This is a genomic window from Daejeonella rubra (genome assembly GCF_900103545.1).
GTDB classification, from domain to species: Bacteria; Bacteroidota; Bacteroidia; order Sphingobacteriales; family Sphingobacteriaceae; genus Daejeonella; species Daejeonella rubra.
On the sequence record NZ_FNHH01000030.1, the window covers coordinates 1 to 50041 of the forward strand.

50 protein-coding genes are annotated in these 50041 nt (G+C 41.1%); 7 read left to right on the forward strand and 43 right to left on the reverse strand.

Going from position 1 to position 50041, the window contains the following annotated elements; all coding sequences use genetic code 11:
- Positions 1–464: 464 nt before the first annotated feature.
- The 4 genes from can to BLR27_RS15705 all read right to left on the reverse strand — a co-directional run bounded on the left by can (position 465) and on the right by BLR27_RS15705 (position 4686).
- Positions 465–1136, reverse strand: coding sequence for a carbonate dehydratase (gene can / locus BLR27_RS15690; protein ID WP_090706538.1), 672 nt, complete (start codon positions 1134–1136; stop codon positions 465–467).
- 41 nt (positions 1137–1177) lie between these two features.
- On the reverse strand, positions 1178–2785 hold the full coding sequence (locus tag BLR27_RS15695; protein WP_090706466.1) for a SulP family inorganic anion transporter: 1608 nt from the start codon (positions 2783–2785) through the stop codon (positions 1178–1180).
- A gap of 239 nt (positions 2786–3024) precedes the next feature.
- Entirely contained in the window at positions 3025–3360 is a 336-nt protein-coding gene (locus BLR27_RS15700; RefSeq protein ID WP_090706468.1) for a hypothetical protein, read from the reverse strand.
- Between the two features lie 132 nt (positions 3361–3492).
- The gene (locus BLR27_RS15705) at positions 3493–4686 is read right to left on the reverse strand and encodes a porin (RefSeq protein WP_245704537.1); all 1194 of its coding nucleotides are present in this window, start codon (positions 4684–4686) and stop codon (positions 3493–3495) included.
- A gap of 199 nt (positions 4687–4885) precedes the next feature.
- Between BLR27_RS15705 and BLR27_RS15710 the strand changes: the two genes are divergently transcribed.
- The 6 genes from BLR27_RS15710 (at position 4886) to BLR27_RS15735 (ending at position 13185) form a co-directional block, all read left to right on the forward strand.
- Positions 4886–6427, forward strand: a complete 1542-nt coding sequence (locus tag BLR27_RS15710) for an acyl-CoA carboxylase subunit beta (protein ID WP_090706470.1) — start codon at positions 4886–4888, stop codon at positions 6425–6427.
- Between the two features lie 11 nt (positions 6428–6438).
- Positions 6439–6855 carry a GNAT family N-acetyltransferase gene (locus BLR27_RS15715; protein ID WP_090706471.1) on the forward strand — a complete coding sequence of 139 codons (417 nt, stop codon included), beginning with the start codon at positions 6439–6441 and terminating at the stop codon, positions 6853–6855.
- Positions 6856–6859: 4 nt separating this feature from the next.
- Complete coding sequence (locus BLR27_RS15720) at positions 6860–7966, forward strand: M42 family metallopeptidase (protein WP_090706473.1); 1107 nt, start codon at positions 6860–6862, stop codon at positions 7964–7966.
- 173 nt (positions 7967–8139) lie between these two features.
- A complete protein-coding gene (locus tag BLR27_RS15725) occupies positions 8140–10572 on the forward strand; it encodes a S9 family peptidase (RefSeq protein WP_245704538.1) in 2433 nt (810 codons plus the stop codon).
- A 94-nt stretch (positions 10573–10666) separates the two neighbouring features.
- On the forward strand, positions 10667–12199 hold the full coding sequence (locus tag BLR27_RS15730; RefSeq protein ID WP_221406361.1) for a helicase HerA-like domain-containing protein: 1533 nt from the start codon (positions 10667–10669) through the stop codon (positions 12197–12199).
- Between the two features lie 71 nt (positions 12200–12270).
- Positions 12271–13185 carry a nucleotidyltransferase family protein gene (locus BLR27_RS15735; RefSeq protein ID WP_090706476.1) on the forward strand — a complete coding sequence of 305 codons (915 nt, stop codon included), beginning with the start codon at positions 12271–12273 and terminating at the stop codon, positions 13183–13185.
- Between the two features lie 117 nt (positions 13186–13302).
- On the opposite strand, the gene BLR27_RS15740 is transcribed toward BLR27_RS15735, so the two are convergent.
- From BLR27_RS15740 to rplC, 31 genes are all read right to left on the reverse strand, one after another.
- Positions 13303–14382: a hypothetical protein gene (locus tag BLR27_RS15740; protein ID WP_143007765.1), complete on the reverse strand. Its 1080-nt coding sequence runs from the start codon at positions 14380–14382 to the stop codon at positions 13303–13305.
- Between the two features lie 101 nt (positions 14383–14483).
- Complete coding sequence (dnaK, locus tag BLR27_RS15745) at positions 14484–16394, reverse strand: molecular chaperone DnaK (RefSeq protein WP_090706479.1); 1911 nt, start codon at positions 16392–16394, stop codon at positions 14484–14486.
- 401 nt (positions 16395–16795) lie between these two features.
- Complete coding sequence (gene rplQ, locus BLR27_RS15750; RefSeq protein WP_090706481.1) at positions 16796–17413, reverse strand: 50S ribosomal protein L17; 618 nt, start codon at positions 17411–17413, stop codon at positions 16796–16798.
- A 71-nt stretch (positions 17414–17484) separates the two neighbouring features.
- A complete protein-coding gene (locus tag BLR27_RS15755; protein ID WP_090706483.1) occupies positions 17485–18477 on the reverse strand; it encodes a DNA-directed RNA polymerase subunit alpha in 993 nt (330 codons plus the stop codon).
- A gap of 160 nt (positions 18478–18637) precedes the next feature.
- Positions 18638–19246, reverse strand: a complete 609-nt coding sequence (rpsD, locus tag BLR27_RS15760) for a 30S ribosomal protein S4 (protein ID WP_090706484.1) — start codon at positions 19244–19246, stop codon at positions 18638–18640.
- Between the two features lie 78 nt (positions 19247–19324).
- Positions 19325–19714: a 30S ribosomal protein S11 gene (gene rpsK / locus BLR27_RS15765; RefSeq protein WP_090706486.1), complete on the reverse strand. Its 390-nt coding sequence runs from the start codon at positions 19712–19714 to the stop codon at positions 19325–19327.
- A 183-nt stretch (positions 19715–19897) separates the two neighbouring features.
- The gene (rpsM, locus tag BLR27_RS15770; protein ID WP_090706488.1) at positions 19898–20275 is read right to left on the reverse strand and encodes a 30S ribosomal protein S13; all 378 of its coding nucleotides are present in this window, start codon (positions 20273–20275) and stop codon (positions 19898–19900) included.
- A gap of 97 nt (positions 20276–20372) precedes the next feature.
- The gene (rpmJ, locus tag BLR27_RS15775) at positions 20373–20489 is read right to left on the reverse strand and encodes a 50S ribosomal protein L36 (protein ID WP_079702220.1); all 117 of its coding nucleotides are present in this window, start codon (positions 20487–20489) and stop codon (positions 20373–20375) included.
- A 7-nt stretch (positions 20490–20496) separates the two neighbouring features.
- Positions 20497–20715 carry a translation initiation factor IF-1 gene (gene infA, locus BLR27_RS15780; protein ID WP_026897900.1) on the reverse strand — a complete coding sequence of 73 codons (219 nt, stop codon included), beginning with the start codon at positions 20713–20715 and terminating at the stop codon, positions 20497–20499.
- 144 nt (positions 20716–20859) lie between these two features.
- Positions 20860–21645: a type I methionyl aminopeptidase gene (gene map / locus BLR27_RS15785; protein WP_090706489.1), complete on the reverse strand. Its 786-nt coding sequence runs from the start codon at positions 21643–21645 to the stop codon at positions 20860–20862.
- A gap of 5 nt (positions 21646–21650) precedes the next feature.
- Positions 21651–22979 carry a preprotein translocase subunit SecY gene (gene secY, locus BLR27_RS15790; protein WP_090706491.1) on the reverse strand — a complete coding sequence of 443 codons (1329 nt, stop codon included), beginning with the start codon at positions 22977–22979 and terminating at the stop codon, positions 21651–21653.
- A gap of 6 nt (positions 22980–22985) precedes the next feature.
- A complete protein-coding gene (gene rplO, locus BLR27_RS15795) occupies positions 22986–23432 on the reverse strand; it encodes a 50S ribosomal protein L15 (RefSeq protein WP_090706493.1) in 447 nt (148 codons plus the stop codon).
- A 2-nt stretch (positions 23433–23434) separates the two neighbouring features.
- The gene (gene rpmD / locus BLR27_RS15800) at positions 23435–23614 is read right to left on the reverse strand and encodes a 50S ribosomal protein L30 (protein WP_090706495.1); all 180 of its coding nucleotides are present in this window, start codon (positions 23612–23614) and stop codon (positions 23435–23437) included.
- A gap of 5 nt (positions 23615–23619) precedes the next feature.
- Positions 23620–24138, reverse strand: a complete 519-nt coding sequence (gene rpsE, locus BLR27_RS15805) for a 30S ribosomal protein S5 (RefSeq protein WP_090706497.1) — start codon at positions 24136–24138, stop codon at positions 23620–23622.
- A gap of 60 nt (positions 24139–24198) precedes the next feature.
- Entirely contained in the window at positions 24199–24552 is a 354-nt protein-coding gene (gene rplR, locus BLR27_RS15810) for a 50S ribosomal protein L18 (protein ID WP_090706499.1), read from the reverse strand.
- A gap of 5 nt (positions 24553–24557) precedes the next feature.
- Positions 24558–25115: a 50S ribosomal protein L6 gene (gene rplF, locus BLR27_RS15815; protein WP_090706501.1), complete on the reverse strand. Its 558-nt coding sequence runs from the start codon at positions 25113–25115 to the stop codon at positions 24558–24560.
- A 17-nt stretch (positions 25116–25132) separates the two neighbouring features.
- Positions 25133–25531, reverse strand: a complete 399-nt coding sequence (gene rpsH, locus BLR27_RS15820; RefSeq protein WP_090706502.1) for a 30S ribosomal protein S8 — start codon at positions 25529–25531, stop codon at positions 25133–25135.
- Positions 25532–25693: 162 nt separating this feature from the next.
- The gene (gene rpsN, locus BLR27_RS15825; protein ID WP_090706504.1) at positions 25694–25963 is read right to left on the reverse strand and encodes a 30S ribosomal protein S14; all 270 of its coding nucleotides are present in this window, start codon (positions 25961–25963) and stop codon (positions 25694–25696) included.
- On the reverse strand, positions 25963–26529 hold the full coding sequence (rplE, locus tag BLR27_RS15830; RefSeq protein ID WP_090706506.1) for a 50S ribosomal protein L5: 567 nt from the start codon (positions 26527–26529) through the stop codon (positions 25963–25965). Before rplE ends, rpsN begins: the two co-directional genes overlap by 1 nt.
- Positions 26529–26870, reverse strand: coding sequence for a 50S ribosomal protein L24 (gene rplX / locus BLR27_RS15835; RefSeq protein ID WP_090706507.1), 342 nt, complete (start codon positions 26868–26870; stop codon positions 26529–26531). The genes rplE and rplX overlap by 1 nt, the downstream gene beginning before the upstream one ends.
- A gap of 1 nt (position 26871) precedes the next feature.
- Positions 26872–27240, reverse strand: a complete 369-nt coding sequence (gene rplN / locus BLR27_RS15840) for a 50S ribosomal protein L14 (protein ID WP_090706509.1) — start codon at positions 27238–27240, stop codon at positions 26872–26874.
- 1 nt (position 27241) lies between these two features.
- Positions 27242–27496 carry a 30S ribosomal protein S17 gene (rpsQ, locus tag BLR27_RS15845; protein ID WP_090706510.1) on the reverse strand — a complete coding sequence of 85 codons (255 nt, stop codon included), beginning with the start codon at positions 27494–27496 and terminating at the stop codon, positions 27242–27244.
- A 13-nt stretch (positions 27497–27509) separates the two neighbouring features.
- Positions 27510–27737, reverse strand: a complete 228-nt coding sequence (gene rpmC, locus BLR27_RS15850; RefSeq protein ID WP_090706512.1) for a 50S ribosomal protein L29 — start codon at positions 27735–27737, stop codon at positions 27510–27512.
- Positions 27738–27890: 153 nt separating this feature from the next.
- Positions 27891–28313, reverse strand: a complete 423-nt coding sequence (rplP, locus tag BLR27_RS15855; protein ID WP_079702234.1) for a 50S ribosomal protein L16 — start codon at positions 28311–28313, stop codon at positions 27891–27893.
- 120 nt (positions 28314–28433) lie between these two features.
- Positions 28434–29339, reverse strand: a complete 906-nt coding sequence (gene rpsC / locus BLR27_RS15860; RefSeq protein WP_090706513.1) for a 30S ribosomal protein S3 — start codon at positions 29337–29339, stop codon at positions 28434–28436.
- A 6-nt stretch (positions 29340–29345) separates the two neighbouring features.
- Positions 29346–29708, reverse strand: coding sequence for a 50S ribosomal protein L22 (gene rplV / locus BLR27_RS15865; protein ID WP_090706515.1), 363 nt, complete (start codon positions 29706–29708; stop codon positions 29346–29348).
- 3 nt (positions 29709–29711) lie between these two features.
- Complete coding sequence (gene rpsS, locus BLR27_RS15870; protein ID WP_090706517.1) at positions 29712–29978, reverse strand: 30S ribosomal protein S19; 267 nt, start codon at positions 29976–29978, stop codon at positions 29712–29714.
- On the reverse strand, positions 29978–30802 hold the full coding sequence (gene rplB, locus BLR27_RS15875) for a 50S ribosomal protein L2 (RefSeq protein ID WP_090706518.1): 825 nt from the start codon (positions 30800–30802) through the stop codon (positions 29978–29980). Before rplB ends, rpsS begins: the two co-directional genes overlap by 1 nt.
- Positions 30803–30809: 7 nt before the next feature.
- The gene (gene rplW / locus BLR27_RS15880) at positions 30810–31100 is read right to left on the reverse strand and encodes a 50S ribosomal protein L23 (protein ID WP_090706520.1); all 291 of its coding nucleotides are present in this window, start codon (positions 31098–31100) and stop codon (positions 30810–30812) included.
- Between the two features lies 1 nt (position 31101).
- A complete protein-coding gene (gene rplD, locus BLR27_RS15885; protein ID WP_090706522.1) occupies positions 31102–31731 on the reverse strand; it encodes a 50S ribosomal protein L4 in 630 nt (209 codons plus the stop codon).
- 4 nt (positions 31732–31735) lie between these two features.
- Positions 31736–32353, reverse strand: a complete 618-nt coding sequence (rplC, locus tag BLR27_RS15890; protein WP_090706523.1) for a 50S ribosomal protein L3 — start codon at positions 32351–32353, stop codon at positions 31736–31738.
- A gap of 300 nt (positions 32354–32653) precedes the next feature.
- On the opposite strand from rplC, the gene BLR27_RS15895 reads away from it, so the two are divergent.
- Entirely contained in the window at positions 32654–33268 is a 615-nt protein-coding gene (locus tag BLR27_RS15895) for a hypothetical protein (RefSeq protein ID WP_176767724.1), read from the forward strand.
- A 6-nt stretch (positions 33269–33274) separates the two neighbouring features.
- Here BLR27_RS15895 and BLR27_RS15900 read toward each other — a convergent pair whose 3' ends face one another.
- The 8 genes from BLR27_RS15900 to BLR27_RS15935 all read right to left on the reverse strand — a co-directional run.
- Positions 33275–35959 carry a beta strand repeat-containing protein gene (locus BLR27_RS15900; RefSeq protein ID WP_090706526.1) on the reverse strand — a complete coding sequence of 895 codons (2685 nt, stop codon included), beginning with the start codon at positions 35957–35959 and terminating at the stop codon, positions 33275–33277.
- 136 nt (positions 35960–36095) lie between these two features.
- Positions 36096–37025: a PorP/SprF family type IX secretion system membrane protein gene (locus tag BLR27_RS15905; protein ID WP_090706528.1), complete on the reverse strand. Its 930-nt coding sequence runs from the start codon at positions 37023–37025 to the stop codon at positions 36096–36098.
- Positions 37026–37028: 3 nt separating this feature from the next.
- Positions 37029–38360: a T9SS type B sorting domain-containing protein gene (locus BLR27_RS15910; RefSeq protein WP_090706530.1), complete on the reverse strand. Its 1332-nt coding sequence runs from the start codon at positions 38358–38360 to the stop codon at positions 37029–37031.
- 788 nt (positions 38361–39148) lie between these two features.
- Entirely contained in the window at positions 39149–39859 is a 711-nt protein-coding gene (locus BLR27_RS15915) for an FKBP-type peptidyl-prolyl cis-trans isomerase (RefSeq protein ID WP_090706531.1), read from the reverse strand.
- Between the two features lie 32 nt (positions 39860–39891).
- Entirely contained in the window at positions 39892–41502 is a 1611-nt protein-coding gene (locus BLR27_RS15920) for a beta strand repeat-containing protein (protein ID WP_143007766.1), read from the reverse strand.
- 326 nt (positions 41503–41828) lie between these two features.
- Entirely contained in the window at positions 41829–44936 is a 3108-nt protein-coding gene (locus BLR27_RS15925; protein ID WP_143007767.1) for a beta strand repeat-containing protein, read from the reverse strand.
- Positions 44937–45239: 303 nt separating this feature from the next.
- Positions 45240–47075 carry a beta strand repeat-containing protein gene (locus BLR27_RS15930; protein ID WP_143007768.1) on the reverse strand — a complete coding sequence of 612 codons (1836 nt, stop codon included), beginning with the start codon at positions 47073–47075 and terminating at the stop codon, positions 45240–45242.
- 5 nt (positions 47076–47080) lie between these two features.
- A partial coding sequence (locus BLR27_RS15935) for a tail fiber domain-containing protein (protein ID WP_143007769.1) occupies positions 47081–50041 on the reverse strand: 2961 nt, incomplete at its 5' end.

Here is a 50041-nt window from a genome sequence, read left to right on the forward strand (position 1 = left end):
GTAAAGTCGCTTCCGGAAAAAATAAAATGCTAATCTTAAATGCTATCAGAAACAAGTTAGTTCATAGGATATTTGCTGTTGTAAGAAATGGGGCTCCTTATCAACAAAATTATAAAAACCACTTGTTTATGTCATAGAAATCACCGCACCACAAGCCGATGTACATAAAAAAGATTGAAATCAATCTAATACGAATGTCATGCCGAAACTTGCCCTTCAGCAGGCGAGGAAAATCGTTAAACTAAATACAAATCACATAGGTATAAAGACTGATCGGTGAAAACACCAACCAGAGGGTAATACAAATCACATCGGCATAAAGAATGGTCAGTGAGACCACAGACCAGAGGGAATAAAAAAAGTTAAGTCCTCCTTGCTTGAATCATCCTGATCCTGAATCAAGTTCAGGATGACTCAGGTTCAGGATGACTTAGGAAAACTTAAATTTGATAATAGTTCAATAATTATCTCACTCTGGATTCATCCAGTTTAAATATTTCACCGAGGTTTTCACTCGATTTTGCAGTAACCTGCAGATCTTTCACAAGCCCTGAATTCAAATCGATCACCCAGCCGTGGATCTCAAGGTCTTCTCTTTCACGCCATGCATTCTGCACGATGGTAGTTTTACATAAATTATAAACCTGTTCGATCACATTTAACTCAACAAGGCGGTTAACTTTTAGCTTTTCATCCGTGATTCTATCAAGTTCATTGCTATGCAAGCGATAAACATCCTTAATATGGCGAAGCCAGTTATCTATTAATCCGAATTGCTGGTTACTCAGAGCAGCAGCTATACCACCACAACCATAATGTCCGGATACGATAACATGCTTAACTTTTAACACATTCACTGCATAATCCAGAACACTCAGCATATTCATATCCGAGTGAACACAAACGTTAGCAATATTACGGTGTACAAAAACCTGTCCGGGCCTGGTATTAGTTACTTCATTCGCCGGAACCCGGCTATCTGAACAACCTATCCAAAGCACATCAGGCTCCTGTCCGGCAGCCAGTTTACTGAAATATTCAGGATCCTTTTCAGTTTCATTCTTCACCCAATCACGATTACCCTGAAGTAATTCTTCATAACCACGTTTTTGTTTTTCGCTTCTCTCAGTTGACATTTCAGCTGCTTTTTCTTTATTATTCTTTCTAAAAAACATAGTTAATTATTTTTTGCCGGTTTATAAATTAATTCTTTTAATCTGGGTACTTCATAATTATCGCGGATATTAACAATCTCGACAATTGTTCCTTTGGTATAGGCATTATGCTTGAAATTATGGATGATCTCCAGAACATCCTTGTCAATGAACATAGAGTCGGTACCATCAATGATCACATCAGATTCCTTAGGTAAATTTGTTAGCGTATACTGTATTGCCGCTTTATTTAGAAATGAAACTTCCTGAGCAAGTTTGATTCGTATAACCTTTTTGCCACCATTTTGTTCAAACTTATAGAAATACGGGTTGCGTAAATTGGTACGTAAAATATAAAACACACCGATAAGCATCCCTATAGCCACACCTTTAAGCAGATCGGTAAGAACGATAGCAATTACAGTAACAACAAATGGAATGAACTGATCTTTACCATTTTTCCACATCTTCTTAAACAGGGCTATTTTGGCAAGTTTATAACCTGTAATTAATAGGATTGCAGCTAAACAAGCTAAAGGTATCTTGTTTAATAACATAGGAATAAATAACAAGGATAGAAGCAACCAGAAACCATGATAGATTGCACTCATTTTAGTCCGCCCACCAGAATTCACATTCACCGATGACCTTACAATTACAGATGTCATTGGCAGGCCTCCCAGCATTCCACTGGTCATATTTCCAATACCCTGAGCCACAAGTTCCCTGTTTGTTGGTGAAACACGTTTTACCGGGTCAATCTTGTCGACAGCTTCAATACTCAGCAAAGTTTCAATACTTGCTACAATAGCAATAGTAAATGCAACCGTCCAAACATTCTGATTACTTATTTGTGAGAAGTCAGGGAATGAAAATAGTCCGGTAAATTCACTAAAGGTGTTAACTACGGGTATGGTCACTAATTGCTCCGGACTTAAAGCCAGTCCGGTATTCTGAAATAAAATGGTCAGGATTATTCCTGCTGCAACAACCAGCACGGGTGCCGGAATTGCGCTCATCTTTTTTATTCTTGGCCAGAATATCATGATCAGTAATGATAGAGAACTGATGATCAATGCTCCGTAACTGATCATATTCGAAGCGGCAACGATTGCAGAAAAGGTATTTTCATGATCAGCCTGAAAAAAGCTTTGATCTCCTTCAAAATCCGAATCAAATCCAACTGCATGAGGTAACTGCTTTAATATCAATATTATACCAATTGCGGCAAGCATCCCTTCAATTACTGAGGAAGGAAAATAATTGGCAATAATTCCAGCTTTTAATATTCCAAAAACGATCTGAAGGATACCTGCAAGAACTACTGCAAGCAAAAATGTTTCGTATGACCCAAGTGAAGCGATCGCCCCAAAAACAATAACCGTTAAACCAGCTGCCGGTCCGCTCACACTTAATTGTGAACCACTGATAGCAGAAACAACAATTCCACCGATTATTCCAGTTAAAACACCTGCAAAAAGTGGCGCACCTGAAGCAAGAGCAATACCCAGACATAAAGGTAATGCAACGAGAAATACGACGATACTGGCAGGAAGATCTTTTTTTAAATTGGCACTTGAAAAGTATTTACCAATATCAAAAATGGCATTTTTACCTTTATCATTATTCATAATGTAAGATTAATAAATGTGTATAAATACTCTAAATAGACCGAATAGACCGATAATTAAGTATTATGAAATGTTAAATTTTAAACCTCCCTAAAGCAAAATTTTAGTCTATTTAGCTTTTTTCAATACCAGTATTTCAACCAGATCAAACAGAAAATAAATAATGAGTTAATGATCAGATAAATGATCAGACTCAAATTTCAATTATTAGAAGGAAGAAGAGGAGTAATTTCGAACGCCTAGCAGTTCGGGGGTGGAGTTGGGATTGTAGGATAGAATGCTTCGATATGATAATCCTGCATTGCAATATATTCTTTATTAGCTATAAGTTTATGTGGCTGCTCGAAGTTAAATTTATACAAGCCACTTAGCCACTCACCCTTATTCAGAGAGTCCTTTGCCTGATCAGCACCTTTAGATGAATGTGTTTCGATCTCCAATTGCATGATCACCGCATTCACGATCTTACTGTCAAGATGGTCGGCAAGCAAAGGTGCAATGGAAATAACCATCTTGATAAAGAAGATGAATAAAAATACAATACTGAATATTAGCCTGGCTAATTCTTTTTTCATCTGTATGGTTATATCAATTAAGCTATTAGTTAAAAGAAAGGCGAAGTTATGAAATAATGTGCTTCACAGGTCAATGATTTAGAAAACCAACAAAAGAATTACAATGATTTAACATTGCCCGGAATTGAACTTTTAAATTCCAAGCTCAAATTGTGTCAATACACCCCAGCGGTTTCCTGAATGAGAAAATGCATAATTACCATCAACAGCCATATAATTGAGATTTAACTGCATTTTTACTCTGTGTTTATTAAAATATTTTGTTGTACCCATCTCCAGAATATTTTTCCGGGATTCATTTGCCAGGATCTTAACTGATGGAGTTAAACGGGAATAACGAAAAGCAAGTTCAAGATTTTTTGGGAATATATACGAAAACTGATGATTGATTCCATCGCCTGTAAAGGCATACCTTAAACTACCTGATAAATTATAAGTTAATGGATCATCCACATGCCTTTTAATGTATTCAACAGAATAAGCCCAGCCTCTGTATTTTCCAATTGCATCGATCATCCAGGTTGCCATATCAACAGGTCTGTAAAGCTCTTTCCCTAGTTGCCCTCCTGTTCTGTTGGTTTTTTTGTTCATGCTGTATCCTGCAGCAATAGAAATTTTCGGTTTAGGCTCGCGCTCAAGATCACCTTCTGAATAATCACCCCCCCCCGTAAACTCACCCAATGGCAATAATTCAACCCTGCCAGTATATGCCAGCCCATCATCTGTTGAGTTAACACTTCTACCTTCTCCTGTAGTGATTGCTCCCTTCAAGTGATAATCCATTTCTCCGATCTTATTATGATAATAGGCCTTGAGACCGAAATCACGATCGATTGTCATTGCTCCATTTACTATGGAACGATCAGCAAACTGCAGTTGACCTGATGAGTTTACACGCTGCCTGTTGCCCGGCAGTTTATTTTGCCCGAATCCAACATAGAATTTAGGAGTAAAATGATAAAATATGATCGCATCGCGTACAATGTTTGCAATACCTGTATTATCTACATCCTGATCACCCCGGGTAAAAGCCAGCTGAATGCTGTATGTTAACTTAGGGTTCATGATAAATCCGTCGACACGCATTCTTAATCTGCGGACACGGGCATCATATTCATTAAAACTGAGATCAGTGCCGGAAATGGTATTTGCCCCCAGTCTGTTTTGCATTCTAAACCGAAAATTTATATAGAATGAGGTATCCGGTGACATAAATTGCACCCCTTTGAAGTCAGCGATCATTGCCTTCTCATCCCTTTCTCCTTGTCCGAAAACACTCAGAGAAAAAAGCGAAAACCCTATAAAGAAAATTATCCTGGAACTCATTTAATTTTTTTCAGCCAAATTTAGCATTATTAAAACAATTTGTAATTGCCCATTGATGAATTGTAAAGCAATTGAACACTGTATCCTAAATATTCAATCACATGAATGTAAACAAAGGAAAACAGCTGTTTTGTACGATTCCTTTATTCAATTTTTAGTAATTTCACCCCTAATGACCAATTAAATAAACCTGCATATTTTGAACGATAAAATAGAAATTTTAAGAAAGAAGCAAGAAGAAGCCCTTTTGGGCGGAGGTAAGGCCAGAATTGAAAGCCAGCATAAAAAGGGCAAGCTTACTGCCAGGGAGCGATTGCATTTTTTATTGGATGAAGGTTCGTTTGAAGAGATCGGCATGCTGGTTATGCACCGTTCTACTGACTTCGGTATGGAAAAGGAACGTTATCCCGGAGATGGAGTAGTAACCGGATATGGTACGATCAATGGCCGGCTTGTTTATGTCTTCTCACAGGATTTTTCGGTTTTCGGAGGTTCTCTTTCTGAAACTCATGCTGAAAAGATCTGCAAGATCATGGATCTGGCTATGAAAAACGGTGCTCCGGTTATCGGATTAAATGATTCCGGAGGAGCCCGAATTCAGGAAGGTGTGGTTTCTCTGGGAGGTTATGCCGACATCTTTTATAAAAACACCATGGCTTCGGGAGTAGTTCCACAACTGTCGGCAATCATGGGTCCCTGTGCGGGCGGTGCAGTTTATTCGCCGGCCATAACAGACTTTGTTCTCATGGTAGAAAATACTTCCTACATGTTTGTTACCGGACCCAATGTGGTTAAAACAGTCACCCATGAAATTGTGAGCTCTGAAGATCTGGGGGGAGCATCGGCACATTCTACTAAATCAGGTGTCACACATTTTGCCTGCAGCAATGAGCTTGATGCGATCAATCATATTAAAAAACTTTTGGGATACATGCCGCAGAACTGTGAGGAAAACACTCCGGCCTATGCATATGAGCCCGGTGATGAGCTGAGACTTAAACTGAATGACATCATTCCTGAAAATAATTCCCAGCCTTATGATATCCGTGAAGTAATCACGGAGCTGGCCGATGAAGCCTCTTTCCTTGAAGTCCATAAAGATTTTGCTGAAAATATCGTCGTTGGCTTTGCCCGACTGGCGGGAAGAAGTATTGGTATTGTGGCAAATCAGCCTGCATTTTTAGCAGGTGTACTGGATATCAATTCGTCTGTAAAAGGTGCACGGTTTGTACGCTTTTGCGACAGCTTTAATATACCCTTGCTGGTTCTGGAAGATGTTCCCGGCTTCCTGCCCGGTACAGATCAGGAATGGAATGCTATCATTACCAATGGCGCTAAACTATTATATGCATTCTGTGAGGCTACGGTCCCAAGGATCACCGTGATCACCAGAAAGGCCTATGGAGGCGCTTATGATGTGATGAATTCAAAGCATATCGGTGCTGATATGAATTATGCATGGCCAAGTGCAGAGATCGCAGTAATGGGTGCAAAAGGAGCTGCTGAGATCATTTTCAAGAAGGAGATAGCTGCGGCCGATGATCCGAATGCGAGCTGGATCGAGAAGGAAAAGGAATATTCAGATATTTTCGCAAACCCTTACCGTGCAGCAGAAAGGGGATTCATTGACGAAGTGATCGAACCCTCCGAAACAAGAAAAAAACTTATTAAAGCATTCAAAATGCTTGAAAACAAGGTGGTTAACAACCCGAGGAAGAAGCATGGGAATATTCCATTGTAGATAAATTTCATATGGCGCATATTGAGCAAATATCCCATGAATTAACCTGGCGTATCCGCAGAGATGTTTTGTATCCGGGACAGCCTTTAGACAAAATCAGGCTGGCTAATGATGAAAATGGAATGCATCTGGGACTATTTGATCAAAACAAACTGATCAGTGTACTTTCATTTTTTAAAAATGAAAATTCCATACAATTCAGAAAGTTCGCGACTCTGGAACCTTATCAGCGACAAGGTTATGGTACTGAATTATTAAATTATTTACTGAAAATATCAGTAGCTGAGAATTATGAACGTGTTTGGTGCAATGCCCGCAAAAATGCTTCAGGATTTTATAGTAAATTTGGATTTACAGAAACAGAGCATTCCTTCCAAAAGGATGGACATGATTTCGTGATCATGGAGAAAATATTAAAAACTATATAAGAAAATGGCAAAAAATAAAGAGCATAAACATATCCCTGTGGTTACTAAAAAATCACTGGCATTTTTTGAAAAATACATCAATAATCCATCTCCAACAGGATTTGAATGGGAAGGACAACGACTATGGCTGGACTATATCAAACCTTATATTGATGAGCATATGGTTGATAATTATGGTACCGCAGTTGCGGTAATCAATCCGAAAGCTAAGTTCAAGGTAGTGATCGAAGCGCATGCTGATGAGATCTCCTGGTTCGTGAATTATATCACAAAAGATGGATTGATCTATGTCATCAGAAATGGCGGCTCCGACCATCAGATAGCACCTTCAAAACGGGTGAATATCCATACCGACAAAGGAATTGTTAAGGCAGTATTCGGCTGGCCTGCAATTCATACACGCAGTGGCGAGAAAGAAGAAGCACCGACTTTAAAGAACATATTTCTTGATTGCGGTTGTACCAGCAGCGAAGAAGTTGAAAAACTTGGTATCCATGTAGGTTGTGTTATTACTTATGAGGATGAATTTATGGTCTTAAATGATCGCTATTATGTTGGTCGCGCTCTTGATAACCGTGCAGGTGGATTTATGATCGCTGAAGTTGCCCGTTTATTGTCAGAGAATAAGAAAACATTACCATTCGGTTTATATATTGTAAACTCTGTACAGGAAGAGATCGGCCTTCGTGGTGCCGAAATGATCGCTCATAGGATAAAACCAAATATTGCGATCGTTACCGATGTTACCCATGATACCCAGACACCTATGATCAGCAAGATCACACAGGGCGACCTTGCATGCGGAAAGGGCCCGGTTGTTTCCTATGCACCTGCCGTACAAACCAATCTGAATAAATTACTGATCAAGGCTGCTGAAGCTAATAATATCCCGTTTCAGCGTCAGGCATCTTCCAGATCAACAGGAACAGATACGGATGCTTTTGCATATTCAAATGACGGAGTAGTTTCTGCACTGATATCCCTGCCATTACGATATATGCATACCACAGTTGAAATGATCCATAAAGAAGACGTTGACAACGTGATCCGGCTTATTTACGAATCTCTGCTTAGCATTAAAGTTGATCAGGATTTCAGATCAGTAAAATAGGTTTGAACTGTATTAATAGGTTGTAATATTAAAGCTGAGGGTAAAGCGCATAGGGTATAATTTTATTGATCAGTTTTGGGTAATGGATCATCATTTCGTATTCAATTCTTCAATAAAAAAAACACTACGCCCTTTATTCTCAGCTCCCAGGCCAATAAATTCTAAAAAACTGAATGATTAAACGCTCCATTTTATTCCTGATAGCAGGTTTTTACTGTACAACAGGTCTCTTAGCTCAGGAAAACACAGCTTATCAAAAGCCACCGCAATCGATGATCAATCTGCTTGAAGCTCCTGTTAGTCCGGATATAAGGATCAGCTCTGACGGAGAATGGATGCTTTTACTCGAGATGTCAGGTCTTCCAACTATTAATGAATTATCCCAGCCTGAATTTCGTCTGGCCGGACTTCGAATTGATCCTTTAACCAATGGCCCGAGTCGTTCATCATTCTATACAGGAATAAAATTAAAATCGGTGAGTACAGGTGGAGAGTCTGTTTTCGCCGGACTACCCGCTGAACTTAAGCTTACCGACATAAGCTGGTCGCCAGATGAGAGCAAGATCGCATTTACAAATACGAGCCAAAACGGTATTGAACTATGGGTTGCCGATTTGAAATCGCTCGAAGCAAAACGCTTAGGGAAAGATCATATCAATAAAACTTATGGGAAAAGTTTTATATGGGCCCCAAACGGAAAGACAATTCTTGCTCAATTTGTTGACCTGAACAGGACCGCATTAACTGAACCGAAGCTGACACCTCCCGGACCGGTTATTCAGGAAAATACAGGAAAATCGACCCCTTCCCCTACCTATCAGGACTTATTGAAAAATCCTTATGATGAAATGGTATTCGATCATTTTTTAACATCACAGTTAAAGCTGGTCAATATTGAGGGCGAAAGCAGCAATTTCCTACAGCCGCAGATCATCCGTTCAATGGAATATTCTCCGGATGGAGAGTATATTCTGCTTGCCAATATAAATCACCCCTATTCCTATACGGTGCCGATCGGTTTATTTCCTTTCACAACTGCCGTTTATGATGAAAAAGGGAAGCTGGTGAAAAAGCTATTTGATGCACCACTGGCAGAAAATATTCCAGCAGGCTTTGATGGAGTTCCCAAAGGGCCAAGGGGATTTGGATGGCGTGCGGATAAAGGTGCGACTCTCTATTGGGTTGAGGCACTTGATAACGGTAACCCTGCACAGCAGGCAACAATACGCGATGTGGTTTATACTCTAGCCGCACCATTTAATCAGAATGCGCTTAAATTAGCCGACTGTTATTTCCGGTTTCATTCCATCGCATGGGGTGATGACAAACTGGCAATTATTACGGAGCGCTGGTGGAAAACCAGGGCAGAAAGACGCATTTTCATAAAGCCAGGCAACGAGAGCTTCAGAGTAAATCTTTTTGACCGTTATTACGAGGATGCTTACAGTGATCCGGGAGTGTTGGTAACCAGGAAAAATGAATATAACAGAGATGTATTGTTAACAGAATTCAATGCCATAAAACGACTTAGCGACCCTGATAATGTCAATATATTCAGTATAAGTGATGGTGCTTCACCGGAAGGTGATCGGCCACTTATTTTAAAGTTCAATATCAAAACTAAGATCAGGGATACCATTTTCCATTCAGCAGCACCCTATTTTGAGCGACCTATTTTCTTTAATAACGGTAAATTCATAATCAATAGCCGGGAGGCTACGGATACAGTAAAGAATTATTACAGGGTCAATCTGTCAGATTCTGTCTATGCACAGATCACAAATTTTTCGAATCCTTATCCCGAACTAAATGGCGTTCAGAAAAAGCAGCTTAGTTATACCCGTTTGGATGGCATCAAGCTGGGGGCAACACTTTACTTACCCGCTGATTTCAAAACCGGTGATGCTCCGCTCCCTGTATTGATGTGGGCATATCCGCGTGAATTTAAAACAACGGAAGCAGCCGGACAAGTTAAAGGATCTCCCTATACATTCAGTATTTTGAGCTCCGGATCGCCTGTTTACTGGGTTACCCGTGGATATGCCGTTCTCGACAACGCAGACATGCCTGTGGTTGGCGAAAGCAATAAGGATCCAAATGATACATTCATTGAACAGATCAGATATAACGCAGAGGCAGCCATTAACCATTTGGTGAAAATGGGAGTTGCCGACAGAAAACGTATTGCTATTGGAGGGCATTCGTATGGAGCATTTATGACCGCTAACCTTCTGGCACAAACTGATCTTTTCGCAGCTGGTATTGCACGAAGCGGAGCATATAACCGCAGCCTTACGCCATTTGGCTTTCAGGCTGAAGAACGAACCTTTTGGCAGGCCCCAGCGGTTTATAACAAAATGTCACCTTTCTCCTATGCCGATAAGATCAAAACTCCATTATTACTGATTCATGGGCTGGCCGATAATAATACCGGCACATTTCCCATGCAAAGTGAAAGGCTTTATACTGCCCTGAAGGGGCATGGAGCCATAACCAGACTGGTTTTACTTCCTTCTGAATCACATGCTTACAGAGCCAAAGAGTCCATTATGCATATGATGTGGGAAATGGATAACTGGCTAGAGAAATACGTAAAAAATAAATAAATTATTTTATGAAGATTTTTTTCATAAAAGGAATGAAAGTTGCGGTCAGTAAAATAATATTAATTACAGTTTCAAATATTGATTCTTAATGAGTATGGAGAGAAAGTCACATTTTACGGATAAGATAAAAGCCTCATATACAATACAGGGTGATAGCATTTATCTTGGCGCAGGTATTCTAGACGGGGAGATCATCGCCGATGCAGCAGTGAGCCTTCCTCTGAAGATGATGAACAGACATGGCCTGATAGCAGGAGCTACAGGAACCGGAAAGACCCGTACCCTTCAATTAATAGCCGAACAACTTTCAGATGCCGGTGTTCCTGTATTTATGCTGGATGTAAAGGGCGATCTTTCGGGATTAAACCATCCGGGCTCAAGCAATGCCAAAATTGAAGAAAGATCTCTGGCTCTAAATAAGGCCTATGAACCTACAGGTTTTCCTGTTGAACTATATTCTCTCTCCGGAAAGAAAGGAGCCCAAATGCGCGCAAGTGTACTTGAATTTGGCCCTGTATTGTTGTCAAAGATCCTCGGACTAAATGATACCCAATCCGGAGTGATGTCGGTCATTTTCAAATATGCTGATGACAGCAAACTATTACTGGTTGATCTGAACGACCTGAAAAAAGTAATTTCTTATCTTTCGAGTGGCCCCGGAGCTGCTGAAATAAAGGAAAGCTACGGCAGTATCTCGGCATCAACATCAGGAACGATACTCAGAAAAATAGTTACCCTCGAACAGCAGGGCCTCTCACAGATCTTTGGTGAGCGATCTTTTGATATACAGGATCTTTTCAGCCGGATCGACGGTAAGGGAGTGATCAGCCTTCTTAACATCTCGGATGTTCAGAATCAGCCGGTATTATTTTCAACCTTTCTGCTTAGCCTGCTTGCCGAGATCTTTTATACCATGCCGGAAGCGGGCGACACTGATAAACCCAAATTAGTTTTCTTTTTTGATGAGGCTCACTTACTATTCAAAGACTCGCCAAAGGCCTTCCTTGAACAAATTGAAACAATCATCAGACTAATACGTTCTAAAGGCGTTGGGGTTTTCTTCTGTACACAAACTCCAATGGACGTTCCTGAAAGTGTACTCGGTCAGCTCGGAAACAGAGTGCAGCATGCATTACGCGCCTTTACTCCAAACGATGTTGATGCGCTAAAGAAAACTGTAAATACCTATCCACGTTCCGAGTTTTATGAAATAGACCGTGTTCTGACCTCATTGGGTACAGGACAGGCACTAATAACAGTTCTCAATGAGAAAGGTATTCCTACAGAAGTTGCAGCGACTCATTTAAGTCCGCCACGATCTATCATGGGACCAATGTCTGAAGCGGACTGCGATACAGTGATGCAGACAAGTACACTTTACCAAAAATATCAGGAAATTGTAGATCCGGTTAGCGCACATGACATCCTGACCAAAAGGGTTAATGAAAAACTTGCGGAAGAAGAACAAACTACATCGGTAAGCAGTAAAAGGGAAGAAAAAAGCACTTTCGAACAGGTAATTAATGCACCCATTACCCGCCAAATTGGAACAGCCATAGTAAGAGGGCTATTCGGAATGCTGAGCGGTAAGAAACCCCGGTCTGGAGGAAGTACATTCCGGTTTTAATCACAGAGCAATTCTACTCAAGAATCTGACCTATAAACAGAAATAAATTATTAACTCAATTTAAGATAACCATGAAACCTACTTTAGTAATCCTCGCAGCAGGAATGGCAAGCCGATACGGCAGTATGAAACAAACAGATGGATTTGGACCAAACGGTGAAACAATAATTGAATATTCTATTTACGACGCGATAAAGGCCGGTTTCGGTAAAGTGATCTTTGTGATCAAAGAAGAGTTTGCTGAAAATTTCAAAGGTATTTTTGAGCCTAAGCTACAGGGAAAGATCGAAACTGACTATGTTTTCCAGACATTCGACCTTAAGCCTTTCAACATCGATATTGAGATCGAAAGAGCAAAGCCATGGGGAACAGCGCATGCAGTTCTAGCGGCCCGTGATGCCGTAAAGGAGCCTTTTTGTGTAATAAATGCAGATGATTTCTATGGCCGTGAGTCTTACCAAAAGATGGCCGATTTTCTGAATAATGAAGTGAATGACGAGGAATTTTCAATGATCGGATTTCAGATCGACAAAACACTTTCCGAGCATGGTTCTGTTTCAAGAGGAGTTTGTGAAGTAGATTCGGACGGCAACCTGACAGAGATTCATGAGCGTACCAAAGTTTATTTTAAAACTGATGATACCGGAAAGAACAATATTGTATTTGAAGAGAACGGTCGTGAGTTCCCTTTGAACTCTGATACACGCGTCTCCATGAATTTCTGGGGATTCACCACGAAGGTATTCGACCTAACGGCAAAATTGTTCAAAGAATTTGCTTTAGCCAATATTGAAAATCCAAAGGCCGAATTTTTCATCCCTCTGGTAGCTGAAAGTCTGATAAAGAATAAGCAGGCATCCTTCAAAGTTATCCCTACACAAAACCAGTGGTTTGGAGTTACTTATGTTGAGGATAAACCAATTGTACAGGAGAGTATCGACAAACTGGTTGCTTCCGGCGAATACCCGGCTAACCTTTGGGCCTAATTATTTAGAGTACACTGACTGAATTGTTCAATCCAGTCAGTGTACTTTTTGGATTACCATAGTAAAATAATCCTGAATTGCCTTCTGATCAAAATACTTCCCAAATAGCAGGCCCAATCAATTTAATATCGCTGAAAGCTCATTTTCTATTCGCCTGTTCCATTCCGCTTGTTTGAATTTATTCATTCCATGGCTTGTTTCATCATCATACCTGGTTTGCAGCTTATTCATTTCCCTGTAAAATTCAAGGTATTCAACATTGATTATACCCTCATAATTATCAGGATTCAACTTTTCTGACCTCAGCTTATCCTTAAACTTCTCGGCGATGATCTTTACCAGGTCAAAATGCTTCTGTTCATGATTCAGGCTATAGTCATTCTTTATTCCGGATGAGGCCCAGGACGCACTTTTTGGTACAAAAACTTTCATTGAAAGGTTCAGATCAATGATTCCGTCTTTAATTTCTCTCCGAAGATCATAACCCATATAAGTAGACACTGCTGCCATGAAGCGGCTGGATGAAGGAACTTTTTCGCGAAAATCGTTCCAGACCAATGGCCTGGATGATTGATAATAAACTGTATCCGGATGCTGAACCAGGTAGTCAGAAAATGAAATATTAACTCCTTTGGCAAGCTGTATATTTTTTGAAGACTCCTTATTTATCCAGGCATCAAAATGCTTCAAACTACTTGAAAGCATCTTACGCAATGAAGGTTCCAGAATACTCAGGTCATTAATTGACCGGGTATATTTAACAGAGGCGCTGTATTGTGTAAGTGAAACCTCGCCCCATTCCTTTTGAAGGTTAAACTGAAATTCAAGCACCATACTTCCACTTACCCGGTTCACCCCAGTTAGTGACTCTGTAATTTCACACTCTTTGATATGGATAACTATTGGTCTGGCTGAAGGATTCTTCACCACACCATTAAAAATGAAATTACGGATAGCCTCAAACCCTCCCCCTTGCAGATCTGTTTGATATATTGCAGGCTTTAATCCCGGTTTGGAAAGGTAAAGACTGGCAATGAGTGGTTGGCCAATACGATCATCCTTAACCTTGCTTATATAAAAATCAGGATTACTTAGAATTGTTTTCCCATGAATAAGCCTGATCGGATCCGGCAAAACAGCGGAAGGCAAAATGGCCAGTACCATCAGGGAAACTAAAAACAAAAGCCGCTTTTTCACCTTTTATGAACGATTCTGCATTGAAATTGTTGTATTGATCTTAAAAACAAAAAAAGGCTGCCTTGGATAAAGCAACCTTCTTTTGTATTGAGAATTAAGAATTACTTCTTATCGTCTTCTTTCACTTCTTCGAAGTCAACATCGGTAACATGATCTCCTGCTTCTTCAGCAGAAGCACTTGCTCCTTGTGATGCATCCTGTCCGGCATCCTGAGATGCTTTATACATATCTTCTGAAGCTACATTCCACGCTGCCTGAAGTTCAGCCTGAGCTGTATCAATTGTCGCGAAATCTTTTGCTGCATGAGCATCTTTAAGTTTCTTCAAACCTTCTTCAATAGGAGCTTTTTTATCATCAGCTAATTTATCTCCATATTCCTTCAATTGCTTTTCGGTAGAGAAGATCAGCGCATCGGCGGCATTCAGTTTTTCAACTTCTTCGCGTGCTATTTTATCAGATTCAGCGTTTGCTTCCGCTTCATCTTTCATTTTCTTGATCTCTTCATCAGTTAAACCTGAAGAAGCCTCAATACGAATCTTCTGCTCTTTATTCGTTGCTTTATCCTTTGCTGCTACGTGTAAGATACCGTTAGCATCAATATCAAAAGTTACTTCGATCTGCGGAATACCACGTGGTGAAGGTGGAATACCATCCAGGTGGAAACGACCAATTGTTCTGTTTTGGTTTGCCATCGGGCGTTCACCCTGCAAAATATGAATCTCTACAGATGGCTGATTATCAGATGCTGTTGAGAACACTTCCGACTTTTTAGAAGGAATAGTAGTATTTGCCTCGATCAGTTTGGTCATTACACCACCCATTGTTTCAATTCCTAATGAAAGCGGGGTAACGTCAAGTAATAATACATCTTTAACCTCTCCTGTTAATACACCACCCTGAATAGCTGCACCAATGGCAACCACTTCATCAGGATTCACACCTTTAGAAGGCTCTTTACCAAAGAATGCCTTAACAGCATCCTGTATAGCAGGAATACGTGTTGAACCACCTACAAGGATGATCTCATCGATATCAGAAGTACTTAAACCAGCGTTCTTTAATGCTTTCTTACAAGGCTCAATGGTTCTTTTGATCAAACTGTCTGCCAGCTGCTCAAATTTCGCACGGGTCAATGATTTAACAAGGTGCTTCGGCATTCCGTCGCCTGCTGAAATATATGGAAGGTTGATCTCGGTTTGTGCAGTACTTGACAATTCGATCTTAGCTTTTTCAGCAGCTTCTTTCAAACGTTGAAGAGCCATTGGATCTTTACGAAGATCGATACCCTCATCACTCTTAAACTCATCAGCCATCCAGTCAATGATCACTGCATCAAAGTCATCACCACCAAGATGAGTATCACCATCAGTAGATTTTACTTCAAATACACCATCACCTAACTCAAGAACAGAAACATCATGTGTACCACCACCACAGTCGAACACTACAATTTTCATATCCTTATGAGCCTTGTCTAATCCGTAAGCAAGTGCTGCAGCTGTAGGCTCATTAATGATACGTGAAACCTTCAAACCAGCAATTTCACCAGCCTCTTTCGTTGCCTGACGCTGTGCATCATTAAAGTAAGCAGGAACAGTAATAACTGCTTCTGTCACTTCATGGCCTAAGAAATCTTCGGCTGTTTTCTTCATTTTCTGCAAGATCATTGCAGAGATCTCCTGAGGAGTATATAAACGATCGTCTATCTTAACACGAGGAGTATTATTATCTCCTTTAACCACTGTGTATGGTACACGGGCCATTTCATTTGTAACCTCACCAAAGCTATTACCCATGAATCGCTTGATTGAAGAAATGGTTTTCGTCGGGTTTGTGATCGCCTGACGTTTCGCCGGATCTCCTACCTTACGTTCTCCATTGTCAACAAATGCAACAATTGAAGGGGTAGTACGTTTACCTTCACTGTTTGGGATAACTACAGGCTCATTACCCTCCATTACTGATACGCATGAATTTGTAGTTCCTAAGTCAATACCAATTATCTTTGCCATATTATAATCCTTCTTAAATTTATTTTAGTTTACCACTTTGTAATTAACAAGGCTTGTGCCAATTAAGATCTAACCATAAATGACAGTATTTTGCCATTGATTGGATAGAAATCAGACTTTTTTAAAATGACAGGTTGGCAGTAATGGAGTAGTGAGTACTGAGTAGTTAGTACTTAGTACTGAACATTATATACTGTAGTTAAGTATCATGATAAATAACTAAGGTATGATACCTGTATTTAGGAAGGATATTGAAAAATTAGAGTCCAGGATGGGGGTAATTTAAGTGGAAGCCGAAAATAATTAAAGCAGAGACTAATATTTAACAAAATTCAGAATAAAGGGCATAAACGCAAAAGACCTGCTCATTGAGCAGGTCTTTTGTATAAATTAAGAAGAAATTACTCTCCTTTTTTCTCTTCTGACTGAGTATCCTCAGCAGGAGTTTCCTCTGCCGAAGGAGCCTCAACCTGAGTTTCCTCAGTCGCAGGAACCTCTGCCTGAATTTCTTCAGTAGCAACAGCTTCAACAACTTCTTCTTTTTCAGCTTTAGGAGCAGCTTTTGCAGCTACTGCAGGAGCATCATCAGCTTTCTTAGCTTTTGAACCACGACGGCGAGTAGTTTTCTTTTCAGCAACTGCATCACCTGAAGTGTAGATTTCGTTGTAATCAACTAATTCGATTAGTGCCATAGATGCATTATCCCCTAAACGATTTCCCATTTTAAGAATACGGGTATAACCACCTGGACGATCAGCAACCTTAGCAGCGATATCGCGGAAAAGGATAGATACCACTTCCTTATTTTGTAAGTAACTGAATACTGTACGACGTGAGTGAGTAGTATCGTCTTTTGACCTTGTAATGATTGGTTCAACATATACACGTAAAGCTTTAGCTTTAGCAAGTGTAGTTGTAATGCGCTTGTGTAGGATAAGCGAAGAAGCCATATTGGCAAGCATCGCTCTGCGATGACTGTCTGTACGACTTAAATGGTTTACTTTTTTACCGTGTCTCATTGTTTGTTTGATTGTGCACGTGCATACCGTCGATCAACCTTTCGGGATCGGGAATTATGCATTTCGCTTATTTATTCTTCGTCTAATTTAAATTTCGAAAGATTCATACCGAAGGATAAACCTTTTGATTTTACCAAGTCCTGAATTTCAGTCAGTGACTTCTTACCAAAATTTCTGAATTTCAGCATGTCAGCAACGTCATAAGAAACAAGATCAGCAAGTGAACGGATGTCTGCCGCTTTTAAGCAATTCAGAGCACGAACAGAAAGATCAAGATCAACTAATTCCATTTTAAGGATCTTACGCATGTGCAAAATTTCCTCATCAACTTCTTTAGTTTCTTCTTTAGCCTGAGATTCAAGCATGATGTTCTCATCAGAGAATAACATGAAGTGGTGGATAAGAATCTTAGCAGCTTCTTTCAAAGCTTCTTCCGGATGAATTGATCCGTCAGTAGTAATATCCAAAACAAGTTTCTCGTAATCTGTCTTTTGCTCTACACGGAAGTTCTCAATAGAATATTTAACATTCTTGATTGGAGTATAGATGGAATCAATAGCGATAACACCAAGAGGTGCATCAGTATTTTTATTCTCTTCTGCAGCAACATAACCTCTTCCTTTGTTAACTGTCAATTCAATCTCCAGAGTAACTGAAGATTCCATGTTACAGATAACAAGGTCAGAATTAAGAACTTCAAAGTTATTTGAGAACTTAGTAATGTCACCTGCTTTAAGCTGATCCTGTCCATTAATAATTACAAATACTTTTTCGTTATCACCAGATTCACCAGTTTTCTTAAAACGAACCTGCTTTAAGTTAAGGATGATCTCAGTAACATCTTCTACAACACCTTTAATGGTTGAGAATTCATGAGAAACTCCTGAAAAACGAACTGAAGTTATTGCAAAACCTTCCAGGGAAGATAAAAGTATTCTGCGTAAAGCATTACCAATGGTAACACCAAAACCAGGCTCTAAAGGTCTGAATTCAAATGTTCCGTCGAAATCCGTAGATTTCTGCATGATAACTTTATCAGGTTTCTGAAATGCTAAAATTGCCATTTATCGAATTTGTTTATTGTTTATGGATATGAGATATGAGATATGAGATATGAGAAAACTCATGTCTCCCGACCCTATCTCTAACCTCTTCAGGTTAATTAGTTATGAAATTAGATATGAGATTTCTAAAAACGAAATCTCATATCTCAAATCTCATATCTTATTTAGAGTACAGCTCGACGATCAGGTTTTCCTTGATATTCTCAGGAATCTCATCACGACTTGGGAAGTTCAGGAATTTACCTGTTAAGGTATTTGCATCCCATTCTAACCAGCTGAATTTATTAATTGTTCTTGCAGCCACTGAGTGTGAAACAGCTTCAAGGCTTTTTGAACGTTCACGAACCGCGATAACATCACCGGAACGTAATGAATAAGAAGCAATATTTACGATCTCACCATTAACAGTAATGTGCTTATGGCCTACAAGCTGACGTGCAGCAGAGCGGGTTGGAGCAATTCCTAAACGGTAAACTGTATTATCTAAACGGGCTTCAAGGAATTTCAATAAGTTCTCTCCAGTGATACCTTCTTTAGCAGAAGCTTTGTGGAAAAGGTTCTCGAAATAGCGCTCTAAAACACCATAAGTATATTTAACCTTTTGTTTCTCCATTAACTGCACAGCAAATTCTGATTGCTTACCTCTTTTTCTGGAGGTACCGTGCATCCCTGGAGGATAGTTTTTTCTTTCTAATGCCTTATCAGGACCAAAAATTGGTTCTCTGAATCTACGGGCAATTTTGGACTTGGGTCCTGTGTATCTAGCCATTTTTTTGTGGTTTTTAAAGTATCATTCAGCCCGAGGCTGAAGAATCTTAGCTTTAAAAAAATTTATTAATTATGTGTGTTAAACTCTTCTTCTTTTCGGAGGACGGCAACCATTGTGTGGAAGCGGAGTGATATCCTGGATTGTAGTCACTTCAATACCTGAAGTTTGCAAAGTACGGATTGCTGACTCACGACCGGAACCCGGACCCTTAACATATACCTGAACCTTACGAAGACCAAGATCATGAGCTACTTTAGCACAATCACCGGCAGCCTGTCCGGCAGCATATGGAGTATTTTTCTTAGAACCTTTAAAACCCATCTTTCCGGCTGAAGACCATGAAATGGTCTGACCCTGAAGATTAGTTAAGGTAATAATGATGTTATTGAACGTAGCGTTTACGTGTGCTTCGCCAATAGGCTCTACAATTACAACACGCTTTTTGGTAACTTTTTTAGTTTTAGCCATTTTTAGAGATTTGAGATGTGAGACTTGTCCCGATTATTATCGGGATGACACTCCTATCTATTTCTTATTTTAATCACGAAGTATGACCCATCTGGGTCCGAAACTTCATATCCGCTTAATTTGTTAATTAATCGAGATCAGGATTCGAAATACTCTCATATCTCAAATCTTATATCTCATATCTTACTTAGTTGCTTTTTTCTTGTTTGCAACAGTTTTACGTTTTCCTTTACGGGTACGTGAGTTATTCTTGGTACGCTGACCACGAACAGGTAATCCCTTACGGTGACGTAATCCACGGTAACAACCGATGTCCATTAAACGTTTGATGTTTAATTGTACTTCGGAACGTAATGCACCCTCAACTTTGATCTCATCATTGATGAAACCACGTATTGCTGCTAACTGATCATCAGTCCAGTCCTGAACTTTAATGTTTACATCAATACCAGCATCATTCAGGATCCTTTGTGCGGTTGCCTTTCCGATACCGAAAATGTAAGTAAGTCCGATCTCTCCTCTTTTGTTTCTTGGTAAATCAATACCTGCTATCCTTGCCATATTTTATTAAAAGTTGTAGGTTATAAGTTGTAAGTTATAAGTTGATATTGTAGAAACGCTAACAACCAACAAAATAAACTAATAACTATATTCAATTTTATCCCTGACGTTGTTTATACTTTGGGTTCTTTTTGTTGATCACATAAAGTACTCCTTTACGACGGATCACCTTACAATCAGCACTACGTTTTTTGATGGATGCTCTTACTTTCATCTTTATCCTATTTATATCTGTATGTTATTCTGCCTTTACTCAAATCATAAGGCGACATCTCCAACTTCACTTTATCTCCCGGAAGAATCTTGATGTAGTGCATCCTCATCTTACCAGAAATGTGCGCAATGATCTCATGTCCGTTTTCCAACTCGACACGAAACATTGCATTAGACAATGCCTCTCTAATTATTCCGTCTTGTTCTATTGAAGCCTGTTTGGCCATATATTATTTTAATTTCTCCTGATCTAATACAAGCAAGGATTTTAAAAATTTGTAATTCTCTAAAAATAACAGCTTTACAAACAATATTTCAAACCGCAGGCCCATCGGAACAGGGATGCAAAATTAAATAAAAAATTTTAATATTTAATCTTTTTGTTTTAAAACTTCCTCAATGTATTCAAATGTCGAAAGTACATCTGCTTTACCCCTCTTAATAGCGACTGTATGTTCATAATGAGCTGATGCTTTCTTATCAACTGTACTTACTGTCCAGCCATCTTCCCAGAATTTAACACCAGCTTTACCGGCATTGATCATCGGTTCAATAGCGATAACCATTCCCTCTTCCAGTTTTATCCCGGAACCACGTTTTCCATAATTAGGAACCTCTGGTTTTTCGTGCAGCTTTACACCAACACCATGGCCAACCAGTTCTTTCACTACACCAAAACCATTTTTCTCAGCATGTTCCTGAACGGCATAACCCACATCACCTACTCTCATTCCCACAACAGCCTTTTCAATAGCAAGGTTCAAACACTCTTTGGTAACTTTCAGAAGTCTCATGGTCTCAGCATCCACATTCCCAATTGGGAAAGTATACGCTGAGTCTCCGAAAAACTCATTTAATATTACTCCGCAATCAACAGAAACAATGTCTCCGTCTTTGATAGTATATTCACTGGGAAATCCATGTACTACCTGATCATTTAATGAAATGCAAAGGGAATAAGGAAATCCGTTGTAATTTAAAAATGCAGGAACACCGCCATGATCACGGATAAACTCCTCTGCAATTTTATTAAGCTGAATAGTTTTTACACCTTCCCCGATATTCCTGGCTACTTCAGCCAGGCTTTTGGAAACAAGCAGAGAACTTTCTCTGATTTTCTCAATATCTTCAGAAGACTTGTAATAGATCTTAGACATGGATCTTAAATTACCGAACCACCTGCCGAAACAGGAGTACGACCTTTTATCCTGCCAGTTTTCATTAATCCATCATAATGACGCATCAATAAATGACTTTCAACCTGCTGTAACGTATCCAAAACAACACCTACAAGAATTAACAGGGATGTACCGCCATAGAAATTAGCGAACTGACTGTTAACACCAAGAATAATTGCTATGGATGGCATTATCGCAATAATGGCCAAAAATACAGAACCTGGCAAAGTGATCTTAGAAATAACTGCATCAATATAATCACCTGTTGATTTACCTGGCTTTACACCAGGAACAAATCCACCGTTCTTCTTCATATCATCAGACATCTGAACCGGGTTAACGGTGATGGCTGTATAGAAGAATGTGAAGGCAATGATCATAAATGCAAAAGTCAGGTTATACGTTAACGATGTATAGTCACTGAATGCTGCAAGGAATGAAGACTGAGCTGATGGAAAGAATGAACCGATGGTTGTAGGGATGAACATGATCGCCTGAGCGAAAATGATCGGCATAACACCGGCAGCATTCACCTTTAAAGGAATGTACTGACGTACACCACCATATTGCTTTGCTCCAACGATCTTTTTAGCATACTGTACAGGTATTTTCCGAACACCCTGAACGATCAGAATAGTAAACATAACTACCAGGAACAGAGCCGCGATCTCTACGATGAAAGATATCAATCCTCCCTGAGCTCCCATACGGGAATTGAATTCAGAAAGAATACCGAAAGGCAATTGTGCGATGATACCCACCATGATGATCATTGAGATACCGTTTCCGATACCTTTATCAGTGATCTTCTCTCCTAACCACATCACAAACATGGTTCCTGCTGTTAAAATAAACATAGAAGATATGGTGAACATAGGCTCTGAAAACAAACGGGCATCAGGGCTGATCTGTGAACGAACATATCCAATTGCCTGTAAAGCAGTGATAATGATGGTCAGATAACGTGTAAACTGATTGATCTTTTTACGTCCGCTCTCACCTTCCTTTTGAAGCTTCTGGAAGTATGGAACAGCAATACCAAGTAACTGCACAACAATTGATGCAGAGATATAAGGCATAACACCCAATGCGAAAATAGATGCACGGGAGAAAGATCCACCGGCAAACATATTCAGCAATCCGAGTAATCCTTCTTTTGCCTGGGCATCATCAAGTGATGCAGAGTCAACACCAGGAAGTACGATAAATGAACCTATTCTATAAATTAAAAGACATAAGAGCGTGAATAAAATCCTCGCTCTTAAGTCTTCAATTTTCCAGATATTGGATAGCGTTGTAAAAAGCTTCTTCATGTATAATTATAATTTAACTATTGCACCACCAACAGCTTCGATAGCTTTTTGGGCTGTTGCTGAGAATGCATGGGCTTTAACATCCAGTTTGGACTTAACTTCACCTCTACCTAAAATTTTGACAAGGTCATTCTTTGAAGCTAAACCATGCTCTCTGAATGTATCAAAATCGATAGCAGTTAAATTATACTTTTCAGCAAGAGCTTGCAATGCATCCAGATTAACACCTACATATTCTGTACGGTTGATCGGGTTGAAACCCACTTTAGGTAAACGGCGTTGTAATGGCATCTGACCACCTTCAAAACCGACCTTGCTCTTGTATCCTGAACGTGATCCGGCACCTTTATGACCACGGGTGGAAGTTCCACCGCGACCAGACCCGGTTCCACGACCGATACGTTTTCTATTTTTTGTTGAACCTTCTGCAGGCTGTAAGTTACTTAAGTTCATGATCAGATACTTTCTACTGCTACTAAATGATTAACTTTTCTCACCATTCCGATAATTGCCGGATTAGCTTCAACCTCTACAGAATGGTTCATTTTTCTTAAACCTAATGCCTGCATAGTTCTTTTCTGACGCTCGCTTCTATCGATAACGCTTTTAATCTGGGTTATTTTAATTTTAGCCATGATGATTATCCGTTAAATACTTTATTTAAATTCACACCACGCTGCTGAGCTACAGTATAAGCATCACGTAATTGTGAAAGTGCTAATACAGTTGCTTTTACCACGTTATGCGGGTTTGATGAACCTTTTGACTTTGCAAGTACGTTATGTACTCCGGCACTTTCAAGTACCGCACGCATCGCACCACCTGCAATAACACCGGTACCCGGTGCAGCTGGCTTAATGAATACGAAGCCTCCTGAATATTTACCGATCTGCTCATGAGGAACAGTACCGTTAATTACAGGAACTTTTACCAGGTTCTTCTTTGCATCATCGATTCCTTTAGCAATTGCTTCTGTAACCTCTTTTGCTTTACCAAGACCGAACCCTACGATTCCGTTTTCATCTCCTACCACTACGATAGCAGAAAAACTGAAGGTACGTCCACCTTTGGTAACTTTAGCAACACGCTGGATGCTAACTAAGCGATCCTTTAATTCAATCTCGCTTGATTTTACTCTTTTTATATTGATAGTTGACATTCTCTTTATTTTATGATAACACCGATATTATTGAAATATGATCGCTGTAACCGGTGCTAATTAAAATACTAAACCAGCTTCACGTGCACCTTCAGCCAGTGATTTCACACGACCATGGTACAGGTAGCCATTTCTGTCAAAAACAACCTGGCTCACACCAGCTGCTAATGCTTTCTCTGCTACTGATTTACCAACTGCTTTTGATTGATCAGATTTGTTTCCGTTTGCAACAAAATCTTTAGATAAAGACGATGCTGAAACAATGGTAATTCCGCTATTATCATCGATAATCTGAGCATAGATCCCTTTGTTGCTTCTGTACACTGACAAACGCGGGCGCTCTGCAGAACCTGTTAATCTCTTTCTGATTCCTCTTTTGATTCGCTCTCTGCGAGATAATTTAATTCCTGCCATGATGATTATTTTTTAGCGGCTGATTTACCAGCTTTTCTTCTTAACACTTCACCTACAAACTTGATACCTTTACCTTTGTAAGGCTCAGGAGCACGTAGTGAACGAATTTTCGCTGCTACTTGTCCTAACAATTGCTTGTCGATACTCTCTAATATAATTACCGGGTTCTTACCCTTTTCTGATGTAGTTGTTACATTGATCTCTTTTGGTAATTCAAACACGAAATGGTGAGAGAATCCTAAAACCAGATCCAGTGTATTACCTACATTGGTAGCACGGTAACCAACACCTACAAGCTCCTGCTGAGATTTGTATCCTTCAGTAACACCAATAACCATGTTATTGATCAATGAACGATATAAACCGTGAAGTGCTTTATGACGTTTCTGCTCAGAAGGACGCTCAACAGTAAGTATACCGTCTTCCTGGCTTATTTTAATATCTGTATCTACATCCTGAGTTAATTCACCTTTTGGTCCTTTAACTGTTACAAGGTTCGCATCAGAAATTGATATCGTAACACCTGCTGGAATATTAATCGGGGCTTTTCCTATTCTTGACATCTTCTCTTATCCTCCTATTAATAAACGTAACATAAAACCTCACCGCCAATATTCAAATTCTTAGCTTCTTTATCGGTCATAATACCTTTAGAAGTAGAAAGAATAGCGATACCTAAACCGTTCAATACACGTGGCATGTTATCAACGCCAGCATATCTTCTTAAACCAGGAGTACTCACACGTGAAATATTGCGAATAGCCGGGATTTTAGTTATTGGATTGTACTTCAAAGCGATCTTGATCGTTCCCTGAGTATTGGTATCCTCAAACTTGTAATTAGTGATGTAACCTTTGTCAAAAAGAACTTTAGTCATTTCTTTTTTAAGGTTCGATGCAGGAATCTCTACAACGCGGTGGTTAGCCTTAATGGCATTCCTTACTCTCGTAAGATAATCTGCTATTGGATCTGTATTCATTATTTATTTGTTGTGATAGTGGTTTCCTTTCCAACCTATTCGGAACGACCTGCCATCGGTTAATTCTTATTTTGAGATAAAAGCTTAAAGTAAAAAGCCTAAAGCAAAAGTACTAGAAAATATCTTATACTTTCGGCTTTCAGCTTTACGCTTTCAGCTTTCTTACCAGGATGCCTTACGTACTCCCGGGATCTTACCTGCCAAAGCCATTTCACGGAATGTTACCCTTGAAATACCAAACTGACGCATATAACCACGTGGACGACCAGTTAATTTACAACGATTGTGTAAACGTACCGGTGAAGAGTTTTTAGGTAATTTATCAAGACCTTCAAAATCTCCCGCAGCTTTAAGCGCTGCTCTTTTATCTGCGAACTTGGCAACTAATCTGGCACGTTTTACTTCACGTGCTTTTACACCTTCTTTAGCCATTATTGTTGAATTGTAGTTTGATTTTTAAATGGTAAACCGAATTGCTTAAGTAATTCTAAAGCTTCAACATCTGTTTTAGCAGTAGTTACGAAAGTGATATCCATACCCATGATCTTATTGATCTGATCAATGTTGATCTCAGGGAAGATGATCTGCTCTGTTACACCTAATGTATAGTTTCCGCGTCCGTCAAATCCTTTATCGTTAATTCCTTTGAAATCACGAATACGTGGTAAAGCTACAGCGATCAAACGATCAAGGAACTCATACATAGTATTGTCGCGTAAAGTAACACGAACACCGATCGGCATTCCTTTACGTAACTTAAAGTTAGAAATATCTTTCTTAGATTTTGCAGGAATCGCTTTCTGACCAGTAATAGTGGTCATTTCGTTTATTGCATTATCAATTAACTTTTTATCGGTTGCAGCTGCACCAACACCCTGGTTGATAGCAATTTTCTGCAAGCGAGGAACCTGCATTACGCTTTTGTATTGGAATTTATCCTTTAAAGCTGTAACGATTTCCTCGTTATATTTTGATTTTAATCTTGGTACGTAAGCCATTACTTAATTTCCTCCCCAGATTTTTTAGAGATGCGAATTGATTTGCCATCAGCATTTTTCTGTTTACCTATACGAGTTGGTTTACCAGTTTTGGTATCAACAAGCATGATATTTGAAATATGAAGACTAGCCTCTTTCTTAATGATACCTCCATTTGGAGTGGCAGCATTTGGTTTTGTATGTTTAGATACCATGTTGGCACCTTCAACTATAATTCTGCTAGTAGCTAGCTGAACTTCTAATACCTTACCTTGTTTTCCTTTAGAATCACCTGCAGTAACTTGTACCAGGTCTCCTTTACGGATCTTCAACTTAGGTTGTGATTTTATTTTCTTTTCCATTTTACAAAACCTCCGGTGCTAATGATACAATCTTCATGAATTGTTTTTCACGTAGCTCTCTAGCTACAGGGCCGAATATACGTGTTCCACGCGGCTCGTCCTGAGCGTTCAGCAATACAGCTGCATTATCGTCAAAGCGGATATATGATCCGTCTTTTCTTCTGATCTCTTTCTTTGTTCTCACAACAACTGCCTTAGAGACAGATCCTTTTTTGATGTTCCCTGATGGAATAGCGCTCTTTACAGTGACAACTACTTTGTCACCTATGGATGCATAACGCTTTCCGGTACCACCTAAAACGCGGATCACTAAAACTTGTTTAGCTCCACTGTTGTCAGCAACATTCAGTCTTGATTCCTGTTGTACCATGTTACTTAGCTCTTTCTAAAATTTCCACTAATCTCCAGTTCTTGGTCTTACTCAGCGGACGAGTTTCCATGATTAACACTGTATCACCGATACCGCAAGTGTTAGTCTCGTCATGAGCCATAAATTTGGTAGTTTTCTTTACGAACTTACCATAGATCGGGTGCTTCACTTTACGCTCAACAGAAACAACAATAGATTTCTCCATTTTGTTACTTACTACCAACCCGGTTCTTGTTTTTCTTAATTGTCTTTCCATTTTGGACTTTTATTTATTCAGAAGCGGACTCTGTCGCAGCAGATGCTTTTGCTTCCGCCTTGCGCTTAGTCAATTCTGTGTTTAAACGTGCTACATCTTTTCTAACTTTTGTGATCCTTGTAGGATTCTCAATAGCAGAAACGGTATGAGCAAATTTCATTTTTGTGAGATTGGCTTTCTCTTCATTAATTCGGGCTATAACTTCTTCAGTTGTTAGCTCATGTATTTCTGAATTCTTCATTTTTTCTTTAGTTGTAAGTTATAAGTTGTAAGTTATAAGTCGCAAATCGTAGACTTTTAACTGTTTCACTTAAAACTCTTTGTATCTAAGTTTAGTTAACTATTAGGCGATGGGTCAAAAACTTATAACCTATTACTTATAACTTATAACTCTTTATGCTTCTACAAAATCTCTTCTGATCACAAATTTTGTTTGAACCGGTAATTTCTGAGCAGCTAAACGCATGGCTTCTTTTGCAACTTCCAAAGGTACACCTTCAGCTTCAAAGATCATTCTACCAGGTCTTACAACTGCTACCCAATACTCAGGAGCACCTTTACCTTTACCCATACGTACTTCAGCAGGCTTTTTCGTAACTGGCTTGTCCGGGAATATACGGATCCAAACCTGACCTTCCCTTTTCATGAAACGGGTAACGGCGATACGGGCAGCTTCTATCTGACGACTGGTGATCCAGGCCGGCTCTAATGATTTGATTCCGAAAGAACCGAAGGCTAATTCTGCACCGCGACCGGCCAGACCTTTCATTTTGCCCTTCTGCATCTTTCTGAACTTCGTTCTCTTTGGCTGTAACATGTTCTTATTTTATTATATCGTTGTTAGTTGGTTAGTTGTTAGTTGTTAGTTTTCGGTTAGTTGTTAAGATAGTCTTGAATTACTAACTACTAAATACTAAAACTAATTACTTACTCTTAATTATTTTTTACCTCTGAAACCACCACCGGCACTACCGCCACGGTTCTGACCACCTGGTCCGCCACCGCGATTCTGGCCACCTGCACCTGGTCCGCCGCCGCGATTTTGACCTCCACCACGGTTATCACCGCCGCGTCTGTCGCCACCACCACCACGATTATCAGTACGTCTGTCGCCACCGCCGCGTCTTTCGCCGCCACCAGCAAATGGTGCTGCGCCGCCTTCAGGGCCTCTGCCTTTTACTCCGGTTGTCTGACCAATGTTTGGAGAAAGATCACGCTTACCGTAAACTTCGCCTTTCATGATCCAAACTTTAACACCGATCTTACCGTAAGTGGTAAGTGCTTCAGATAAAGCGTAATCGATATCAGCACGGAATGTATGCAATGGAACACGTCCATCCTTATATTGCTCGGTACGTGCCATTTCAGCACCACCTAAACGACCTGAACACATAATTTTGATACCTTCAGCTCCCATACGCATGGTTGATGCGATTGAAGTTTTCATGGCACGACGGAAAGAGATCCTTGCTTCTAATTGCTTTGCAACTCCTTCGCCTACTAATTGTGCGTCTAATTCAGGACGTTTGATCTCAAATATATTGATCTGTACGTCTTTCTTTGTCAGTTTTTTAAGTTCTTCTTTGATCTTATCAACTTCCTGACCACCTTTTCCGATCACGATACCCGGACGGGCAGTGTGAATAGTGATGGTGATACGCTTCAAAGTACGCTCGATAACCACTTTGGATATTCCACCTTTTGAAATACGTGCTGCCAGGTATTTTCTGATCTTTTCGTCCTCAACTAATTTCTCAGAGTAATCGTTCCCACCGAACCAATTAGAATCCCAACCTTTGATGATACCTAATCTGTTACCTATTGGATGTGCTTTTTGTCCCATTTCTCCTTACTTAGTTATTGGTTCACTGTTTTTACTGTCAACTATCAAAGTTACGTGGTTAGAACGCTTACGAATTCTATGTCCGCGACCCTGTGGAGCTGGTCTTAATCTCTTTAACTGGCGTCCGCCATCAACCATGATCGTTTTCACAAACAATTCATTGTCTTCAGGGCGTTGACCTTCATTTTTTGATTCCCAGTTTTTGATCGCTGATAACAAAAGTTTCTCAACTCTTATTGCAGCTTCTTTATTGGTAAATTTCAAAATATATAAGGCTTTCTCAACCCGTTCACCTCTGATCAGATCAACAACCAATCTCATCTTACGTGGTGAGGTAGGGCAATTATTTAGTTTTGCTATTGCTTCCATTGCTTATTTTTTCTTATCAGAGTGACCTCTAAATGTTCTGGTTGGAGAAAATTCACCAAGCTTATGCCCAACCATATTCTCAGTTACATATACAGGAATAAATTTATTTCCGTTGTGAACTGCAAATGTATGACCTACGAAATCCGGAGAGATCATCGACCTGCGTGACCAAGTTTTGATCACAGTTTTCTTATTACCCTCATTCTGCGCAGTTACTTTCTTCGCTACGTTATGATCTATATAGGGTCCTTTTTTTATTGAACGTGCCATTATTTCTTCCTTCTCTCTATGATGTAACGATCAGACGCTTTCTTTTTATCGCGGGTTTTAAAGCCTTTCGCTAATAAACCTTTTCTTGAGCGGGGATGACCACCTGATGATCTACCTTCACCACCACCCATAGGGTGATCGACCGGGTTCATCGCTACACCTCTTACTCTTGGACGACGTCCTAACCAACGTTTTCTACCTGCTTTACCTAAAACTTCATTCGCTTTTTCGGAGTTTGAAACAGTTCCGATAGTTGCTATACAAGTAGCCAGGATCATACGGGTTTCGCCAGAAGGCATTTTAATGATCGCATATTTACCATCACGTGCTGAAAGCTGAGCATAAGCACCTGCACTACGTGCGATGATCGCACCTTGTCCGGGGTTCAGTTCAATGTTGTGAATGATAGATCCTAGAGGAATGTTCTTCAAAGGAAGCGCATTACCTATCTCAGGAGCCGAAGCTTCACCTGAAACAACCTTCATTCCAACCTTCAAGCCTTCCGGAGCAATAATGTAACGTTTTTCACCATCGGCATAATTTACCAGGGCGATACGTGCACTACGATTCGGATCGTACTCAATTGTGGCAACAGTTGCGGGGATATCGTTTTTATCGCGTTTAAAATCAATCAATCGGTATGACTTTTTATGTCCCCCACCGAGATAACGCATAGTCATTTTACCGGAATTATTTCTACCACCGGAATTCTTGATGCTGGTAACTAACGATTTTTCTGGAACGTTAGTAGTTACATCAGAGAAAACTCCTCCTACTCTGAAACGAGTACCCGGGGTAACCGGTTTAAATCTTCTTACTGCCATGTCTTAATTAAATATTGCTGTAAAAGTCAATGGTTTCACCATCTTTTAGCGTTACTATCGCTTTTTTGTACTTAGGAGCATTTCCTGTTACAACACCAGCTTTAGTGTTACGCGATTTTGTTTTTCCATAAACAACTATCGTATTGATAGCCTGGATATTCACACCATACATTTTTTCGATCGCACCCTTGATCTCTAATTTGTTGGCTCTGTGATCAACCTTGAATGAGAAGCGGTTTAACTTTTCAGTTAATGCTGATGCTTTCTCGGTTAGAATTGGTTTCTTTAAAATTTCCATCTTACTTAGCGAACGCCTCCTCCAATGTTTTAACAGTTTCTGTAGTCAGCAATAAAGTTCCTGAGTTCAATACATCATATGTATTCAATTCTGCTGCGGTAACTACTTTTGCTTTCTTTAAATTTCTGCTTGATAAATAAACATTATTATTTGCTGCCGGTAATACTAATAATGTTTTAGCATCAGTTAGTTTCAGATCAGCAATGATCTTCACGTAGTTTGCAGTTTTGATCGAATCAAAAGTGAATGCTTCGAGAACAACAATGTTATTATCTTTTGCTTTATATGTAAGTGCAGATTTACGGGCTAAAGATTTAAGCTTTTTATTCAGCTTGAAACTATAGTCGCGTGGCTGAGGACCGAATACACGACCACCACCATTGAACAATGGAGATTTGATAGATCCTGCACGGGCACCACCTGTACCTTTTTGTTTGTATAATTTTTTGGTAGATCCGGCGATCTCATTACGTTGCTTAGACTTGTGCGTTCCCTGGCGCTGATTTGCCAGATACTGCTTTACGTCTAAATAGATCGCATGATCGTTTGGTTCTACTGCGAAGATCGCATCAGGAAGCTGCACCTTGGCACCTGTTTCTTTGCCTGATATATTTATAACCTTAACTTCCATCTTCTTATTTATCAACGATTACGTAAGAACCCTTAGCTCCCGGAATTGAACCGCTAATCACTAATAAGTTTTGCTCTGTGTACACTTTCAAAACCTGAAGGTTCTGAATTTTGACGCGGTCGCCACCCATTCGTCCTGCCATGCGCATTCCTTTGAATACACGTGAAGGCCATGAAGATGCACCCAGGGAACCCGGAGCTCTTAAACGGTTATGCTGTCCGTGGGTTTGACCACCAACACCACCAAATCCATGACGTTTTACAACACCCTGAAAACCTTTACCTTTTGAAGTTCCAACTACATCGACAAAATCGCCTTCGGCGAAGATCTCAACACTTACAATATCACCAAGAGCTTTAACATCTTCAAAAGTTTTAAACTCAACAAGCTTGCGCTTAGGAGTTGTTTTAGCTTTTGCGAAATGCCCCTTTAATGGACCGCTTGTGTTTTTCTCTTTCTTGTCGTCGAAAGCTAACTGAACTGCTGTGTAGCCGTCTGTATCGACGGTACGTAGTTGGGTAACTACGCATGGCCCAGCTTCGATCACTGTACAAGGGATGTTTTTCCCTTCAGCATCGAATATGCTGGTCATTCCTACTTTTTTTCCAATAATTCCTGACATTTTCTTTAATCAATTTGTGTCCATCGAAGCAGTAGGGCTTCGTTCAAGACATAGTAAACCCCTCTAAAGGGAGGGCAAAGATAGGAAAGTCTTATTAATTATCAAATAGTTGCGAGTTTATTTTTCAATTTATTTGGGATTAGCTGAAATTGGGGCCGGGGAATGGGAATATTCAGGGGAACAGGACCTGTCCTGCCTCTCCCGAAAGGAAGGCCGGGAATCCGCAGAGGAACTGAACGGGAATATAAATTATAATAAACCCATTATAAATCAGTTATTTGTAATAAAAACACAATGGATATGAGATTAAGCATAACTTTCTATTTATTCCTTATTATATATACTACTTCCAATGTTTTTGGACAGGTGCCTGCAGCAGATACTATTGCGGTAAAACAGGCTCCGGCGCTGACAGGTACACTGGCGCAGCAATACGATGAAGTAGTCACCCGCTCGGGTTCTTTTAAGATCTATAAGAACATTAAGAAAACCAAAATTGAGGAGCTCTGGAAGAATGTGAACGATAGTCTGAAGCAGCAAAAGCAATTAGTCCTGCAAAGTAAAGCTGAGGTTGAAAAGAGTGCTCAAACTATCAGCGCCATGCAGGCTGAGATCGATGGCTTTAAGGCTTCAGGTTCATCTATCGGGAAGCTGAGCACAATTGGTAAGTCCGTAAACGGTTCGTCTTACTCCATGTACCTCTGGGGCGCTCTGCTCCTGCTTGCTGCCGGACTTGCTTTTGCAATTTTCAGAATGCGCAGCGCGGTTAAAGAAGCAAGTTATCGCAGCGGACTATACGATCAGCTTTTTGAAGAACTCCGCGAACACCGCACAAAAGCCAATGAACGGGAAAAGAAACTCGCCCGCGAACTCCAGACCGAAAGGAATAGGGTTGCGGAGTTGACGGGGAGGTGATCAAATTTAATTTCCTGAAACCATATAATACCATTTATACACACCCGCGGGTAAAGTCGTAGTACCGGACATTATTTGAAAATTACCCGGATTTCCTATAACGTAAATTTTATTTCCATCTACCAAAGCTGCAGTTAGTGGATTTGCTGGAACTAAAACAGGGTATGAGTTTGTTGGAAATGTAAGTCCTGCGTAGGTTATTGTAAGTAAAACTGCATTTGTTGCTCCAGACGCATCAGATGTTATTTCTATACTACCGGAAAGATTTGTTCCTGCAACTGTTGATGCTGTAATTCCAACCCCATTAACTTTAGTAGGCGTAGTTGAATTTCCTCGAATCGAGGACACCGTAGCAACTCCTAAAATCGGGGTAGTTAACGTAGGAGATGCAGAAAACACAACATTAGAACTTGAAGTTCCTGTTGTACCTGTTGCGGCATTTAAAAAATTTATTTGAGCACCAGTACTCGTTACAGAAGCGCCTCCAAGCGTAAACGGAGTTGGAAATGTCACAGTGCCAGTGAAGGTGGGAGATGCAATATTAGCCTTTAAGGCATCTGCTGTTGTAACAAATGCTGTTGTTGCTAAAGCTGTTGAATTATTTCCTGCAATTTGAGTAATCCCAATAGTACCTGTCGGCAAAGTGGGTGTTCCGGTAAAAATGGGACTATTTGACAATACAACATTTGAAGTGCCTGTGACTCCGGTAGCAATATTAAGATAATTTAATTGAGTACCTGTTGTTGTAACTGTAGTAGCTCCCAGGGTATAAGGAGTTGGAATCACAACAGTCCCGGTAAAACTTGGATTATTAATTGGTGCCTTTAAATTTGAATTCCCCTCCACCTTACCTATTGCCTGAATAATATTATCAGTAGCTGAAACTGGTGTTGTAGCTGTAGAGTATGTAGAACCTACCAATTTACTAATAACTGCAGCGTTACTTAAAGTTACCGTATTACCAGAGTTTGTGACCTCACCTAAAAGAGTTGGAATTGTTGTTACTGTACTTGCATTGATCGCTGAAGTTGCTGAAGTTGCATTTCCTGTGAGGGGGCCAACAAAACTGCTTGCCGTTAATGCTCCAGTTGATGGGATAAAACTAAGTCGGGAGCTTGCCACACGCTGACTCTGATTCCCAGAAGTTGCTGTAACGAAGGTTGGATAAACAGGTGCAGTTGTAGCCACATCTTCTGTAATATTAGTATTCAGGGTATTGGTCACACTTAAATTGGCTACGGTAGTGGTTGAGGCAACTACTAACGGAGCAACACCTGTTGGAACAGTTGAAGTGAAGGCATTGGCAGTCAATACTCCGGTTGAAGGGACAAAATTCAGCCTTGAACTTGAGGTACGCTGATTCAGATTACCTGTTGTATTGGTCACGAAGGTCGGGTATGTTGTTACTGCTGTTGTAATATCGTCAGTTATGGTTGTTGTACCTGCGGAGGTTGCAGTATTCGCATTTCCATTGAGCGGGCCATTAAATCCGGATGCTGTTAAAACACCGGTTGAGGGTATAAAGCTTAGCTTTGAATCGGCCACCCGATGGTTCTGATATCCGATTGCGTCAAGCACAAAAGTTGGATAGGCAGTAGTAGTTGTTGCAATATCATTTCTAATTGCAGAAAACAAGGTATTGGTAGCCGTAAGATTGGCAACCGGAGTTGATGATGCAACGATAAGAGGTGCAGTCCCGTCAGGTATTGTAGAAGTAAAACCACCTGCTGTCAAAATCCCCGTTGATGGAACAAAACTAAGCTTTGTTCCTGCGGTTCTTTGTCCCCAGTTACCCGAAGTATTCGTTACAAAGGTTGGATAGACCGTGGCTCCCGAAATATTATCATTGGTGATTGTAGTGGTAATGGCATTATCAGAGCTGGATGCATTTCCGATTAAATTTCCAAGGAAACGGACAGCTTTCAGCTCGCCGGTTTGCGGGGTATAACTGAGGTTGGTGCTGCTGGTTCTATGCGGTAAGTTTCCGGTTGTACCGGATACAAAGGTTGGATAATGAACGGCATTGGTAGATACATCATCAGAAATATCGGTATTAGATGCATTTGTAGCATTTGTTGCAGAAGAAGCATTACCCGTTACATCACCAACGAGTGGACCTGTAAAGCCAACTGCTGTCAAAATTCCGGTATTCGGCACGAAGCTCAATTTGGTGGTACTGGTACGCAGCTGAGCATTCCCCGGAGTTTGAGTAACAAAAATCGGGTACGTTGGCTGGCCTGTAGCCAGATCATTGATGACTGCTGAATTCAGGGAATTAGTAGAAGTTATGGAGGTATTTGCTGAAGTTGCATTCCCGTTTAATGGTCCGCTGAAATTTCCGGCGGTGATAGTACCTGCAACTGTAAGCGAATTGAAGTTACCATTTCCACCTAAAGAGCCGGTCAGGTATTCCCATCCGGTAACCTTCCTGACGTACAAACCTACCGCCGGCGCTTTGGTCAGATAGATCAGCATCCCGTTAGGCGGATTCAATGCATTGATAGCCGCGGTATCTGCCATACGGGGAAGTAAAAGTCCCTGATTTGCACTTTCAAGCTCTAAAAGAGAGGCTGGGGCAATCGTGGCACCGTTGGTTCCAATCTTGATCTGTGCCAGGGAAGAGCCTGCACTGAATGCAATGATCAATGCTGCAAGCAATAATCCGGGGATGAAGGGTTTAATGTTAAGCATATATTTTGTTTTACGTTATACGTTGTACATTTTAAGTTGTAAGTATTAAGTTATAAGTTGTAGGTTATAAGTTGCAGCTTCTGGTATTTTGTTCTTTGTACTAATTACTAACTACTAACCAACTAATCACTAAATACTAAAACATATAACTCGGCATCAGTTCATCTTTATCAATCGGGATATGAAATCTCAATATGATCTCATGGGTTGCTTTTGCAAAGTTGTTTATTCGGCCGAGGTTATAATCATACGCATAGCCTAATCTTAAAGTAGGTATAAGTCTAAAATCAAGTAATCCGACCAAAGCGCTATTGTTACGGTAGGATACTCCGCCCGACATGATCTCCCTAAAGAACAGGTTTGCATTAATATCGTAATTTAAAGGAATACCCTTTACGCCTCTGAGGAGGAATGAGGGTTTCAAAACAAAATTATCATTGAGTGTGATTAGGTAACCTGCATTGAGATAGACATGTAAACTCTGCTTTACTGTATATTCAGACAATGCTACATCAGTTTTTCTCAAATGTGCTCTTACCAGGTTTGGAGATGAAAGTCCGGCATAAAACTTACTGGTATTGAAGAACATTCCGGTTCCAAAATTTGCGGCCATGGCATTCAGGTTCTGGGCGAACACAGGATCACCGGCGTTGGTAATGTTTAATTTACTGAAGTCTGTTTTATAGTTCAAAGCCCCTGCCTGGAGACCGAATGAGAGGTTTGAATTTTCACCCTCGATGCGGTAGGACATGGCTAACTGGGCTCCGAAATTTTGTGTGACTGAAATCCGGTCGTCAACGATCTTTAGTCCTACACCCAGTTTTGTATCCCCTATAGGCATATCGCCTGAGATCATGGCCGTTTGAGGCGAATCTTTAATTCCGTTGAACTGTTTCCTGAAAACACTGGTAAATTGCATGGACTGCTTAAAGCCGGCATAAGCGGGGTTGATCTCAAGGGTATTAAACATATACTGCGAATACAGAGGCAACTGTTGCGCACAAAGCATTGAGGGCAGTGCAGTCAGGAGCATGAATAGTGCAAGCAGGTATGTTTTATTGTTCATATGTTACCTGTTAATGATTAGATATCCGGGAATTCCTTTTGCCCCGTTCACGCTGATAAGATAATAGTAAATGCCATCAGGAAGATTGTTTCCCATGAATCCGCCCATATTTCCGGTACCGTTAAAGGTATTCTGATAATCAAAATCCTGGAAAACAAGAACCTGATTCCGGCTGTACACTTCAAACCGAATTTTATCAGTAGGCAGGCGCTTAACGACTTCATATACATCATTAAAACCATCACCATTTGGAGAGATGGCATCCGGAATATTTACCGGTGTATTTTCGTCGATATCCTTTTTGATCACCGATTTTGAGAAATATTCAATTTGCTTGAAGGTCGCCACATTCAAACGTGTATTCATATAGGCTCCGAATACTGCGGCCCGTAAGGTGATGGTTCCCGGGGTAATGGTTGGAACCGGGGGTAAAATATCCCATAGTCCTGTAAGTTTCGAATCGTACCTGGTAACATAGGCCTGATCACGGTTTCTGAAATATTCAATTCCTTCCTCGGATGAGTTATGCTGAAGTGTCAGATCTGCTTTTGCGGAGGCATCAATAACTGTGGTGCTCATGATCCAGGTCTTATTTACGTATTCAGGAAAGTTCAGTTTGTTATAGAGATTATCGGCCACCCTGAATTTTATGGATTGTGGGATGCCTGTATAATTGATAGTGAGCGGTGTGTAGCTAGCCAGGTCGGTACCGATCGGGAAATCAAGGGACATGGGCACACCTGCGGTATTTCTGACCAATCCGCCACCAGTCATGGCGGAACCTGTTACTATAAAGTTTCTATGACTAAAACCGGTTATTGTACCAGTACCCTGTCGTCCAACGTTGACATCCACATTGTTCAGGATAAGGTTTCCGTTTACGAAATCAAGATTATTATTGATGTGAAGATTTCCGAGATCTGCGGTCACATTCAGTGAATTATCAAGCCTCACATTCGGGAAACCATTAAATGGCTGAGGGCTCATACTATTGATGCGCTGCGGAAGCTGCAGAAGGTCAGAAAACCGGAAGACCCCACCTACCCCATCAATACCGCGGGCACTTTCATCCGGCAAACGGCTACCTGCATTATTCTGCCAGATACTTGAATAAAAGTTGATCAGAGCGGCATCATAGGACACGAAAGTTCCTGAGTGCGATATGTCTGAGTAAATATTAAGGTTTGAGTTGGGATGGGCGTAAAGATTAGCTGAGGGATATATATATACCTGATTTACGGCCTGTGCATGAAGGACCGTTGGGAATAAAAAAAACAGACAGAGCAAAAGCTTTACTGCCGGTAAAAAAATAGTTAAAGGTTTTTTGGGAATCACGAAAAGTCGATAATGAATTTTATACGAGTATACAGGTTATATTAAATATGTTAAACAAGATACGAGAATATTTAATGAGGAGGTAATAAAATATATAGTTAGGAATTTTTGGTTGATGATCTGTTGTCTGTTATCTGTTGGCTGTTGGCTGTTGTCTGCTAAAAATGCTTTTCTCTAGTTGGCTAGTGGTTTTTGGTTAGGACTAATGTTTTTTGATTAAAAGCAGGAATTATAATCATAAAACCACGTCATTTCGTACATGCGAATCAAAATGTTCTTTTTGCACTAATAATCACAGCATGGAGAAATCTGTTGATAAAGGGCAGTAATTCAGATTAAATTCCTTTTCATTGCAACAGATTTCTCCGTCGTGCCTCCTGCGAAATGACGATGAATTAGTTGGTTAGTAGTTAGTGATTGGTTGGTTAGTTGATTAGGATTTCGGCTGTTGAATAAGGTTAGGAATGATAATTCCGTAAAACCACGTCATTTCGTACATGCGAATCAAAATGTTCTTTTTGCACTAATAATCACAGCATGGAGAAATCTGTTGATTAAGGGCAGTAATTCTGATTAAATTACATTTCATTGCAACAGATTTCTCCGTCGTGCCTTCTGCGAAATGACGACAAATTAAAGTCATACGAACACTGCTTTAATTTTTTATATGAAATGCCCAGTGCCAGCGCATCGCGTGCTTTTTAATAGTTTTGAAAAGCAATTTTGTACTTCGTTTAACGAAGGTCCCTCACCTGCTGAAGGGCAGGTTTCGGGAAGACACTTAACTCTTAATTTGGACTTATCGCACTGATCAGTTCGAGTTCGAAGATCAACGCCGAGTAGGCTGGGATGAGGCCAGGAACACCGCGTTCTGCATAACCCAATGCTGAAGGAATAAACACTCTCCATGTTGAGCCTATGGGCATGATCTGGATCACTTCATTCATCCCCGGAATAAGGGTTGCCGGTGTTACTTTCAATGGTGATTTTTTCGCATAGGTGTCTTCAAACACTTTGCCGTCCGGAAGGAAACCTTTTACGTGGATCAGGACGGAATCAGTCATTTGTGGCCTGGAGCCTGTACCTGCTTTCATGACGATATAAGCAACCCCACTTGGAAGTGCACCCACTCCTGCTTTACCTCTTACATTTTCAAACAATAGTTTTTCCTGCTGCGTGCTGCGTTCTGAGATCAGACGTTTCTGATAGCTATCCAGTCGGGTAGCTACACTGGCAGCGTTAACAAGCAATGGCTTGTTTAATAACACATCGTCCATTCCTTTTCTGAAGAGTTCAGGATTGGTTACCATGAAGCCATTATTAGTGATCCACTGTGCAAGGTAGGCTCCAAGGGTGTACTGGAGGGAGTCGGAAGGTGATACCAGTCTGAGTGGTTTTTCCGGAGCAGGTTTAGTTTGACGGGTTTGAGCTGAAACAGAATGGAGGATAAGAAAAACAAACGCGAATCCGCACAATACAGGCTTTAAATAAAATTTCATTTTAGATAAATAAATATTACGCAAGTTAAATTTTAATTAGCAATATTCAGCTGAGCATTATCTTGAATTTCTAATGATGGTCCGTCCTGAATTTCGATTGTACTAACGGTTACCTCTGTAGCTCCCAGTATCTCTTTAACTCCTGAACCACTAAGTATCAAATTATTAAAAGTAAAGGCAGGAATAGTTTGTGGATCATTGCCGTTAAAATTCACCAGACTCCCAACAACACTGTATATTCCCGCCCCGGGTGTGAAAGCTCCGGCAATTCCAACTTCCTGCCCATCAGGCATTACCCGGTCTCCTCCGGTACCGTCCAGGTTATAATAATTTCCCGGGGCAATATTTGTTTCAGCAGAACCGGCATAATTCACTGTGGATGTTCCGGGGTCAATGATCCCTGTATTTATAAGTGGAGTACCTGACAAGGGCAAATTGAGGGTAAAGCTTGAGAGTCCGAGTGTTGCCGGAGCATTGACCGTCAATGTATTACTGACCGTGGTTTCAGCGGCAAGGGTTTTTTCTCCTAAATTGGAAATCTCCAGATCATAATAGGTAAGGGAACCAATGGTTTGAGTACTTCCGTTATAAATTACGGTTCCTGTTCCACTTGTAAAAGTCCCGTTATTGGTCCAGTTACCTGCAAGATTTATGGTACCTGATCCCATTGTAATGGAACCTGATCCACTGATATTGCCTGTTACAGATGCAGATGCCGTTGTGGCCAAGTTTGTGGGACTTCCTACAATCCAATTATTGCCAACGGTTGCAGTTGTTCCGGCTGCAATGGTTTTTGTACCTGCACCTGAAAACTCAAGATCATAATAGTTTAATCCGGAAATGGTTTGAGCTGAGGCACCAGAATACAGCACTTTACCTGCTCCGGAAATTGTTCCGGTATAATTTAAAGGGGTTCCGGTTCCGGACAATTCCAAAGTGCCACCTGTAGCTACAGTCAGGGCATTTGAGACTGATAATATTCCTGTACATGTTTTTGTGGCAGTTCCGGATATCCCCAGGTTGTTATAATTAAGTATCCATATATCCTGAGCAGTGCTCCCGGTATAGTTAACTGTTCCTGTACCGGGAGTTAAGGTCATCGCATTTGCGCTTAATACTCCGCCAATATTTAAGACCCCGGCTCCGCTAAAAATTACGTTACTCCTTGTAGTGGCAGTTGTAAAGCCACCATTTAGATTTAAAGTTCCTGTTGAAATGCTTAGATCATTCCTTCTGCTTGCATTGCCACCTCCTCCATTCATTGTAAACAATCCGCCAATTGTTGCGGTTCCGGCACCCAATGCAAAAGTTATGGGATTATTATTACCCGGAGCAGGCATCGTAACCGTGCCGGAAACATCCAGGGCAAAGGCTCCGCTAAAGCTTAGGGTACTTGCGTTGCTAAAAGTAATGGAGGTACAGGCGGCATTTGCCGTGATTGTAACTGCATGACCTGAAGCAATTATTACATCATCCCCTGCCACTGGTATAGAAGCCCCACCCCATGTTGCCGTTGAGTTCCAGTTTCCACTACCTGAGCTGGTTCTTATTGCTCCAAAAAGATTTCCGGCAAACAATATTGAGCTAAAGAGCAACAGAATAATGCAGCCTTTTGAGCATATTTTAAAATATTGTCTAATCATTTGAAACCCTGTGAGTGATACATAATTGAAATTATTCATCCTTTGCTAAAGTTTATTTATCGATTAAATTCTAAATTCTGTTCTGCAAATTGTTCAAATTAATAATTGATGTTTGGTCTTATTTGTTATTCTTCAATTCCCCAAATATTAAATAAATCAACGAGATTACACTAGAGAATAAATATCTGATTATTTCAAGTACCAGAAGTTAACCAGGCAGCAAATCAAAGACCCAAATACAGCACATCTCCAGGAATACAATGAATTGCCAATATATAAAAATCCGAAAATTCTTCTATCAGTTAAGTGTAATATTAATACGAAACCTAAGGCTTGGTTATATTGAGCAACGCTGTTCCCGGAAGGTCAAGAGAAGGACCATCCTGGATTTCGATCGAATATACGGTAACGGTTGTTGCTGTCAAAATTGTTTTCGCTCCTGATCCACTCAAAATCAAATCATTAAAAGTAAAAGCCGGAATGGTTTGTGCCCCTCCGTTAAAATTAACCGTACTTCCCGTAACGGTATAAGCTCCTGCCCCCTTCGTAAAGGTACTGGCAATTCCAATGATTCCGGAACCTGCAAATACCCGCGGGCCGCCAGTTCCGTTCAAATTATAGAAATTCAGAGCTGGTATGTCTGTAGAGGCTGCATTGGTAAAACTGACTGTGGATGTAGAAGCTGTGAAAGTACCGTTATTTACTAAAGGAGTACCACTTCCCGATAAGGTAAGTGTAAAACCAGAGAGATCGATCGTACTGGGTGAATTGATGGTCAGCACATTGGAAACAGTAGTCCCTGCAGCCAGAGTTTTGACTCCGCTTGATGATGTTTCGAGTTTATAATAAGCTATAGTTGCTATGGTCTGGGTTGTACCAATGTAATTTATAGTTCCAGTTCCGGCGGTGAAGGTTCCGGTTTTTGTCCAGCTTCCAGCCAGGCTGATGGTACCCGATCCCATGGTTAATGCACCTGCACCGCTGACATCAGCGGTAACAATAGCTGAACCGGTTCCGGCCATGCTTGTCGTACTGCCTATGATCCAGTTATTGGTCACCGTAATGGTTGTGGCATCGGCGATAGTTTTAGTTCCGGCACCCGAAAACTGGAGATTATAATAAGAGGCTTCTGTAATTGTCTGGGCTGCTCCTCCCGAATAAAGTACTGTTCCAGTTCCTGAAATGGTACCTGTAATAATCAGCGGGGTTCCTGTGAGAGGTAAAGTTAATGTGTATATGTCCAGACCAAGAATAGTTGGAGTATTAACAGTGACTGTATTTGTAGCAGTAACATTTCCGGCCAATGTTTTTGTGCCTGCATTTGAGGTCTGAAGTTTGTAATAACTTATTGCACCAATCAATTGATCGGTCCCGTTGTAGTTCACTGTCCCGGTACCTGTAGTGAAAGTTCCTGTCTTAAGCCAATTTCCCTGCAGATTTATTGTGCCCGACCCCATGGTTAAAGCACCAGCTCCGCTAATGCTTCCGTCTATATTTGCTGCAGCAGTAGTGGCCATTGAAGTAGTGCTGGTAATTATCCAATTGCCCGTGGTTGTGACGGTAGTTCCGGCAAGAACCGTTTTTGTCCCGGTGCCTGAAAGCTCCAGATTGGGATAAGTTGTACCCGCAACAGTTTGGTTTGCACCCGAGTAATTCACTTCCCCGGTTCCGGAAATTATTCCGTTATTTACTAAAGGCGCACCTGTAAAGGTCAGAAAAAGCGTAAAAGTACTAAGGTCAAGGGTAGTTGAAGCACCTAATGTCACGATGTTGTTTGCAGTGGTATTTGCTGCCAGAGTTTTTATTCCTCCGGTGGATGTTTGCAGTTTGGCATAAGTAAGAGCCGCAATGGTTTGATCACCGGATCCGTCATAATTCACGGTGCCGGTGCCGGGAGTAAATGTTCCGTTGTTGGTCCATGAGCCTTCCAGAAATATAGTTCCTGTGGCCATGGTGATTGCACCGGCACCACTTATATTTCCTGAGACATTTGCAGAACCGGTAGTAGCTAAGGTTGCCGGACTTCCAACTATCCAGTTATTCGTAACTGTAGCGGTTGTTGTAGTAAGAATTGTTTTTGTGCCTGCACCGGAATATTCTAGATTGGGATACGTTGTTCCCAAAACGGTTTGTGCACCAGCTCCTGAGTAATTTACGGTTCCGGTACCTGCAATGGTCCCTGAATTGACCAATGGGGCACCTGTAAAGGATAGGAAAAGGGTAAAAGTACTGAGATCAAGGGTGCTTGGAGCACCAATCGTTACGACATTGGTTGCCGTAATATCGGCTGCAAGGGTTTTTACTCCTCCTGTAGCGGTTGCGAGTTTATAATAAGGCAAGTCAGCGATAGTTTGGTTACCTGATCCGTCATAACTAATGGTTCCGGTTCCGGGATTGAGTGTTCCGTTGTTGGTCCATGAGCCTTCCAGGAAAATTGTTCCGGTTCCTACTGTGATATTCCCTGATCCGGTCACATTTCCTGTAACATTGGCTATTGCAGTGGTGGTCATGGTAACTGGACTATCAACTACCCAGTTATTTGTAACTGTTACGGTTGCACCGGTAATAATTGTTTTGGTACCGGCCCCTGAAAACTCCAGATCATAATAGGTTCTTCCCCATACGTTTTGCGCTGCAGCACCTGAAAAATTTACTTTGCCGGTTGCGGGGGTCAATGTCATTGCATTTGTGGAGATCGTTCCAGATATATTTGCAATCCCTCCTGCTGAAAAAGTTAAAAGTGCAAACGTTGTATTTGTAAGCCCTCCATTTAAATTTATTGTACCGGTTGAAAGGGTAAGTTCTGTCTTACGTGTTGCAGATGCTCCTGAAAGTGTTGTCATAGCACCTATGGTCAGAGTTCCGGCTCCAACATTAAATGTGCCTGAAATAGTATTAGAGGGATTTGGTATGGTAAACACCCCCGTTACAATGAGAGAATTAGAGCCTGAAATTGTAACAGTACTGTTAGCGGCAGCGGCTATATAAATAAAGGTACCTGCAGCAGTTACCGGAGTATTTATAGACATCGTAGTTCCGGATGCTATACTTATATTATGAAAGTTGGCAGAGCCGGTTCCTGCATTAATAGCTGCATTAGCTGAACCAAAAGTTACAGTCGCGTTACCAGTAATATTATAGGTCCCGTTATTGACCCATGGCCCGTTAACAGTAAGCGTGAGGGTTGTGGAGGTCAGTATTGCACCAGAATTTATTGTGACTCCAATGCAGGTGGATGCCACATTTACTGTCACTGCATTTCCACTGGTAGTAGCAATTATCACATCATCCCCGACTGCAGGTAACACACCTCCAACCCAGGTTCCTGTTGCATTCCAGTTCCCGCCGGTTGCTGTTGAAGTCCTTGTGACTGCCCAAACGCTATTTGCGCAAAGAATTAATATCAGAATTACATGAATTCCGAATAATCTCATTGATAGACGTAGATGATCTATCGCGCCTGTCTGATTAAGCTGCATCAATGAATAATTGCTAAACAAGTTATTTTAAATTTATATTCATTTTGTGATGAATACAAATAAAATAATTAATAGCAATCTGATTTTCAAGATTTTAATTAAGCTAAACAGAATTATTTAGCCTTAATAAATTCCTATTAACCTATTACTGATAGGATTTTTATCTAATTTATCATCTAATCATCTCAGCCTAAGAATGTAAAAATTCAGCTCTGTTTTATAAGCTTATCCTTAAAAGCGGGTTCGATACACGAATCCTTAAAGCTGAGTTACATTTAAAACCGCTGTTCCGGCAAGGTCAAGCGTCGGGCCATTTTGAATTTCAATTGTATTGACAGAGACCACAGTTCCTGTCAAAATTGTTTTAGCTCCTGATCCACTGAGGATAAGCTGATAATAGGTAAATGCGGGAATGTTCTGAGCACCTGCACCATTAAAGTTTACCGTACTGGTACCAGCAGTAAAGGTACCACTGGTAACGCTTCCGGTTCCCCCAATATTCAATGTACTGGTATTTCCCTGTAAGGTCCCGGTGGTATTTGTCCAGTCTCCGGTAAATGTATGAGTCAGTCCTGTTCCCAGATTGAGTATTCCGGCACCGCTCATAGTAAATGCACCACCATTGATATTGGCAGCAAAAGTAGCTGTACCGCTAGCCTTGGACATAGTTACAAGTCCGATTGTTGAAAATCGTCCAATACTCTGGCTTACTCTTCCCAATGTGATAGTTACCGCACCGGTTGAGGCTGTCCATGTACCATCATTTATCAGATCACCACCAAAAGAGAAGGTATTTCCAGCTGCGGGACTTAAAGTGGCACCGGAATTTATGGTCAGGGGGATATTCACATTAAACACCTTATTTCCATTTGGATTTATAGCTCCGGTATTAGCGATGATCACACCTCCTGTTGCTGCAAAGGTTGCAAGCCATTCAGCTCCGGCATTTCTGGCTGTTGCTGTATTGTATCGGAGTGTTGCAGCTGCTCCATAAGTTGGCGCTAAGGAGGAAGTAGCAAGTCCTTCAAGGGAAAAGATATTAGTAACTGTAGTTGTTCCATTCGTTTTGACGCCACTATTGGAAAATGTTAAATTGTAAAAGGTTTTGGTACCAGTTGCTGAAAGGGTCTGAGCTACCCCTCCAAAATTCACCGTACTGGTTCCGGGCACAAAGACAGTAGCAGTTGTACCTCCCCAGGCCGATGTACTCGTTACATTTACATTGATCGTACTTGAGCCACCATTCATAACTCCTGCCGTGAGTACAACTGTGCCGGTAGTTGTATGAGTTAACCCGGTACCCATTTGCAAAGTACCGGCACCGCTTTTTGTGATACCGGCTGAGTTTATATTCCCCGTCAGGGTGACAGTACCTGAAGCATTTGTTGCCGAAAATCTTCCTGTAGTTGTAAATCCTCCAACAGACTGTGCAGTACCTGAAGCGGTTATTGCAGAAGCCCCGAAATTTACACTGGCGGAGGTATTATTATTCACAAAGTTTCCTGTACCCATGGTCACTGTTGCAGTACCTGTGATTGATATGGTTCCTGTAGCTCCATTGGTCAACGTACCTGAAGATTTAACTAATTGCCCACCAGTCACTGAAAAAACTATTGAACCGTTATTTATCCCTGCACCAGTAGAATAGGTTAATCGCCCTGATGTTAATGTGATAGATCCATTATTGGTCCAGCTTCCTGTAAGCGTCATTCTGGTAGCAACAATATTCCATAACCCTCCTGAATCGATTGTTACCTGTGGGCAAGTAATTGTGAGGTTACCACCATGTGTCATCGTCCCTCCTGACTCAACAGTGATGGACGCAGCAGATTGCGCGAGAGCAACGGTTATGTTATTACCAGTTTGAATAATAAAAATATCCGTAGCTAATAGTGATCCAGGGCTGTTTCCACCTGTTCGGGCATCTGACCAGCTAGTAGTTGTTGCAAAGTTCCCTGTCGCCACCCTTGAATAATAAATTGCCGAGTAACCCGAATAACTAAACATCGAAATAAAACACAAAAGCAAAAGCATTCTTCTCATTAGTTTTGAATGAGGAGAAATACTTAAAATTGAACTAGAACGAATATTCATATCCATTACTTTTTTGAGATAACAGATTTTGATTGCATATCAAAATTTTGCAATAATACTTTGATCTGATCAATCTCTGCCTGCATATTTCCCATTTTATCTGCATCAGACTTTAATGCTGTAATATCAGCTTCCTGCTTATTGATCAATTTTTGCTGATCTTTTATTGCTTCAAGAAGTAAAGCTACAAGCTTAGAGTATTCAACAGTTTTAAAACCTTTTGAATCGGTACGCACTACCTCTGGTACCACTTTTTCAACTTCCTGTGCTATTAAACCTAACTGACGCTCAGTTTCAAAGTTTTTATCAGGAAATTCGTCAGTTCTCCAGTTGTAGTTAACACCTCTCAGCGCTTCTACTTTAGTTAAAGCATTTTCTACTGTTAAGATGTCCTTTTTCCAGCGAACATCAGAAGTTTCATTGATACCGGTTGATTTTACTTTACCATTTACCTCAAATTTATAAGAACCGGATGGTGTCATACCTATACCAACATTGGTTCCTGCGTTATAGATATTACCGCTTGACACCACCCAGGCAGTACCATTCCAGTATGGAGTATTTCCAGTGACCGTTCCATCAGCAAATTTAACAGCTGTAGCTGCAGCATCAGCGTATGCGGTGGTAGCTACCTGTGTATTATTCGCAGCAGCTGCTGCAGTTGGTGCGGTTGGTGTTCCTGTGAAGGTTGGTGAAGCCAGATTCGCTTTCAGGTTATCTGCCGTAGTTACAAATTCAGTGGTTGCTACTGCAGTTGTACTATTTAATGCAGCTTGCGTTGTTGCTATTGTTCCTGTAGGCAATGTTGGTGTACCTGTGAAAGTTGGACTTGCCAATGGAGCAAAAGCGGTACTGCTGTAAGCATTACTGCCGAGTGTACCGCCTGTTCCGATATTTAAAGTGGATGCATCTGTTCCGGCTAAGGTTAAGCTGTTGCTGGCAGTCAGTGTTTTACCGTCTGCTATCGTCAGCGTTGATCCTGTGGTTGGGGCAGTGATCGCTACCTTATTTATTGTGGTTGCTGTTGCTACACCGATTACTGGGGTAGTCAGCGTTGGACTTGTAGCAAATACCGCAAGACCGGTTCCGGTTTCGTCAGTTAGTGCGCCGGCTAAACCTGCTGAGTTGGTCAGCGTGTTTTGCTTGCCTGATACTCCTGCTGTAGCCGCTGCATCTGCGTAAGCGGTAGTCGCTACTGCTGTTGAGTTATTATTAACTGCCTGTGTAACAGCTACGGTTCCGGTTGGGAGGGTAACTGTGCCGGTGAACGTTGGTGAAGCCAGATTCGCTTTTAGGTTATTCGCAGTAGTTACAAATGCAGTGGTAGCTACTGCTGTTGTACTATTTAATGCAGCTTGTGTTGTTGCTATTGTTCCAGTTGGTAATGTTGGTGTACCAGTGAAGGTTGGTGAAGCAAGGTTAGCTTTTAATCCATCATTGCCATTCAGTTTCTGTATTGCCTGAAGGATATTATCAGTGGCTGCTACTGTTCCTGCTCCTGAAGTATAACCGGTCAGTAATTTTCCGATCACTGCTGCATTGCTGATTGTTGTAGCGTTACCGGTTGAAGTAACATCTCCCGTTAAGTTGGCATTCGTGGTGACTGTCGCTGCATTGCCGGTGATGCTACCTGCGATTGGGTTAGTTACCGTCAGGTTAGCCAGAGTTCCAACAGAAGTTAAGGATGAATTAACAACGGTTGCATTTAAGGTGGTTCCGGTCAGGGAGCCTGCATCTGCGGTGGCCGTTACGTTAATATTGGAAGTACCATCAAAGGATACGCCGTTGATCGTACGTGCGGTAGTCAGCTTTGCTGCTGATCCGGTGATATCTCCTGCAATTGGAGCTGAAACTGTTAAGCCGGTTAAAGTGCCCACGGAAGTGATCGCCGGTTGAGCTGCGGTGGTGACCGTTCCTGCTGTAGTAGCTGTTGTTGCTGTTACTGCATTGCCGGTGATGCTACCTGCAATTGGGTTAGTAACCGTCAGGTTGCCCAGGGTTCCAACTGAGGTTAATGAAGAATTGACAACGGTTGCATTTAAGGTGGTTCCGGTCAGGGAGCCTGCATCTGCGGTGGCCGTTACGTTAATATTGGAAGTACCATCAAAGGATACGCCGTTGATCGTACGTGCGGTAGTCAGCTTTGCTGCTGATCCGGTGATATCTCCTGCAATTGGAGCCGTAACCGTTAAACCGGTTAAAGTGCCTACGGAAGTAATATTTGGTTGTGCAGCGGTGGTGACCGTTCCTGCTGTGGTGGCTGTTGTTGCTGTTACTGCATTGCCGGTGATGCTGCCCGCAATTGGGTTAGTAACCGTCAGGTTGCCCAGGGTTCCTACTGAAGTTAATGAGGAAGAAAGAACATTGGCAGCAAGCGTTGCTCCGGTCAGGGAGCCTGCATCTGCTGTGGCAGTTACGTTAATATTCGAAGTACCATCAAAGGATACACCGTTGATCGTACGAGCGGTAGCAAGCGCTGTTGCGGTGCCGGCATTGCCGCTAACCGAACCTGTAATTGGGGCTGAAACAGTTAAGCCGGTCAAAGTGCCCACCGAAGTGATCGCTGGTTGAGCAGCGGTGGTAACCGTTCCTGCTGTAGTAGCTGTTGTCGCTGTTCCTGCATTGCCGGTGATGCTGCCTGCAATCGGGTTAGTTACCGTCAGGTTGCCCAGGGTTCCTACTGAAGTTAAGGAGGAAGAAAGAACATTGGCAGCAAGCGTTGCTCCGGTCAGGGAGCCTGCATCCGCTGTGGCCGTTACGTTAATATTCGAAGTACCATCAAAGGATACGCCGTTGATCGTACGAGCGGTAGCAAGGGCGGTTGCGGTGCCGGCATTGCCGGTAACCGAACCTGTAATCGGAGCTGAAACTGTTAAGCCCGTTAAAGTGCCCACCGAAGTGATCGCCGGTTGAGCAGCGGTAGTTACTGTTCCTGCTGTAGTAGCTGTTGTCGCTGTTCCTGCATT

Coding starts and splice junctions, on each gene's coding strand:
- can (WP_090706538.1), bottom strand. CDS start 1,136: ATGTCAACTGAGAGAAGCGAAAAACAAAAACGTGGTTATGAAGAATTA.
- BLR27_RS15695 (WP_090706466.1), bottom strand. CDS start 2,785: ATGAATAATGATAAAGGTAAAAATGCCATTTTTGATATTGGTAAATAC.
- BLR27_RS15700 (WP_090706468.1), bottom strand. CDS start 3,360: ATGAAAAAAGAATTAGCCAGGCTAATATTCAGTATTGTATTTTTATTC.
- BLR27_RS15705 (WP_245704537.1), bottom strand. CDS start 4,686: ATGAGTTCCAGGATAATTTTCTTTATAGGGTTTTCGCTTTTTTCTCTG.
- BLR27_RS15715 (WP_090706471.1), top strand. CDS start 6,439: ATGGCGCATATTGAGCAAATATCCCATGAATTAACCTGGCGTATCCGC.
- BLR27_RS15720 (WP_090706473.1), top strand. CDS start 6,860: ATGGCAAAAAATAAAGAGCATAAACATATCCCTGTGGTTACTAAAAAA.
- BLR27_RS15725 (WP_245704538.1), top strand. CDS start 8,140: ATGATTAAACGCTCCATTTTATTCCTGATAGCAGGTTTTTACTGTACA.
- BLR27_RS15730 (WP_221406361.1), top strand. CDS start 10,667: ATGGAGAGAAAGTCACATTTTACGGATAAGATAAAAGCCTCATATACA.
- BLR27_RS15735 (WP_090706476.1), top strand. CDS start 12,271: ATGAAACCTACTTTAGTAATCCTCGCAGCAGGAATGGCAAGCCGATAC.
- dnaK (WP_090706479.1), bottom strand. CDS start 16,394: ATGGCAAAGATAATTGGTATTGACTTAGGAACTACAAATTCATGCGTA.
- rplQ (WP_090706481.1), bottom strand. CDS start 17,413: ATGAGACACGGTAAAAAAGTAAACCATTTAAGTCGTACAGACAGTCAT.
- BLR27_RS15755 (WP_090706483.1), bottom strand. CDS start 18,477: ATGGCAATTTTAGCATTTCAGAAACCTGATAAAGTTATCATGCAGAAA.
- rpsD (WP_090706484.1), bottom strand. CDS start 19,246: ATGGCTAGATACACAGGACCCAAGTCCAAAATTGCCCGTAGATTCAGA.
- rpsK (WP_090706486.1), bottom strand. CDS start 19,714: ATGGCTAAAACTAAAAAAGTTACCAAAAAGCGTGTTGTAATTGTAGAG.
- rpsM (WP_090706488.1), bottom strand. CDS start 20,275: ATGGCAAGGATAGCAGGTATTGATTTACCAAGAAACAAAAGAGGAGAG.
- rpmJ (WP_079702220.1), bottom strand. CDS start 20,489: ATGAAAGTAAGAGCATCCATCAAAAAACGTAGTGCTGATTGTAAGGTG.
- infA (WP_026897900.1), bottom strand. CDS start 20,715: ATGGCCAAACAGGCTTCAATAGAACAAGACGGAATAATTAGAGAGGCA.
- map (WP_090706489.1), bottom strand. CDS start 21,645: ATGTCTAAGATCTATTACAAGTCTTCTGAAGATATTGAGAAAATCAGA.
- secY (WP_090706491.1), bottom strand. CDS start 22,979: ATGAAGAAGCTTTTTACAACGCTATCCAATATCTGGAAAATTGAAGAC.
- rplO (WP_090706493.1), bottom strand. CDS start 23,432: ATGAACTTAAGTAACTTACAGCCTGCAGAAGGTTCAACAAAAAATAGA.
- rpmD (WP_090706495.1), bottom strand. CDS start 23,614: ATGGCTAAAATTAAAATAACCCAGATTAAAAGCGTTATCGATAGAAGC.
- rpsE (WP_090706497.1), bottom strand. CDS start 24,138: ATGTCAACTATCAATATAAAAAGAGTAAAATCAAGCGAGATTGAATTA.
- rplR (WP_090706499.1), bottom strand. CDS start 24,552: ATGGCAGGAATTAAATTATCTCGCAGAGAGCGAATCAAAAGAGGAATC.
- rplF (WP_090706501.1), bottom strand. CDS start 25,115: ATGTCAAGAATAGGAAAAGCCCCGATTAATATTCCAGCAGGTGTTACG.
- rpsH (WP_090706502.1), bottom strand. CDS start 25,531: ATGAATACAGATCCAATAGCAGATTATCTTACGAGAGTAAGGAATGCC.
- rpsN (WP_090706504.1), bottom strand. CDS start 25,963: ATGGCTAAAGAAGGTGTAAAAGCACGTGAAGTAAAACGTGCCAGATTA.
- rplE (WP_090706506.1), bottom strand. CDS start 26,529: ATGGCTTACGTACCAAGATTAAAATCAAAATATAACGAGGAAATCGTT.
- rplX (WP_090706507.1), bottom strand. CDS start 26,870: ATGGAAAAGAAAATAAAATCACAACCTAAGTTGAAGATCCGTAAAGGA.
- rplN (WP_090706509.1), bottom strand. CDS start 27,240: ATGGTACAACAGGAATCAAGACTGAATGTTGCTGACAACAGTGGAGCT.
- rpsQ (WP_090706510.1), bottom strand. CDS start 27,496: ATGGAAAGACAATTAAGAAAAACAAGAACCGGGTTGGTAGTAAGTAAC.
- rpmC (WP_090706512.1), bottom strand. CDS start 27,737: ATGAAGAATTCAGAAATACATGAGCTAACAACTGAAGAAGTTATAGCC.
- rplP (WP_079702234.1), bottom strand. CDS start 28,313: ATGTTACAGCCAAAGAGAACGAAGTTCAGAAAGATGCAGAAGGGCAAA.
- rpsC (WP_090706513.1), bottom strand. CDS start 29,339: ATGGGACAAAAAGCACATCCAATAGGTAACAGATTAGGTATCATCAAA.
- rplV (WP_090706515.1), bottom strand. CDS start 29,708: ATGGAAGCAATAGCAAAACTAAATAATTGCCCTACCTCACCACGTAAG.
- rpsS (WP_090706517.1), bottom strand. CDS start 29,978: ATGGCACGTTCAATAAAAAAAGGACCCTATATAGATCATAACGTAGCG.
- rplB (WP_090706518.1), bottom strand. CDS start 30,802: ATGGCAGTAAGAAGATTTAAACCGGTTACCCCGGGTACTCGTTTCAGA.
- rplW (WP_090706520.1), bottom strand. CDS start 31,100: ATGGAAATTTTAAAGAAACCAATTCTAACCGAGAAAGCATCAGCATTA.
- rplD (WP_090706522.1), bottom strand. CDS start 31,731: ATGGAAGTTAAGGTTATAAATATATCAGGCAAAGAAACAGGTGCCAAG.
- rplC (WP_090706523.1), bottom strand. CDS start 32,353: ATGTCAGGAATTATTGGAAAAAAAGTAGGAATGACCAGCATATTCGAT.
- BLR27_RS15895 (WP_176767724.1), top strand. CDS start 32,654: ATGAGATTAAGCATAACTTTCTATTTATTCCTTATTATATATACTACT.
- BLR27_RS15900 (WP_090706526.1), bottom strand. CDS start 35,959: ATGCTTAACATTAAACCCTTCATCCCCGGATTATTGCTTGCAGCATTG.
- BLR27_RS15905 (WP_090706528.1), bottom strand. CDS start 37,025: ATGAACAATAAAACATACCTGCTTGCACTATTCATGCTCCTGACTGCA.
- BLR27_RS15915 (WP_090706531.1), bottom strand. CDS start 39,859: ATGAAATTTTATTTAAAGCCTGTATTGTGCGGATTCGCGTTTGTTTTT.
- BLR27_RS15920 (WP_143007766.1), bottom strand. CDS start 41,502: ATGATTAGACAATATTTTAAAATATGCTCAAAAGGCTGCATTATTCTG.
- BLR27_RS15925 (WP_143007767.1), bottom strand. CDS start 44,936: ATGAGATTATTCGGAATTCATGTAATTCTGATATTAATTCTTTGCGCA.
- BLR27_RS15930 (WP_143007768.1), bottom strand. CDS start 47,075: ATGAATATTCGTTCTAGTTCAATTTTAAGTATTTCTCCTCATTCAAAA.